Source organism: Glutamicibacter protophormiae (assembly GCF_016894325.1).
In the GTDB taxonomy this organism is placed as follows: domain Bacteria; phylum Actinomycetota; class Actinomycetes; order Actinomycetales; family Micrococcaceae; genus Glutamicibacter; species Glutamicibacter protophormiae.
The window spans coordinates 3,422,526-3,477,869 of the sequence record NZ_CP069806.1; the positions used below are offsets into that span (position 1 = coordinate 3,422,526).

The window sequence follows — 55,344 nt, forward strand, 5'->3', positions numbered from 1 at the left end:
AGGTCCCGAACAGTGGCAATCCGTGAGGATTCTTCGGCTTTCCATACAGTCTGTCCGGAAGGCTCCATGCTTACCGTTGAACAGCTGCTTCGTATGCCTTCCGTGCTTGTTGGCAGGCCACAGGTTTTTGCGACACCGGATGAACTGCTGCGCACCATTGGATGGGCCCACATTCTGGAAAACTTCGAAGCAGCTGAATTCCTTCGTGGCAATGAGCTAGTCCTGACCACTGCGATTGGTTGGGACGAAGATCCGGACTTCGAACGCTACGCGGCGAGCATGGCGCAGCTGAACGTAGCGGCACTGGTTCTGGAACTCAGCGAACGTTTGCCCGCTGTTCCCCAAGGATTGGTGGACGCCTGCAATAATTTCGCGCTTCCCTTGATCGTGATGCACAGGCCAGTCGCCTTCGTCGAAATTACCGAGGCGATCCACCAATGGCTTTTCGCCCAGCAAACCCAAAGGGTCAAAGCCGGTCGTGAAATTACCGAGCACTTCACGAAAAGCATGCATCAAGGCACTCCCACGGACGCCATTCTCATGGATTGCGCACGCATGCTATCCAGTACCGTGCTCCTTGAGGATTCCGGTTACAACATCCAGAACTATGCTTCCGTGGACATCCTGCCCAGGAATTACTTTGAGCAGTGGCAGCATCGTTCACGGGCATCCCACAATTCTGGCAACTCGGACAGGCATGCCGTTCCCATCCGAATGCACGGAAAGCTTTTCGGTTCGCTCATCTGCCCGAAGGAGGCTGCGCACCCAGCCGGTGTCGAACACGTACTGACCATGGCCGCCACCGCCATTGGAGCAGACCTCCTGCGGCGTCCTGAATCCCGGCTGTGGAGCTTGGGCACCGGCAGAGGGCTCCTCGAAGACCTGCAAAGCGGAATGGAAAGCAATCTGGAGTTCGTGCACGGACAGTTGGAAGCTGCCGGGCTTCCGATTGAGGATTCAGTCCTTCACGGATTCGCCATTCGGCTGGCCGGAGGCAGCGACTTCCAGCTTGCAGCAAACGAACTCGAGTCAAAACTTCGGCCGCTGGCCAACTGCCTGATCGGAGTAATCCGAGCACCTCATCCCAAGCTCTTTGGCATATTTTCCTACCGGCATGATCTTCGAGGTTCATTCGATCTCGCGCAACTACGCAAGATACGTTCAGCGGCCTGCTTCGACGGTGCACTTTACCTGGGTCCAGCCGCACGAGGACTCGCCCAAGGGCAGAACTCCATGAATCAAGCTGTCGCGGCTTGCGATCTAGGGCTGAATAGCCGTGATGAACTCGTTCATGCGGCGGACTACCCATTGGCTCTGCTCGCCCACGAGCTTCGTCATGAGCCCACCCTGCAGCGCCTTCCTCAGGAACAACTTTCCGGAATCCTCGCTTTGGATACCAGGCGCCGGATCGAATTTCTCCGTGTGCTCGAGGCATATCTGGCTTCTCCGACCAACAGGTCCCAGGCTGCGTCCTTGAGCCACCTGTCGCGTTCGGTGTTTTACCAGCGGTTGACTGCACTGGAACAACTTCTGGAGGCAGACATCAACGACGCACGTACGCTGACGATCCTGACCTTGAGCCTGCTGGTTTACCGTCAAAGCCATCAAGAAGCTTCGTAGCAGCCAACAGAACAATACCGGTTGACGGCTGCTTCCTGACCCTGTGACGAAGTCGCCGTTACGGTTCATCCAGAACGAGCGTGGCATGTTCTTGTTCAAGCATCGTAAAATGATCGGTCCAAGAAACGCCCAAATGATCACATGCCTCAGGAATCTTGATTCTCTTCCGCGCGCGATGATCGGGCTGTTCGTGTGTAGCGACAATGAGTTCATGAGCATGCGCGAACGCCACGAGATAACAGTCAGCCACAGATAGGAATTCGCTCGAGGCTGCCGGAGTGAATCGTCCGCTTGTTCTCGCCCACGAAGCAAGTTCACGAAGGCTCCTCACCATTGCAGCGTCCCCGCCAACGAATATCGGTGCGTTGTGTTTTGCCCATTCGGCCAGTTCGTCTTCACCCGCCGCGATCTCGTTATAGACCTTGTCGATGCTGCACACTGTTCCAGCGTCGTATTCCCGCTCTGGCCAACGCCAAAATCCCGGCGCAATTGCGAAACCATAGTGGTGGTTCTTCGCGGCGATAAAAACGTTGGCGTCAAGCAAGTACATGGCTATCCGACTCCGAGCTCTTTGGCCAAGTTCACGAACGTAGAAAACTTTTTCGTTCCCAGAAGCCGATAGGCGTCGCCTTGCAGTGTGCGTCCCGTTTTAGTGTCTCGAATAAGCGCTCTCGCGAATTCCCGGCTGACCCGCAATGGATGCGTCTTGTAGAAATTTCCACCACTTGGCTTGGGCTGTCTTTCCAGCAGCTCAGCCAAACGGAGTTTTTCTTCCCGATAGCGCGAGTCGAATTCGTCCCATTCGACTTTCCCCGCCTCGTAGACCCTCTTCGACACAATCAAGGTGCTCACCTTGAATTCCCTGGCCATGCGCTGGAGTTCTTCCAACGCAACTGAATTCCTGCAGGTACGCTCGAACAGCGAGGTTGGAACCAGGACTTCTGCGGCGACTCGACTGCACCAACGTTCATTGGCATAGCTGGACTCAGAATTCCCGCTCAATTCATCTAAGCCGGACTGGCCTAGCCAAAGGTGGCAGATCTCGTGCACCAGGGTAAATATTTGCGCGACCTTCGTATCGGCACCGTTGACGAAGACGACGGGTGCGATATCGTCGGATAAAACAAATCCGCGGAACTCTGAAACATCGAGTTTGCGACTCGTCGACGTCCCGACGATCCCGCTGATTATCACGAGCATTCCCGCCCGCTCAGCGGCCTCGACCAGCATCGAACGCGCGTCCGTTCAGGTTGTCCATTGCCTGCGCATGTCCTCGTTCAACCCGAGTTGGGCAGAAACCAGCGCCGCGGCTGTCTGCAGGTTGGTATTGGTGGTCAACGAACCAACGAAGGCCAAAGGCTCATGTCCATTATTAATCGCTTATCTCCGGTACCAGTCCTGCCGGCGCTCGCAAATGTATATGGAATCAAGCAAATTGACGCTTGGCGAAGACAGGTGGGCATCTGCGACAGTCCGGTAGTCGGGAATCGGCACGGTCTCAACGGGTACTTCCGCCAGTAGCAGGTCGCCAATGGCCGTATGCGTTTTCTGCGCCAAGTGTTCAAGCTGCGTCATTGTTGGATCATCTTCGCCGTTCAGCCACTGGGGCAGGGCATGAAACTGGCCCACGAGCTCATCAACCTTCAGCCCGGAGCGCGCCAAGGCCTATTCGATGAGTGCCGGTTCAACCGGGACTTTGAACGAGGTAGTCATGATGCTCCAAGGGTCCGCTTCCTTCAGTCTACGTTCGGAAACGATATTAATCGCCGAATCCAACACCTACGCGAATCCTCATCGCTGCCGGATTCCGGCCAACGGGAAGTCAGTTGCTCGGGGTTTCCAGCAACTCCGCGCCATGTCCGGATCTGGACATATCCACCTCCAGCACACCGAAGTCGTCCGCATCCGCGGTATCGCTGTCGGCAGTGCGGTACGCGCGGTAGCGCAGCACCGCAGGCGACTCGAAGGCCAGTTTCTCCGCAACGATTTCAGGCTTGGACTTGTCGCCCGGGGCGTCGAAAACCTTGCGCGCAAACTGGTACGGAACCCAGCGGGCGCCCAAATCGTCCTCGCCAGCAAGCGAGGCCTCATAGGCTTCCTCCCAGCGCTGGGTGATGCGCTGCTGCGAAACCTCGAACGGCACACGCACCTCCACGATCTCGACACGGTAGCCTGCCTCGTCCAACTCGGCAATCAGCTGCTGGGCTCCATCTGCCGAGTGCAGGACCTTGTCCACCACGATATTCAGCCCCTCGGCAATACATTGGCTGCGCAACTGGGTGGAGAGCTGGGAGGATTCTTCATGCACCAAGGTCGCCAGTTCCAGTGGGAAGAACTCTTCCCCGGCGGCTTCGCGCTGATGGACTTCTTCGGGTTTGATCGTGCTCTCGTAACTGCCGTCGGCTTGCGCTTGGCGCAATAGCAGCTCCTTGAACTCATCGGCATCGAGCACCAGATAATCCTCCAGGTGCTCGCCGAGCAGCTCCTTGAGCAAGGTGCTCTTCCCGGCCCCCGGTGCGCCAGCAATAATGACAGCGTGCCGCTCTTGCTTGGCCTGAGGCCACTTCCGGCGATATTCGGATTTCAACCGTTCGTGCAGCATGCGGCGCTCAGGCTTGGGCTTCATGGTGTCGCCTCCGTCCTGGTAGAACCAGTCGGGGTTGCTCACCGTGATGTTCGACGAATCCTGAGCCAGTGCCTCGCCCGGACGCGACATGCGGTCCACGGTGCGCCGGTGGTGTTCAATGTCCTCTTTTGCCGTCACGTGCATTTCCTTCCTTTTCCCAACACCGTAGCGGCGCCGCCAGCCATGGCGCGAAAACCTTGTCGGGAATTCCAGCCAGCATCCAGCAAAAACACCCCAAGATGCCACCGGCATCCGGCGGCATCCTGGGGTGTTCGGGTCTGATCGGGTCTGATCGGTTTTAGGCTTCGCCTCGGCGGATCAGCTTGCCTGTGGGGGTCTCGAAGTCCACGTCGTTGCCGGCAACGATCGAACGGCGCACCACGCCGGCCAGGGTCTTGCCGTGGTACGGGGAGATCGGGTTCTTGTGGTGCAGCTTCTTTACGTCCACCACGAAAGCGGCCTCCGGGGCGAAGAGCGCGAAGTCCGCGTCGTTGCCCAGGGCGATGGATCCCTTGTTCTTCAGGCCTGCCAGCTCGGCTGGCTTCACGGCCATCCACTGCACGACCTGTTCCAGCGCGATGCCGCGCTTCTGCGCCTCGGTCCAGATCAACGGCAGCCCCAGCTGCAGCGAGGCGACGCCGCCCCAGGCCACGCCGAAGTCGCCGTTCTCCACGTCCTTCAGGTCGATGGTCGAGGGCGAGTGGTCAGAAACGATGCAGTCGATAATGCCCTCTTCCAGTCCCTTCCACAGCAGCTCGCGGTTGGAGGCCTCGCGGATCGGCGGGCAGCACTTGTAGGCGGTGGCGCCGTTCGGAATCTCCTCTGCCAGCAGCGTCAGGTAGTGCGGGCAGGTTTCCACGGTGATCTTCACGCCGTCCGCCTTGGCGGTCTTGATCATCGCCAGCGCGTCCGAACTGGACAGGTGCAGCACGTGGGCGCGCACCCCGGTCCAGCGGGCGCGCTCGATCACCTGGGCGATCGCCACGTTCTCCGCGCCGCGCGGACGCGACTTCAGGAAACGCTCGTATTGGTCGCCCTCGGCGGCCGGGGCGTGGTCGATGGCGCTGGAGTCCTCGGCGTGCACGATCATCAGCGAGTCGAAGGACTTCAGGACCTCCATGTCCTCTTCCATCTCGTCCACGGTCAACGCCGGGAACTCGTCCACGCCGGAGTGCAGCAGGAAGCACTTGAAGCCGAAAACTCCGGCATCGTGCAACTCGCGCAGATTGCCCTTGTTGCCCGGGATCGCCCCGCCCCAGAAGCCGATGTTCACATAGGCCTTGGGCTTCGCGGCGGCCTTCTTGATCTTCAGCGCTTCCAGATCCACCGTCGGCGGAATCGTGTTCAGCGGCATGTCGATAATGGTGGTGACACCGCCTGCGGCGGCGGCCTTGGTGGCGGACTCGAAGCCCTCCCACTCGGTGCGGCCCGGCTCGTTCACGTGGACGTGGGTGTCCACCAACCCCGGCAGCAGCACCTCATCGGCACCGACGTCGATCACGCGTTCGCCCTGCAGGTTGTTGTCCAGGGGTTCGATCGCGACGATCTTGCCGTCGCGCACGCCGATTTCCCGCGCGGAGATGCCCGCGGTGGTCAAGATGCGCTCCCCGCGCAGCACCAGATCATACTGGGTCGCGGCGGATGACCGGGCGTCGTGTTCAACAGCTTCGTTGATGCTCATGAGGCGTTCCTACTCGTTTGAAATCTTTGCTCTGGTGCCCAAGCTCTCTTCAAGCTTAGTTGGTTGTGGCGCGGGACACACCCTTTTCGGTGAACCGGTGTCCCGCGCCAAACGTAGTGGTGACTAGGCAGTGACGACTGGCCTCTAGGCATCCACGGTGGCATTGTCGTCCAGCGGCACCAACGCGGTTGGCGCATCGCCGGGCTCCAATGCCAGGTCTTCAAATTCATTGACGGCATCCAGCTGCGCGCCCATCGCGATGTTGGTGACCTTCTCCAGGATCACTTCCACCACCACCGGAACCCGGTGCTCGTCGGCCAGCGCGTTGGCCTGCGCGAAGGCATCGGCCAGCTTGGCAGGGTCGGTCACGCGCACGGCCTTGCAGCCCAGGCCCTCGGCGACCTTGACGTGGTCAACGCCGTAGCCGTTGGTCTCCGGGGAGTTGATGTTGTCGAAGCCCAGCGAGACGTGGTAATCCATCTCGAACGGGCGCTGCGACTGGCGGATCAAGCCCAGGTAGGAGTTGTTCACCACCACGTGCACGTACGGCAGCTTGAACTGCGCGCCCACGGCCAGCTCCTCGATCATGAACTGGAAGTCGTAGTCCCCGGACAGGGCCACCACGCGCTCGCCCGGCTTGCCGCGCACCACACCCAGGGCGGCCGGTCCGGTCCAGCCCAGCGGGCCGGCCTGCCCGGCGTTGATCCACTTGCGCGGGCCGTACACGTGCAGCATCTGCGCGCCGGCGATCTGGCTCAGGCCGATGGTGGACACGTAGGTGGTGTCCTGGCCGAAGGCCGCGTTCATCTCCTGGTATACGCGCTGCGGCTTGATCGGGATGTTCTCGAAGTTGGTCTTGCGATGGCCTGTGGACTTGCGGGCGGTGGCCGCCGCGGCCCACTGAGAGTAGTTCGGCAGGGTGCCGGCGGCCTTGCGCTCGCGCACGACCTGAAGGATCTTCTCGATCGCCGCGCCGGCGTCGGAGGCGATGCCCAGGTCCGGGGAGAACACCCGCCCGATCTGGGTGGACTCGATGTCCACGTGGATGAACTTGCGTCCCGCGCGGTAGGTGTCCAGCGCCCCGGTGTGGCGGTTGGCCCAGCGGTTGCCCAGGCCCAGCACCACGTCGGATTCCAGGAAGGTGGCGTTGCCGTACTTGGTGTGGGTCTGGATGCCGACCATGCCCGACTGCAGGCGGTGGTCATCCGGGATGGCGCCCCAGCCCATCAGGGTCGGGGACACCGGGATGTTCAGCTCCTCGGCCAGCTCGACCAGCTTCCCGGAGGCGTTGGCGTTGATCACGCCGCCGCCGGCGATGATGATCGGCTTCTTGCCGCTGGTCAGCAGGTCGACGATCTTCTCCGCCTGGCCTCGGGTGGCCTTGGGCTTTTCCACCGGCAGCGGCTCGTAGGCGTCGATGTCGAAGTCGATCTCCGCCAGCTGCACGTTGATCGGCAGGTCCAGCAGCACCGGGCCGGGACGCGAGGAGCGCATGACCTGGAAGGCCTTGGCGAAGGTGCCCGGAACCAGCCCCGGCTCCAGGATGGTGGAGGCGTACTTGGTGACCGGCTTGGCGATGGACTCGATGTCCACGGCCTGGAAGTCCTCCTTGTGCAGCACGTGGGTGGGTGCCTGGCCGGTGATGCACAGCATCGGGATGGAGTCGGCGATCGCCGCGTACAGGCCGGTGATCATGTCGGTGCCGGCCGGGCCGGAGGTGCCCAGGCACAGGCCGATCTTTCCGGTGGCCCGCGAGTAGCCGTCAGCCGCGTGGCTGGCGCCCTCCACGTGGCGGTGCAGGGTGTGGCGGATGCCGCCGTGCTGCTTCATCGCCGAGTACAGCGGGTTGATGGCGGCGCCGGGCAGGCCGAAGGCCTCGGTGGCGCCTTCCTTTTCCAGAATCAGCACAATGGCGTCTACAGCGCGCATTTTGGCCATGGGGTTCACTTCCTAAGAATTTTCGGGTGCCCTGCGCCGGCGGACCTGGGCGGGAAACGCCGGCGGCGGGTCATGGGGAGAGAAGGAGGTAGTGTCCTGCGGCGAGCCCCCGGGCGCATGAGTCACCATGACTTCGCGCCCTTGAGCATCGGATTCCGGCACTGAACTGGAACAGAGCTCAGTGCGCGCCGCTGATGTTTTCTTGTGCGGCGCCGTGTCATCACCGGCAGCAAGTCAGCAGCATCTTCGGGATCGGCGCGCGGCCGGGGATCCGAGGGGTTGAAGGTGCCCGGAGGGTCCGCCGCAGGAAGTTTTCAGTCGGCTAGGCGCCGACGGTTGCTTCGACCTTGCCCGACAGGCGCTGTACGCCGCGGAAGAGGCCCGAGTGGTCCAGCGCGCCGTCGCCGCTGGCCACGGTGGAAGTCACCAGCTGGGCGACCAGTGCGCCGAGCGGCAGCACCACGCCGGCCTCGCGGGCGGCCGAGGTGACGATGCCCATGTCCTTGTTGTGCAGGGCCAGGCGGAAGCCCGGGGCGAAGTCGCGGTCCAGGATCTTCTGGGCCTTCTGGTTGAGCACCGCGGAGCCGGCCAGGCCGCCGCCGAGGACCTTGATCGCGGAATCGGTGTCCACGCCGTAGGCCTCCAGGAACACCACCGCTTCGCTCAGCGCCTGGATATTGGCGGCGACGATCAGCTGGTTGGCGGCCTTCACCGTCTGCCCGGAACCCGAAGGGCCGACCAACACGATGGTTTTGCCCACCGCGCCCAGCACGGCCGCGGCGGCGTCGAAGTCAGCCGGTTCGCCGCCGACCATGATGGACAGCACCCCGTCGATCGCGCCGGCCTCGCCGCCGGAGACCGGGGCATCCAGCGGGCGCAGTCCCGCGGCGCGGGCGTCGGCGGCCAGGCGGACCGAGACGTCCGGGCGGATCGAGGAGTTGTCGATCCACAGGGCGCCGGCCTTCGCGTTGGCGAAGACTCCGTCCTTGCCGGAGACGACCGCTTCCACGTCCGGGGAGTCCGGCACCATGGTGATCACGACGTCCGCATCCTGCACCGCTTCGGCAACGGATCCGGCGCCCTTTCCGCCGGCTGCGGCCAGCGCGTCGATGGCTTTCTGGCTGCGGTTGTAGCCGGTCACGGTGAAGCCGGCGTTGACCAGGTTCTTCGCCATTGGCAGGCCCATGATTCCCAGGCCGATGAATGCTACGTGCTGCGACATGTCTCTACTCCAAAAGTCGTGGTGGTGCGATGGGTGCTTAGGCGCTGGCGGAGGCGGTCTTCAGCCAGTCGAAGGCGGTGGCCGCGTCCTGCTTGTATTCAAGGGAGACCTTGCCGGTGTAGCCCAGCTCGCGGGAGCGGCTGATCCAATCCAGCAGCGGCAGGGTGCCGGTGCCCGGCGCGCCGCGGCCCGGCGCATCGGCGATCTGGATGTGCCCGAAGTCCTTGGCGTGCGCCTCGATGATGGCGGCGACGTCGTCGCCGTTGACCGCCAGGTGGTAGAAGTCCGCCAGCAGCGCGATGTTCTTCCCGCCGGCCGCCGTGACCGCGTCCACGACCGCGAGTGCGTCCGCGGCGGTCTTCAGCGGGTAGGCCTCGGTGCCGGAGACCGGCTCGATCAGCACGGTGCCGCCGATCTTGGCGACTCCCGCGGTGGCGGCGAGCAGGTTCTTCACCGCCAGCTCGTCCTGCTCCGCCGCGGTGAAGCCGTCCAGGCGGTTGCCGTACAGGGCGTTGAAGGAGGTGCAGCCGGTGGCTTCGCCGATGGCGGCGACCACTTCCACGTTGTCCTTGAATTCTCCGCAACGTCCCTTCCAAGAGACCAGACCGCGGTCGCCGGCCGGCATGTCGCCGGCGAAGAAGTTCAGTCCGTCCAGTTGCACGCCGGCGTTCTTGATGGAAGCAACGAATTCGTCGACCTGCTTGTCGGTCGGAACGGCTTCCGCGAAGGGCCACCAGAACTCGACGCTGTCGAAGCCGGCGGCCTTGGCCGCCGCGGCGCGCTCCAGGAGGGGGAGTTCGGTGAGCAGGATCGAGCAGTTCAGAGTGTACGACACTGGTTTTCCCTTCGAGACCTTGCCCCAAGATTCCGCTTTATGGAATTTGGGTTTTGCTTTATGAAAACTGTAGGGCGAGATCCGCGTCACTGTCAAGCGCCTTCCCATTCATGGCGCCGCACCACGTTCCGGGCGACGAAATCAGGCCCCAACCAAGCTTCAACAGGACCCCCTCGGGCTCGAATCTTCCGCAGAACTTCCGCCAGTCGGATAAAACACGTCGGGATTTTTCCGTCAAGACCGCCTAAATCCACAGGGGCATCGCAATCCGGATCCACCAACCCAAGGAAGGCGGCGAGCTCGCTCACTGCCTCGACAGCTCTCCCATCAGCGCAAACCCTAGCGACTCCTCCACTCCCCTTGGTTCCCGCAATGCGGAATCGATATTTTCTATTGCGATAATGTGACCCAGCGCATACAGTTAATTCACCAAGCACGATTGGCACATATCTCGGAGTCAGAATTAACGCTCAGGAGCAGCCATGCAGAATTATTTCAGCACGGAGCACAGCATGAACCCGGACTACGGAACCCCGCTTCCGGTCCTGTCGTTCTCCGGCACGCCTGCCGAGTTCTATCTGAACTTCGGCATGCCGATCTACCCGTAGCGCGTTTCCCGCAGCCGTCGAACCTCCACGCGTTCAGACCCGCCGCGCACGCCTACCAATAGATCCCGCCGCCTGCCACCGTCCAGGCTTTCCGCCTCCCGGCCGCGGCCCCTGTTAAAGGATGTCCATCATGGCGCAGAACACGCCTCAAGCTTCGCATGCCGTTCCGGCAGAAATCGGGCACGAGCGGTCGGGAATCGACCGCGCCAACCCCTATGAGCTCAGCCCCTCGCTCTACAACCAGGACCTCGCCCCGACCACCCGCTCCGGCCGCACCTGGAGCGCCTACAGCATCTTCACCCTGTGGGCCAACGACGTGCATTCGCTGGGCAACTACGCCTTCGCCATCGGGCTCTTCGCCCTGGGCATGAGCGGCTGGCAGATCCTCGGAGCGCTGGGAATCGGCGCGATCCTGCTCTTCGCGCTACTGACCCTCTCCGGGTTCATGGGCGAGAAGACCGGCGTGCCGTTCCCGGTGATGAGCCGCATCGCCTTCGGCATCACCGGCGCACAGATCCCGGCGCTGCTGCGCGGGGCCGTGGCCATCGCCTGGTTCGGCATCCAGACCTATCTGGCCTCCCAGGTGCTCTCCGTCATGGTCATCGCCGTGGCGCCAGGCGCCGCGGGCCTGACCGAGACCAACTTCCTGGGCCTGAACTCGCTGGGCTGGATCTGCTTCGTGGCCCTGTGGGCCATCCAGCTGGTCATCGTCAGCTACGGCATGGAGATGATCCGCAAGTACGAGGCCTTCGCCGGGCCGATCATCCTGGTGACCTTCCTGGCGCTGGCCATCTGGATGCTCGTCGAATCAGGCTTCAACGTCTCGATGCACACCGGAACCCCGAAGTCCGGATTGGACATGTGGCTGGGCATGCTCGGCGCCGCCGCCCTCTGGGTCTCCATCTACGGCACCTTCGTGCTGAACTTCTGCGATTTCACCCGCGGCGCACGCTCGAAGAAGGCCATCGTCAAGGGCAACTTCTTCGGCATCCCGATCAACATGCTGTTCTTCGGCGCCATCGTGGTCGTGCTGACCGGCACGCAGTTCTCCATCAACGGGGAAATCATCAGTTCGCCGTCCGACGTGGTCGAGGCGATCCCGAACACCTTCCTGCTGCTGCTGGCCTCCGGCGCACTGCTGGTGCTGACCATCGCGGTGAACCTGATGGCGAACTTCGTCGCGCCAACCTACGCACTGACCAACCTGTTCCCCAAGCACCTGAACTTCCGCAAGGCGGCGCTGATCTCCGGGGTGATCGGCCTGGTCATCCTGCCGTGGAACCTGTACAACTCCCCCGAGATCATCAACTACTTCCTGGGCGGCCTGGGCGCTCTGCTCGGCCCGCTGTTCGGCATCATCATGGCCGACTACTGGCTGGTGCGCCGCGCACGCATCAACGTCATGGACCTGTACCGCGCGGAGCCCGGGGGAACCTACTACTACACCCGTGGTTTCAACTACCGTGCGGTCGCCGCGCTGGCCATCAGCTCCATCATCGCGCTGCTGTTGGCTTTTGTCCCCGCCCTGCACGTGGTCGGCGCCTTCGCCTGGTTCCTGGGTTCCGGCGCCGGCGCGCTGGCCTACCTGCTGCTGGCCAAGCGGCACCAGAACCTCGTCGACCTGGACGGCGAAGCCATCGCCGTCACCCCGAAGCACTAAGGAGCCGAACATGCGCATTCTCGTACTGAACGTGAACACCACCGCGTCCATGACCCGCGCGATCGGCGACTCCGCGCGCCAGGTCGCCTCCCCCGGCACAGAAATCGTGGAGCTGACCCCGGACTTCGGCGCCGACAGCTGCGAGGGCAACTTCGAAAGCTACCTGGCCGCGCTGGCCGTCATGGACAAGGTCGCGAACTACACCGAACCCTTCGACGCGGTCATCCAGGCCGGCTATGGCGAGCACGGCCGCGAGGGCCTGCAGGAGCTGCTGGACGTTCCGGTCGTGGACATCACCGAAGCCGCCGCCTCCACCGCCCAGTTCCTGGGCCACAAGTACTCGGTGATCACCACCCTGGACCGGGCCGTGCCGCTGATCGAGGACCGGCTGAAGCTGGCGGGGCTGACCGACCGGCTGGCCTCGGTGCGCGCCAGCGGGTTGGGGGTGCTCGAGCTGGAATCCGACCCGCAGCGCGCGGTGGAAGCCATCGTCGAGCAGTCCCGCGCCGCCGTGGAACAGGACAAGGCCGAGGTCATCTGTCTGGGCTGCGGCGGCATGGCGGAGCTGGAGGAACAGGTGGCCGCGGCCACGGGAGTACCTATCGTCGACGGGGTCCGCGCTGCGGTCACCATCGCCGAATCGCTGGTCCGCATGGGGCTGAGCACCTCCAAGGTGCGCACCTACGCCCCGCCGCGTCCCAAGCAGATCACCGGCTGGCCCATCACCCGCCAGCCCTCCGACGCCGGGACGCGCGCCTAGCAAACAGGGAGTCCCGGCCTAGTTGCCGCACAGAAACCCGTCCTAGACTCGTAAGTACCTCATGAAGGTGCGAGTGATGACATGGAATTCCCCGCTGCTGACGCAGCGGGGAATTCCGCTCTTAAGCCGCTACCCCGTCAGCCGAAGAAAAGTTCCCGCCGCCGTGCCAGAACCGGCCCAGCGACCAGCCCGGAAGCCAGCAGCACCAGCACCCCGATGGAGAACGGCCCGTAGCTCTCCTCCCCCACCAGCAACGGCAGGTTGGCTAGGATGATGGCCAGGAAGCCGAGCAGCCCGACCAGGCCCAGCCCGGGAGCCACCCGGCGCTGCCAGCGGGGACCACTAGGTTGCTGGCGTGCGAAGAAGGCCAGCACGGCTACCGAGGTCAGCGTCAACAGCAGCACGATACCCACCGAAGAGATCCCGCCGAGCCAGGTGTAGAACTGGCTGATCGGATCAAGCCGCAGCACCACGGCCGCCACCACCAGCAGTCCGACGACAAGCGAGGCCAGCAACGAAGCCGCGGCCGGAGAGCCGAAACTCGGGTGCGGCCGGCCCAGCGCCGCGGGCAGCACTCCCCGGTTCCCGAGCTGGAAGAAGTACCGCGAGGCAATGTTGTGGAAGGACAGGATGCAGGCGAACAGGCTGGTCACGAACAACAGCTGGACGATGTGCCCGCCGGCGGCTCGGAGGTAGGCCTCGGTGGTGCTCTGCAGGATGGTGCCGGGGTTCTGGGCGACCTTCTTCACGATGTCGCTTTCGCCGTTCGCGCTGATCAGCACCCAGCTGGAAATCGTGTAGAAGGCGCCGATCGAAATCAGCGAAATATATGTCGCCCGCGGAATGGTGCGCTGCGGATCCCTCGCTTCATCGCGGAACACGGCGGTGGCCTCGAACCCCACGAAGCTGAGGATCGCGAACAGGATTCCCATGCCCGGCGCTCCGGAGACGATCTGCGCAGGCGTCACGAACCCGGTGGCAAAACCCTCGGGTCCGCCGCCGGAGAGGATCACGACCGCGTCAAGCACCAGCACGATTGCCACCTCCGCGATCAGCAGCACCGCCAGCAGCTTTCCGGACAGCTCGATGTTCAGGTAGCCGAACAGGCTGCCGACAATGAAGCCCGCCGCGGCCCACACCCACCAGGGCAACACAGGTCCTCCATAGGACTGGACAAGTTCAGCCAGCCCCGGGCCGAAGAGCCCGAAAACACCGGCTTCCAAGGCAAGGTAGGCAAGCAGGGCCACGAATGCCGCGCCCAGCCCCAGTCCCTTGCCCATACCGGTTCCCACGTAGGCATAGAACGCACCGGCGTTCGGCACGAAATGGGTCATCTGGGTGAACCCCACCGAAAACAGCAGAAGAACCACGGTCGCGATGACGAATGAAAAGGGGAAACCGGCCCCGTTGCCCGACGCGATGCCCAGCGGGACCGGGCCTCCGATCACGCCGAGGGGCGATGCCGCCGCCACGACGATAAAGACGATGGAAGCCACCGAGAGGTTACCGCGCAACCTGCCGCGGTTTTCGCGGCCGGTCGCGCCGGCGGGAGCAAGTGTTTGAGTCATGGCCGAGGTACTTTCAGTGATGCAGAATCGAAGGTTTTGGCTCAACAGTAGGAGCCGTTGCCGCCCGGACGAAGGCACCCGAAACCTGGGGTCAACTACTGTCACATCCACTAGGCCCGCCGGTCATATTCACCTTGGTTCTGCGTCGCAGGCGACCGCCTGCCCGTCTTCCAACGTCTCGCAACGACATAGTCCCAACATGCAGCCATCAGCTCCCGGCGGGCGGAATCATCCAAACCGACCCAAGGAGCAGTGGGCCGCAGCCGCAGATCGGCGATCACCTGGCAACTGCGAGCCGATGCGACGGCAGAACAAAACCCCCGTGGAATTCACGGGGGTTACATGTCCTGCAGATAGGGGAGCGCTAGCTCCAGGCTTCCTCCATCGGGGTCTGCCCGTCGAAGAAGTTCGCTGTCTGGCGGATGAGCAGGCCCTTGTCGATCACCAGTGCAATCGCCTCGGCGACGTTTTCGCGGGAAGTGTCGGACGAGGCAAGATCGCTGCCATCGATCTTGCCCGACTCGTCGGCAACATCGACCTTGCCCGTCGCCGGCCCCAATGTGAGCGCGCCCGGGCCGAGAATCGTATAGTCCAGGTCCGAGTCGCGCAGCGCTTCGTCCGCATCGTGCTTGGCACGGGCGTAGGGGTAGAAGGAGTGCGCTGGATCGAGGTTGTCGGCGTCGACCAAGGCGCGAGCGTAGGACACCATCACAAATCGCTTCACACCGCTTTGCCGGGCCGCGCGGATCGCTCGGGTTGCCGCCTCGAAGTCCACCGCGTTGGTACGGCGGGGATCACCGCCCCCGGCCCCCGCGGAGAAGACGATCGCCTTCGCGCCGTCAAATACGGCGGCCAGCTCGTCCATCCCCGCACGTTCGATATCGAGCAGCACGGGGTTGGCCGATGCGGCCTCGACATCCGAGGCATGCTCCGGATTCCGGATCAGCGCGTCGACTGCGAACCCCTTGGCCTTCAATTTGGGGGCAGCCAGCAATGCGATCTTGCCATGTCCGCCAAGGATGACTACTCGTGGTGATTCGGTCATGAACCGTCCCTTCCTAGTTGGTCTTCACGTCGCATAACCTCACGGTTCGCCCCACTATTCCATAGCCGCGAGCAGTGGAGGCCCGATCCGGACAGAACTCCCGGCTCCCGCTCGGACTTCAACCGGGCAGCCCCCATGAACGGTTGCTCCCTCCCTGCCCGGCTGGTTCAATGGCCGTAACCACCAAGGAGATTGCCATGGCACACAGATTCAAGGTCGGCGACCACGTCTCGTGGAATTCCGAGGCCGGTCGCGTTTCGGGCCGCATCACCGAAATCCACGAGCAGGACTTCGACTACAAGGGGCATACCCGCCGGGCGTCCCCGGACGATCCGCAATACGAAATCAAGAGCGACAAGACCGATCACATCGCGGCGCACAAGGGCCAGGCGCTCCGGCTGCTCAAAGACGACTAGACCATGCCGGAGCCGACCATACTGACCATTGGCCATTCGAACCACAGCATCGAGCAATTCATCGAACTGCTGCGCGAGAATGAAGTGCAGACCGTCGTCGACGTGCGCAAGCTGCGCGGATCCACCAAGTATCCGCAGTTCAACGCCGATGCCCTGGGCACCTCGCTGGCGGAATGCGGAATCGCGCTGCAAGCCTCCCCGGCTCTCGCCGGCCGGCGCCCGGTGAGCACGACGGTTCCGTTCGACACCAATGCATGGTGGGACAACAGGAGTTTCCACAACTACGCCGACCATGCGCTGAGCCAAGTTTTTGTCGACGCCGCGCAGGATCTGGTGGCGCGGGCCGAGCAGGAGCGCTTGGCGCTGATGTGCTCCGAGGCCGTATGGTGGCGATGCCACCGGAGGATCATCGCCGACCACCTGCTGGCGCGTGGAGCCAAGGTCTTGCATCTTGTCGCTTCAGCATCGGAAGCAGAACTCACCTCGGGCGCGGTGATCGGCCCGGGGCATCGGGTGACCTACCCTAAGCGGTGACCAGCTCGCCCCATTCATCGGCCAGCATCGCGTACACCACGCCGTCCATCCATTCGCCGTTGCGGTGCAGCCCGTTGCGGCGGTTGTAGGACTCACGGCGCATTCCGACGCGCTCCATGAGTTTCCACGACCGATCGTTGGCCGCGAAGCTCTCTGCGACCACGCGGCGCAGGCCAAGCGCGCCGAAGCTCAGTTCGAGCACCGCGCGAACCGCCTCGGTGGCATAGCCTTTCCCGGCGTAGGCCGGGTCGAAGCTCCAGCCGATCTCTGCTTCAACGCATCTGGTCTGGTCCAGAATTTCGCTCTGGCCCCAGCCGTCGTGCACCTTGAGCATGACGGTGCCGATCAGCACCTTGTTGCCGTCGTCCCCAGCGATCTCCACCGCGACGTCGCGGTGGATCCGGCCCTCGGAGAGGAAATGCTCCCGATACTCCCCGAAGGTCGCAGGAGCCGCGGTGATCCATTCGGTGACTTCGGGAAGCTGGCGATACCGCCAGGTGGCTTCAAGATCCTCGGATTCGAGCCTGCGCAGGGACAGGCGTTCGGTCGCCACGGGCCAGGCCACTTTGTTCAGGGAATCTTCCATACCAAAAAGCCTAATCCATGGGCCGATCCGGCCGGTTTCGCCGGCGACCAGGCCCGGTGCGCGCAACCGCAAGTCACAAATAGCCAACTTTTCCGGTTGCAATTAGCAACTAATCATCTTAGGTTCATCTACCAAAGCCCGGAAATCCGCGGATTTTGGCTCAGATTAGCCAATGCGAACCTACTTTATGTGTCCCACACAACAGGACAGCGGCTTAACGTATTTACTACAGCTAAGGCTAAGCTAATACTTAGATCACTTGTTCCAGCAACCGCGACGGTTGCCTCGACACGAAGGAAACCATGGCCTCCATGAAGCTTCGCGCAGCAGCCTTGCTGAGCATCGCAGCCCTGTCCCTGACCGCCTGCGGTTCAACCACTTCAGCCGCTTCCGGCGACACCGACAGCGCAGCCAAGACCGTCACCATCACGGACAACGAGGGCGAGAAGAGCGTCGCCACTCCGCCGGCTTCCGTCGTCGCCACCGACAACCGCACCTTCGAAACCCTGTCCGACTGGGGCGTGGAGCTGAAGGCCGGCGCCGTTGCGCTGATGCCTGACACCATCGCCTACACCAAGGACGAGAAGATCGTCGACCTGGGCAGCCACCGCGAGCCGAACCTGGAAGCGGTCGTCGCAGTCCAGCCCGACCTGATCATCAACGGCCAGCGCTTCACCCAGCACGCCGACAAGCTCAAGGAACTGGCGCCGAAGGCCACCGTGGTGAACCTGGATCCGCGCGACGGCGAGCCGCTGGACACCGAGCTGGAGCGTCAGACCACCGTGCTGGGCGAAATCTTCGGCAAGCAGGATGAAGCCGCCAAGCTGGTCGCCGACCTGCAGGCCGCCGAGAAGCGCGTCACCGACGCCTACAACCCTGAAGACACCGTGATGGGCCTGATCACCTCCGGCGGCGAGTTCGGCTACTCCGCTCCGGGCACCGGCCGCACCGTCGGCCCGCTGTTCGACGTGCTGGGCCTGACCCCGGCGCTGAAGCTTGACGACTCCTCCACCGACCACGAAGGCGACGACGTCTCCGTGGAGGCCATCGCCAAGTCCAACCCGGACTGGATCATCCTGATGGACCGCGATGCGGCCGTCGAGGCGGACGCCGAAGGCTACAAGCCGGCCAAGGAACTGCTGGAGAACTCCGAGGCGCTGAAGAACGTCACCGCCGCCAAGGAAGGCCACGTCGTCATCATGCCGGCGGACACCTACACCAACGAAGGCATCCAGACCTACACCGAATTCCTCAACGAATTCGCTGACGCCCTGGAAGCGGCGAAGTAATCACACCGCGCATCACAGCGTAGAAGTGGCGGGACCGAACACGGTCCCGCCGCTTTGCACCATCACCACACATTCATCGGCGGCCTCATGACTACCACGTTGTCCACACCCCGCACCAAGGGCAGGCTCTTCAGCTGGCAGCTGCTCCTGGGCATCATCGGTGTGCTCATCCTCCTGGCGTTCTCCCTGTTCACTGGCGTCTACGACATCTTCGGCGCCCAGGACGGCGCGCAGATGTTCGCCATCACCCGTATTCCGCGCACCATCGCACTGGTGCTGGCCGGGGCGGCGATGGCGATGAGCGGGCTGGTCATGCAGCTGCTGACGCAGAACCGGTTCGTCGAGCCGACGACCACCGGCACCACCGAATGGGCGGGCCTGGGCCTGCTGGTGATGCTGGTGCTCTTCCCGCAGGCGACCCTCCTGTCCAAGATGGCAGTGGCGATCCTCTTCGCCTTCGCCGGCACCATGCTCTTTTTCCTCTTCCTGCGCCGCGTCTCGCTGAAGGCCTCGCTGACCGTCCCGATCGTGGGCATCATGCTGGGCTCGGTGGTCGGGGCGTTTTCCACGTTCCTGGCGCTGACCACCGACAAGCTGCAGTCGCTGGGCATCTGGCTGGCCGGCTCGTTCACCTCGGTGATCCGCGGGCAGTACGAGGTGCTGTGGATCGTGGCCGCCGTGGCGGTGGCGATCTTCATCGTCGCGGACCGCTTCACCGTCGCCGGGCTGGGCGAGGAGATCGCCACCAACGTGGGGCTGAACTACCGCAACGTGATGCTGCTGGGCACCGCGCTGATCGCCGTGGCCACCGGCGTGGTGACCGTGGTAATCGGCAACCTGCCGTTCCTGGGTCTGATCGTGCCGAACCTCGTGTCCATGGTGCGCGGCGACGACCTGCGCAGCAACCTGCCGTGGGTGTGCCTGCTGGGCATCGCGATCACCACCGTGTGCGACCTCATCGGCCGCACCATCATCATGCCGTTCGAGATCCCGGTATCGCTGATCCTGGGTGTGGTCGGCTCCGTCGTCTTCATCATCATGCTCCTAAGGCAGCGCAAACGTGGCTAATCTGATTTCACTGCCGGAACTCGCCGGCCACCATTCCTCCCGGGCCTCCGGGGCCATGCCCACCTCCAAGGTGCGCAAGCGCTACTGGATCACCTTGGGGATCATGATGGCGCTCGCGCTGCTCTTCGGCTTCGGGCTGCTGGCGTGGGACAACCCCATGCCGGTGGGCACCGAGGGATTCTGGATCATCGCGAAGATGCGGGCCGGCAGCATCCTGACCATGGCCGTGGTCGCCGCCTGCCAGGCGATCGCCACCGTCTCCTTCCAGACCGTGACCAACAACCGCCTGCTCACCCCGTCCATCATGGGCTTCGAGGCGCTGTACCGGGTGGTGCAGACCGGCGCGGTGTTCTTCCTGGGCATCGCCGGCATCACCTTCTTCAGCGGCATCGGCCAGTTCGCACTGCAGGTGGGCATCATGGTGGCGCTGTCCGTGGCGCTGTACGGCTGGCTGCTCTCCGGCAAGCTGGGCAACATCCAGATCATGCTGCTGGTGGGCATCATCATCGGCACCGGGCTGGGCTCGGTGGCCACGTTCATGCAGCGCATGCTCACCCCCAGCGAGTTCGACGTGCTCACCGCGCGGCTGTTCGGCTCGATGACCAACGCCGACATGAGCTACATGCCGCTGGCCATCCCGCTGATGCTCGTCGCCGGCGGCTACCTGGTGGCCAGCTCCAAGAAGCTGAACATCCTGGCGCTGGGCAAGGAAACCACCATCAACCTGGGGATCAACCACCGCCGCGAGGTGATGACCACGCTGTTCTTCGTCTCCATCCTGATGGCCGTGAGCACCGCGCTGGTCGGCCCGCTGACCTTCCTGGGCTTCCTGGTCGCGACCCTGGCCTACCAGCTGGCCGACACCTACGACCACCGCTTCATCTACCCGATGGCGTTCCTTGCCGGCTTCGTGGTGCTGGCCGGGTCCTACTTCATCATGAAGAACGTCTTCTACGCCCAGGGCGTGGTCGGCATCATCATCGAAGCCGTCGGCGGCATTACATTCCTCATCTTCATCCTGCGAAAGGGCCGGCTGTGATCACCCTCAACGAAGTCCAGAAGAAGTACTCCTCAGAAGTCTCGATCGGCCCGGTGACCCTGCAGATCCCCTCCGGCGGCATCACCGCGCTGGTGGGCCCGAACGGCGCCGGCAAGTCCACCATGCTGACCATGGTCGGGCGCCTGCTGGGCATCGATTCGGGCAGCATCGAGGTGGCCGGCTACGACGTCACCAAGACGAACTCCAAGGACCTGGCCAAGATCGTCTCGATCCTGCGCCAGGAAAACCACTTCGTCACCCGCCTGACCGTGCGCCAGCTGGTGGGCTTCGGCCGCTACCCGCATTCCAAGGGCCGGCTGACCACCGCCGACGAGGAGATCATCTCGCGCGCGATCGACTTCCTGGACCTCTCCGAACTGGAGGGCCGATACCTGGACGAGCTCTCCGGCGGGCAGCGCCAGCGCGCCTACGTGGCGATGGTGCTCGCGCAGGACACCGACACCGTGCTGCTGGACGAGCCGCTGAACAACCTGGACATGAAGCACTCGGTCATCATGATGCGCCACCTCAAGCGCGCCGCCGCGGAACTGAACCGCACCATCGTGATCGTGCTGCACGACATCAACTTCGCCGGGCACTACGCGGACTACATCTGCGCCATGAAGCAGGGCAAGGTCGTCGAGTTCGGCACCCCGGAGCGCATCATGTGCGACGAGATCCTCACCGATGTGTTCGAAACTCCGGTGCGCGTGATCGCCGGCCCGGAAGGCCCGCTGGCGGTGTACTACTAGCCGGCTGCCGGCTCGGTCCTTCAGTAATTATCGCTGGCGTTCAATGAGACTGGTCATCGCGGGTACGGTAAACGCGATGCACCCACGCTGCGGTGCATAAATAATCCCCTTAGAAATCAGCGAAGCCCTTGACGGCGCCAACGCCTGTGCAGATTTTCCAGACGTTGAGCGATGTGCGCGCTTCGTGGAGCCGTCATCTCTTTCGACAGCCATGGCCTTCATATACTCACGTTCCGCCGGGGTGGCGCGCTCCCAGCGCGATGGGAAGAATCCTGAGTCCAAACGTGCCCTGCCGAGTTCTTTGGCGGTCTGGGCGTTCTGCAATGAGAAGGGCGAACCCGTTGCGACCATCCATATCGCACTGCCAAAGTCCTGCAGAAAATACGGGCAGTTACCCGCTACATTAACAATGTGCATCCAAGACATCCTCAGAATAAAACTGGCCCATTTGCCGGGCAGGTTTCGCAAGGGATTCTCGTGCTGCCTCTTCGTCCAGTTCCTGCATCTCATCAATAAAAAATCATAAGCGCGCCATGTTCATGCCTCACCGCAAGCGAAATGTTTTCTATTACATCTTGCGGATCAAGCTCCAGCAATCTGAGTCAATGCCGCGATGTCGTTATCGCGACCCGTTAGTACCTTTGGAACCATGCCAACGCAAGGACAATAAGGATTCAGGTCTGGATCCGCTCCGGCTGCCCTCGCTATAAAAAAGTATATGTGTGTATAAGATTTTTTATACTTCGTTATATTCGGGTAGGCACGAGGTCCCCTGATACAGACGACATTGACAAATTGGCAGCAGAAAGCGTCGCTAACCCTGTTTCAGCGACGTTGGAGATGTGCTTCCAGCTGTCACCCATGTCCGACGAAGTCAGCAGGAGCACCGGGTTGGCCGTGCCGGCCTGGATTACGCGGCGCAGCCGGGAGATGCACAGCTGAATTTCCCCCGCATTCGCTACGTGCTCCGAGCCCCAGATCCCGCCAACCCAATTCCCATGACGGCTCCTATCACCAGAGCCTTTCCCCGCATGCCCGGGACCGACACGACCTTCGAGCGGCTCGCCATGCCGACCGCGGTGCAGCACCAGGCGATAGAACTGATCAGTAGACAGTTGGAAAAAATTCAAGCCGTAGCCGTAAACAGAAACAGGGGAACGCTGGGATCCTCGCAATTTTTGCGGATCCCAGCGTTTTCCTTAACATAACTCCAGCTCAGAACCGCATAGGTTCGTCTCCATGCCGATGAGCCGGACCGAAGTCAAACATGAATTCACACGAGATCCTCTGCAACCGGTTCCAGAATACGGAAAACTTGGCTATCGGCTTATGGCGGCTGCCATTTCATTCGGAACGCCGTCGAGCGTGACACTCGCAGTCTTTTCGCCCGTTGCAAGGTTCACCGCATGGACTTGCTTGTTATGCGGATCAGCCACGTAGGCCGTGTCTCCGTTCACGGTCAGCGCCGGGTGCGCGTCCTGCCAATTCTTCGGCCCTTCCCATGGATCGATCACAGGGTATTGCCCGGTGACTTTACCGGTGGCCGGATCCAGGACATGAATCGACCCGTCGGTCGCGAGGATATAGGCACGATCCTGCGGGCCGCGAACTACTCCTCTCCACGTGTATTTGAGATCCCCCGGCAGGTCCAGGACCTTGTAACTTTGCTTTTCGGTATCGATCAATGCCACTTTTCCCAGCAGGTACCCCTCATCGTCCGGGTCGTTCTTGTAATCGCCGATAATCAACGGGCTGGATTCGGAGACGAAGGCATTGCCCATGCGTCCATACTTATCTGGTGCGGTGAACTTGTCGAAGCGTCCATCATGATAGAGCAACGCCCCGTCCTCGCAGCCGAAGACCACTGCTTCGCCGGCGGCAGTGCCTTCTCCGTGCACGCCCGGACAATCCTCGTTCCGAGCGATCTCGTTCCCCTGTTCGTCGAGCGCCTTGGCTCCGCTACGTGATTGCGCGGTGCCCACTGTTGTCACCAACGTGCCGTCCGAGAGTTTGACTGACACCCCATGATGCGCCTCCTGGCCTGCCACGACATCGGTTTGGGGCAAATCGTTCCCGCTACTTGCAAGACTGGAGGATTCGAAAAACGTTGTGTCTCCGGTGCCATCGTCAAACAGGATGGTCTTTCCATCGTGGCGCACCACGTGCCCCGGTGCTTTCGCGGCGAAGGTCGCTTGGCGCATTTCCGGAGCCTTGGTGTCGAGCACCTGGAATCCTTTTGATGTCGTCACAAGCACGCTGCGTCCGTCTCCGGCTGCGTTCAGGCGCGTAAACGCCTCGCTGTCGAAGCTTTGCCTGACTTCCAGGCTCTGGCCGTCGAGTACCGCGATGCCGTTTTCATAGGAAACCGCCAGCGCAGCGGAACCAGCTGTTTCTTCTGGCCCCGCGGAGGAATTGGAGGCCGCATCGCTGGTTGACGCGCACGCTGTGGCGGCCAGCGCAAGCACCGCAAGTGAGGAAAGCATGCCGAAAGATCGGCGGTGTGTCTTGTACATATGGTTCATTACCTTTCTTGTACGTGGATCAGGAGCATTGGTAGGTTCCTGAACACTTTTTCGTTCAGTGGGGTCGTCAGCCGAGCCCTCGGGTGATACGTTCGGTATTCGTTGTCATCATTTCCAGATAGTTGGAGGCGCCCTGTCCGGACTCGGTCAGGGATTCGGTGAACAACTCGATGACCGCGACCTGGACTTCGGATTCCCTGGCGAGAGCTTGAACCAGCCGATCCGGTTGTGAGGAGTCAGCGAAGATCGCCGGGACCTGTGCCTTGCGGATCGCATCCGCCAGGTCTTTCAGATCAGCGGCACTTGGCGAAGCGAGCGTGGTACCACCAGGAATCACGGCACCGATCACGCGGAAATCGAAGCGTTCGGCAAGGTACCCGAAAACGTGGTGGTTGGTCACCAGCGCACGGCGTTCGGAGGGGATCAGCGCAAAGGAATCGGACATTCGCCGATCTAGCTGCACCACTTGCTCGCGGAACGAAGCAGATGCACGTTCCAATTGCTGCGGGTCCACACCATCGACGGCGCGTAATTCTGTTGTCAGGGCGTCAATGACGTCGAGCATCCGAGCAGGATCCGTCCAGAAATGGGGATCGGGTGTGTTATTGCCCGCTTCGGAGTTATAGGCGATTGGCTCCAGGTGATCCCCCGCCACAAATCGCCGCGTTCCCGAAGCAGCAGCTGATTCAAGGTGCTGCTCCAGCCCTTCTTCAAGTCCCATTCCATTCGATATCAGCAGATCGGCGTGCGATAACTCCGAAGCTTCGCGCGCAGAAATTTCGAATGAATGGGGATCGGCATTCGGTTTCATCAAGGTGCTTACCTCAGCGGCGCCCCCAACCAAGTTTTTGGTTACGTCGCCGAGAATATTGGTGGTGACCACAATGCGCGCAGTGCCATCCGCCGTGCCCTCGGGAACACAACCTGACAACAGGAAGCTGGCCAGCACCATGGCGAAGGCGCCGAATGTACGAATATTGCTTTTGTTCATCGTCCGGTCACCGCCATGAAAACCGGTTTGGCAGCAGTGTCAATCTTCCTGGCAATGCGTGCCCCATCGGCAAAGGCAATCTCATGCACGGTTCCGGCCGCCGGATCATTGACATAGGCTCGCTGTTGGTCCGTCACCAATTCGACACCGGCGAGCGATTCCTGATCTTCGAGGGATTTGGCCAGCAATGGCTTGGAGACGTCGGGTCGGTCATTGCTGTTGAGCTTCTGAACGTGGATACGTCCCGACGTATCCACTGCGACTACGTGCCCTTCCTTGTCGTCTACCGCGCTCACCTTCAGCAGCGGAACATCGGCCAGAATACGCCGCCATGTTCCTTCGCGCACGTCAAGCACCCATGCGCCATGATTACCGGCCACTGCAGCGACACTGGTGCGTCCCTTGCGCCCGTCGAAACGCTCTGCCCGATCTTCCGCTTTGGTCCCCGTGGGGTAGGAGATGCGCTGGTAGTGCGGTGCGCCGCCGCTGGCCTCGTCCACGGTGGCGACCAGGGCACCCCCGGCGCAGCCGATGACCAATCCCGCAGGCGTGTTGGCAGATCCGCTGGCGTCTTCGCACTCCGTTTCAGTTCCAGGGACAGGCTGTCCCGAGGATCCGATGAACTGGACTGCCAATGATGTGCCGTTGTCGCCGGCGACCGTAACCACTGCTCCGTCCCCCAGCGGCGCAACAAGACCCTTGTGTACGCCCGCGTCGACCTCGAAAACGGACTTCAGGCGCCCTTCGGCAAGTTCCGCGTTATCCAACAGCACGGCTTTTCCAGTGTCTCGGAAGAAAACACCCGTGCCGCCGGAGGTGGACAACGCCGATCCGGTGACCGTTGCTTGTGCTCCCCCTTGCAGTGTTCCCACGCTTCGAGGCGCGGCCCGGTAATAGTGGAAATGGTCTCCATGAGCCCAGCTCCACATCCCACTGTCAATGATCGACAGCCCGTCGCGCGTCGAGGCGAAGACGTATCGTCCGTCGCTGGCGAGTGCGGTTGGTACACCGAGAGTTTCCAAACGAGATTCCGTGCCATCCAGCAAATCGGTAGTACTCGCGTGGCCCATGGCATCAACGGCAACGACGTTCAGCGGTGCTTCGGTGCTCTCTTGGGCCCCCTGTACCGTGCCATGCATGGAATCATCGGGGTAGCTCGCACCCGTCACTGGTTCAGCTGGTGGGGGTTGTTCTGTGGACACAACGCAGCCAGTCAGCGAAGCCAGGGCTACTGCCGTCACGGCGAAGGATGCAAAGACGCGATTCATGTCGTTCTTTCGAATTCGGGAATGGATAGTTCAGAAGCTGCACGAGGTTCAAGATTCGTGGCGCGCAGCCGGTTGGCCGCAATTCGGCAGAAGGCCGACAACCCGGCGATGAGGATCGCGCTACCTGCAATCGTGGCCCCCGCAGCGGTGCCGAAGTACCACGACATCAGCAGGCCGCATACAACGGAAACGGCACCGAAAATGGCAGCCAAGCACATGGTGGTGTGGATGCGAGTAGACCAGCGGTTTGCTGCCACCACGGGAGCCAGCAGCAGTCCGACCACCAAGAGTGTTCCCACAGCTTGGAAAGACGCCGTAACCGCCAACGTCACCAAGCCCACCAAGACCACCTGCGTCAGCCGAGGTCGCAGTCCCAACGTGGCAGCAATGCGCTCGTCGAAGGCCGTAGCGGTGAAATTGCGGTGGAACTTCACTGCGATGAACAGCGCGATACCCAGCCCTGCACACAAAATCAGCAGGTCCGTGTCCTTAAGTGCGAGAATGTCGCCGAAAAGCATGGTTGTCGCGTCCGTGGCGAAGCTACGCGAATGGGAAACCACGATGACACCAATCGAGAGCATTGCCACGAACAACAGACCGATACTCGTGTCGAAAGACATCCGCCCCCGTCGTTGCAGTACCCCGATGGCGGCACTCATCGCCGCAGCGCTGACAGCGGCTCCGAGAATCAGTGGCAGCCCGAATACCGTAGCCAGGGCAACCCCGGGAAGCATTCCATGGCCCAAGGCTTCTCCGAGGAAAGCCATTCCCCGGATCACCACCCAGGTCCCAGTGATAGCACAAATCGTGGCTGCTAAGGTTCCACCTATTACCGCTCGAAGCATGAAGTCTGTCTGCAGAGGCTCAATCAACACAGCAAGAAACTTATCGTTAATGAGAATCATTAGCAATTTGATAGGGTGGGAACATGGATGACCTGCCTACAATCACCGCAGAAAAACTGTGTTTTTCCTACACCGATACAGACGTCTTGCATGACGTCACCCTCCAGTTAACTCCGGGGAGCATCTTGGGGATTGTCGGCCCGAACGGATCGGGCAAGTCGACACTGATTTCTCTGCTCGCCGGCCTGCGGCGGCCACAGCGTGGAGACATCCAATGGCGAGGAGCAGTGGCATTGGTCGTACAAAGCAGCCAAGCCCCCGACTCACTGCCCCTGACCGTGGGTGACGTGGTCCGCATGGGCACTTGGCGCTGCCGCATACCGCGCCGTCTAGCGGATAAGCGCGCTGCCACGGCAATGCACCGCGTAGGAATGCAAGGACTCGAAGACCGACCATTCAATGCGATTTCCGGGGGCCAGCGCCAACGCACCCTGCTGGCCCAGGCACTAGCCCAGAACGCCCCTACGCTGATCTTGGACGAACCGACGACCGGGCTGGACAAGGAAAGCCGTCGGCGGATCTACCAAGCAGTGGTCGAAGAGGCTGCAATGGGCCGGGCTGTCGCTCTGGTAAGCCACGATAGTCACGGGTTGGCGATCTGTGATCGGGTCATGCTTCTGGAAGCTGGTCGCATCGTCCCCGATACGATGACCGCACCTGCCGAGACCGATATCTAGATGGTTTCCGCAGCGTCAGGACGGGCGGCCCAACCGAGATCACGCCGCACCTGCAGCGCGCCTCGACATATTCAGATTCGGGAACAATCCGTCATCGCCAGCGTCCTTTCTACCGAACGCTCCGGGCTTGCCAGCGGCTTGCCCCGGCCGGCCCAAACACTCTCCGTCATCCGGGGTGCGTCCGCGCAATCCGCACTAAACGTCTGCGGGACCCCATGCACCCGGGCTGGATAGGATAGCGCGGAGGCATTGGGCCTACTCGACCGGCAATCGCCGTCGGCCGACGAATGAAGGGCTGCCGATGGACGGGAACCATTCCCTGCTGAATACCGGGACAGGCATGTGGATCATGCTGGCCCTGCTCGCCGCGGCGACCGCCGTGGTGGCCAGCCGCTTCCTGATGCTTCCGGCCCGGGCCATTCTGTTGGCCGTGGTGCGCGCGCTGGCGCAGATGATTCTGGTGGCCCTGCTGATTTCCCAGGTCTCCCGTTCCGCGGCGCTAACCGCGGAGTTTTTGGTGCCGATGTTCGCGATCGCGACGCTGACCTCCACCCGGCGCATCGGGACGCTTTCCTGGTGGGTCCCGGCGGCCGCAATGGCCGGAGGCGTGCTGCCGGTGCTCGCGCTGATGATCGCCTTCGGGGTACTGCCCTTCTCGCCGCTGGCGATGATCGCAATTGCTGGCCAGCTGTTTGGCGGGGCGATGAGCGCGGTGAACCTCGCTGGGCGACGGCTGCACCAGGAAATGGAACGGCGCACCGGGGAGGTCGAAGCCGCGCTCGCCTTGGGTTTCAGAATGCGGGACGCGCGTAGCCTGGTCGCCCGGCCGGTGGCCGCGGAGGCGCTGCTGCCGGGACTGGACCAGACCCGCGCCGTGGGCACGTTGACGCTACCCGGCGCGTTCGTCGGGCTGGTGCTGGGCGGGGCGAGCCCGCTGGAAGCCGGGCTGGTGCAGCTGATTGTGCTGGTGAACCTGATGGCGGTTCAGGCGGTGGCGGTGAGCCTGCTGGCAGAGCTTATCGACCGGCGGGTCGGCGTGCGCGCAGCACCGGCGAGCAGAGCAGCACGATCAGCCCGGCGATCGGCACCACCAGCAGGCCCGCGCGCAGCGAGAAATTCTGCGCGATGAATCCCACCAGCGGCGGGGAAAGCAGGAAACCCAGCCGCATCAGCCAGGAAACGATGCTCAGCCCGGTGCCCGGGGCCAGGCCCGGGATCCGGTCGGCCTGCTCCATGGCCGCCGGCACCAGCGTGGCCACCCCGAACCCAGCGGCGGCGAAGCCCAGCAGGCTGCCGGGAATGCTCGGGAAGGCCAGCGCCAGGCCCATGCCGCCTGCCACCAGCACCGCGCCGAGCTGCGCGATGAGCCGCTGGCCGAAGCGGTGCACCATCGAATCCCCCAGGATGCGGCCGATGAACTGGGCCCCGACCAGCGCGATATAGCCCGAGGCGGCCAGCGCGGACGGCGCGCCCAGCGATCCCAGATACAGCGTGGCCCACGAGTTGCCCGCGTCCTCCACCATGATGCCGGCCGAGGCGATCAGCACCAACGCCGCGATGACCACGGTGATCCGTGCGCGCGACGCCGCCGGCACGGGCTCGGCGGCAACAGAGTGCTCTTCCACCGGCTCGACGGGCCCGCGGGCCGGCAGGCAGAATTTCCACGCGGTCAGCGCCACGGCGGCGAAGATCAGCCAGGAGATCGCGAAGTGCGCGCCCAGCGGCAGGCCCAGCGCCATGGCGCCGGCCGCCATGAGGCCGCCGAGCACCGCGCCGACGGACCACAGCGCGTGGAATGAATTCAGGATCGGGCGGCCGTAGCGCCGCTGTACCTGCAGGCCGTGCGCGTTCTGCGCGACGTCGGTGATCGCGTCCATCGCCCCGCCGACGACGAAGGCCGCCGCCACCAGCGCCAGGCTTCCGGCCGAACCGGCGCCCAGCACCGCCAGGCCCGTGGCCAGCGTGCCGAGCACCGCGACCGCTGCCGATCCGAAACGCCGGATCAGCGACCCGGCGGCCAGCCCGGCGACGATCGCGCCCACCGGCCAGGCGGTGACCAGCAGGCCGTAGGCTCCGGCTTCCAGGCCCAGCTGCGCCTTGAACTCGGGCAGTCGCGGAGCCATGTTGGCGAACAGCGCCCCGTTGGTCAGGAACAGCGCGGCGACGGCCCCGCGGGCGCGGCGGTTCTCGCGGGTGTGAAGCATGGGCTCCTTCCAGGTCGCGGGATTCCATCATGTCACGGCGCTTCCCCGGCGGCGGCGCCACGGCTTAACCGGGAAACCCAATCAAGTGATTGACATCACTTGGCGGCGTGCGGTGTACTGGGGGTCAATCGATCGATTGGGAGCGGCATGCAACTGGGACAGATCCACAAGGCGGCGGTGTCCTGCTTTGCGCGGCAGGGGTTCGCGGCTACCGGGATCCGGGAGCTGGGCGCCGCGGTCGGGCTGAATTCGGCGACCCTCTACCACTACGTCGGCGGCAAGCAGGAGCTGCTGCTGGGCGTGATCCGCAACTGCCTGGACGCGATGATCGACGGCGCGCAGGACGCCATCGAGGACGCCGACCCCGCGCAACGGCTGGCCTCGCTGGTCGCCTTCCACGTCGGCTTCACCGCCACCAACCCGCAGACCGCGCGCGTGGCCGAATACGAGATGCGCTCGCTGTCCGGCGAGCACCGCGCGGCCATGCAGTCCCTGCGCGACGAGTATGAGCAGCTGTTCACCGACGCGCTGGCCGACGGCGAGCGCGCGGGCCTGTTCCACGCCCCGGATGCGGGCATGGCGCGGCTGGCCATCATGGAGATGGGCACCGGCGTCGCGCACTGGTACCGCCCCGGCGGGCGGCTGGCCCTGGCCCAGGTGCAGGCGAACTTCATCGAGATGGCCCTGCGCATCCTGGCCGCCGACCCGGCCGTGCCCGATCAGCTGCCCGTCCCCGCCCGGCTGGACAGCGAACCGCACGAAACCGAAGAACCCCGCGACCCCGAAGGAGCACGATGAAGACCCTGCCCACGCACGTCGACCCGGATTCCGCGGAATTCGCCCGCCGCCGTGGCGAGTACGAGCCGCTGGTCGAACAGCTCTACGAGCGCCTGGCCCGGGCCGCGCGCGGCGGCTCGGAGAAGTCGCGCCAACGCCACGTGGAGCGCGGCAAGCTGCTGCCCCGCGACCGCGTGGACCGGCTGCTGGATGACGGCTCGCCCTTCCTGGAGGTCGCGCCGCTGGCCGCGGAGGGGATGTACGACGGCGCCAGCCCCGGCGCGGGCATGATCGCCGGCATCGGGCTGGTGCACGGCCGGCACGTGATGGTGGTGGCCAACGACCCCACCGTCAAGGGCGGCACCTACTTCCCGATGACCGTGAAGAAGCACCTGCGCGCGCAGGAGATCGCGCTGGAGAACCGGCTGCCCTGCGTGTACCTGGTGGACTCGGGCGGCGCATTCCTGCCGATGCAGGACGAGGTGTTCCCGGACCGCGAGCACTTCGGGCGGATCTTCTACAACCAGGCCAACCTCTCCGCGGCCAGGATCCCGCAGCTGGCCGCGGTGCTCGGCTCCTGCACCGCCGGCGGCGCCTACGTGCCGGCGATGAGCGACGAGACGGTGATCGTGCGCAACCAGGGCACCATCTTCCTGGGCGGCCCGCCGCTGGTGAAGGCCGCGATCGGCGAGGTGGTCACCGCGGAAGAGCTCGGCGGAGGGGAACTGCACGCGAAGACCTCCGGGGTGGTGGACCACCTGGCGGAGAACGACGAGCACGCGCTGGTGATCCTGCGCGACATCATCTCCACGCTGGAGGACCCGGCGCCGCAGCCCGCCGCCGAATTCAGCGAGCCGCTCTACGACGCGGCCGAGCTGGCAGGCATCGTCCCGGTGGACGTCAACGCCCCCTACGAGGTGCGCGAGGTGATCGCCCGGCTGGTGGACGGCAGCGAATTCCACGAGTTCAAGGCCGAGTACGGCGCCACCCTGGTCACCGGGTTCGCGCGGCTGTACGGGCACCGCGTGGGCATCGTGGCGAACAACGGGGTGCTGTTCTCCGAGTCGGCGCTGAAGGGCGCGCACTTCATCCAGCTCTGCGACCAGCGCGGCATCCCGCTGGTCTTCCTGCAGAACCTTGCAGGCTTCATGGTCGGCCGGGACTACGAGGCCGACGGCATCGCCAAGCACGGGGCGAAGATGGTCACCGCGGTGGCCACCGCCCGGGTGCCCAAGTTCACCGTGGTCATCGGCGGCTCCTTCGGCGCGGGCAACTACTCGATGTGCGGGCGCGCCTACAGCCCCCGCTTTTTGTGGATGTGGCCGGGCGCGCGCATCTCCGTGATGGGCGGGGCCCAGGCCTCCAGCGTGCTGGCCACGGTCAAGCGCGACGGGTTGGCGCCCGGGACCCAGTGGTCCGCGCAGGACGAAGAGGCCTTCAAGGCGCCGATCCGCGAGCAGTACGAAACCCAGGGCAGCCCCTGGTATTCCACCGCCCGGCTGTGGGACGACGGGGTCATCGCCCCCGCCGACACCCGCCGCGTGCTCGGCCTGGCGCTGGACGCCTGCGCCGGGCCGCTGCCGGACACCACCTTCGGCCTGTTCAGGATGTGACCATGTTCGACACAGTACTCGTTGCCAACCGCGGGGAGATCGCCGTGCGCGTGATCCGCACCCTGCGCGCCATGGGCCTCCGTTCGGCCGCCGTCTACTCCGACGCCGACGCCGGCTCCCCGCACGTGGCCGCCGCCGACGTGGCAGTGCGCCTGGGCCCCGCCCCGGCCGCGTACAGCTACCTCGACATCGAGGCGATCCTGTCCGCCTGCCGGGCCGTCGGCGCGCAGGCGGTGCACCCGGGCTACGGCTTCCTCTCGGAGAACGTGGACTTCGCCCGTGCCCTTCAAACCGCCGGCATCACCTTCATCGGCCCGCCGGTTCACGCCATCAACCTGATGGGCGACAAGATCCGCGCGAAGAACCACGTCACCGCCCACCAAGTGCCGACCACCCCGGGCATCGCCGAACCCGGGCTCGACGACGCCGCGCTGGCCGCCGCCGCGGCGGGCGTCGGCTACCCGCTGCTGATCAAGCCCTCGGCCGGCGGCGGCGGCAAGGGCATGGTCGAGGTCCGCTCCCCCGAGGACCTGCCCGAGGCGCTGGCCAGCGCCCGGCGCACCGCCGCCGCGGCGTTCGGCGACGACACCCTGTTCCTGGAGCGCCTGGTGCCCAGCCCCCGGCACATCGAGGTGCAGATCCTGGCCGACGCCCACGGCACCGTCCTGCACCTGGGCGAACGCGAATGCTCGCTGCAGCGCCGGCACCAGAAGGTCATCGAGGAGGCCCCCTCCCCGCTGGTGGACGCCGCGCTGCGTTCCCGGCTGGGCGCCGCGGCCGTCGCGGCGGCCGCCTCGGTGGGCTACGTCGGGGCCGGCACCGTCGAGTTCCTGCTCAGCGACGCGAACCCGGACGAGTTCTACTTCATGGAGATGAACACCCGGCTGCAGGTCGAGCACCCGGTCACCGAGCAGGTGGTGCGGGTGCGCGGCGAGCGGCTCGACCTGGTGGCCTGGCAGGTGCGCATCGCCGCCGGCCAGCCGCTGGACTTTGGCCAGGAGGAGGTGGGCTGGCAGGGGCACGCGATCGAGGCGCGGCTCTACGCGGAGGACCCGGCCGCCGGCTTCCTGCCCTCCATCGGCACCGTGGGCAAGCTGCGGCTGCCCGGCCACGTGCGCGTGGACGCCGCGCTGCGCGAAGGCCAGCAGATCAGCCCGCACTACGACCCGATGCTGGCCAAGGTGATCGCCGACGGCCCCGACCGCCCCGCCGCGCTGCGCGCCCTGGACCGGGCGCTGGCAGACACCGTGGTGCTGGGCGTGAAAACCAACATCGAGTACCTGCGCCTGCTGCTGGCCGATCCGGACGTGGCCGCCGGCAACCTGGACACCACGCTGATCGAGCGCCGCAGCTTCGAGTTCCGCCGGATCTCCGCCGCCGAGCTGGCCCTGGCCGCGCACCTGCTCAGCCCTGCGCCCGGCACCGGCCCCTGGGCAGCCGACGGCTGGCGGCCGGGCGCCCCGGCCCCGCGCCGCCTGCAGCTGGAAGCCGACGGTGAGCTGGTCGAGGTTGACTTGGCCGCCGGCGCCGCGCTGGTGGATGGCGAGCCCCACCGGCTGCTCGACACCCCCAACGGGGTGCAGGTCGACGGGCAGCTGGCGCGCATCAGCTGGGCGCGCGAGGGCGACACCCTCTGGCTGGGCTCGGCGGGCTGGAGCACCGCGGTGCGCCGCCGGGGCCGGCGCGAGCAGGTCCCCGAGGCCGCCGGCGCCGCAGGCATCTCCCCGCACGTCAGCTCCCCCATGCCCGGGACCGTGATCGCGGTGAAGGCGGCCGACGGCGACGCGGTCACCGCCGGGCAGGTGCTGCTGATCGTGGAGGCGATGAAGATGGAGCACCAGCTGGCCTCCCCCGCCGACGGGATCGTGCGCATGCCCGCGCTGAAACCCGGCGACCTGGTCACCACCAAGCAGACCCTTGCCACCATCGAGCCGAGCACCGATGATGGGCATACGCGAAAGGACCAACATGGCTAACCGCATCGTGCAGCGCGGGCTGTACCTGGACGAACTGACCGCCGGCGAGCTCTACGAGCACCGCCCCGGACGCACGATCACCGAGTCGGACAACGTGCTGTTCACGACGCTGACCATGAACAACCAGGGCCTGCACCTGGACGCCGCCTGGGCCGCCACGCAGCCCTTCGGCAAGCCGCTGGTCAACTCCCTGTTCACCCTGGGCACCATGATCGGCCAATCGGTGCCGCAGCTGACCGAGGGCACCATCATCGGACAGCTGGGGCTGGACGCGGTCAGCTTCCCGCACCCGGTGTTCCACGGGGACACCCTGTACACCGAGACCGAGATCGTCGAGGTCCGCCCCTCGAAATCCCGCCCCGGCCAGGGCATCGCCACCCTGCGGCACACCGGGCGCAACCAGGACGGGGTGGTTGTCGCGACCGCCACCCGCACCTGCCTGATGTGGACCAAGGCCGCCCACGAGGCGGCGCTGAGCAAGGAGAAGTCATGAAACTCGGACCCGCCATCCTGTTCTGCCCGGCCGACCGGCCCGACCGCTACGCCAAGGCCGCCGACCGCGCCGACACCGTCATCCTGGACCTGGAGGACGCCGTCGCCCCGGAGCGCAAGGAAGCCGCCCGGCAGGCCGTGCTGGACAGCTCGCTGGACCCCGAACGCACCATCGTGCGCGTGAACCCGTTCGACACCAACTACATCGTCGCCGACCTGCGCGCGGTCAAGCAGGCCGGCTACACCCGGATCATGCTGCCCAAATGCGAATCCGCCGAGCAGGTGCTGAAGCTGGATCCCTTCGAGGTGATTGCGCTGTGCGAAACCGCCCGCGGCATCAACGCGGCCGCGCAGATCGCGGCGGCGGCCAACGTCTCCGCCCTGATGTGGGGCGCCGAGGACCTGACCGCCTCGCTGGGCGGCACCTCCTCGCGCCACCCGGACGGCGGCTACCGGGACGTCTCCCGCTTCGCCCGCGCGCAGGTGCTGCTGCAGGCGGCCGCGCACGGCAAGGGATCCATCGACTCCGTCTACCTGGACATCGCGGATCTGGACGGGCTGCGGGTTGAGGCGGCCGACGCCGCCGCCAGCGGCTTCACCGCCAAAGCCAGCATCCATCCCAGCCAGATGCAGGTCATCCGCGACGCCTTCGCCCCTTCGGATGAACAACTGGACCGGGCGAGGCGGCTGCTGGCTGCCGCCACCGGGAACTCCGGCGCCTTCACCTTCGAAGGTCAGATGGTCGACGAGCCGTTGCTGCGGCAGGCCCGGGCCATCGTGGAGGGCGGAAAGTGACGGCCTGTTAAGCACACCGGGAAAGCGCGCCCCGTACTGGCCTCCGACATGGACCGCGGAGCGTTTGGCCGCCCATGGCTCCTGCGCCTAGCGTTGATGATGCGCCGCCTGGACAGGCCACGCGGCTCGAACGCTCAAAGGTAGTTCATGTCTTCCACTCGCAAGCCCGGCTATGACACCTTGGTCTTTTTCTGGTGCGCCATCATCTGCTGGGTCTTGGGCATTGCATCCAGCGGCGCCAACGCTTACTTCATGCAGAACGGTGCAATCACCATCAACTCATGGAGGCTGACGGTGGCCTCCATGTCGGCCATCGGCCTTTTCCTACTGGCCGGAATCTTCTCCATCGTGGTCCTGCACAAGATCATCGCGATGCTGATCTATCTGGTCCACCGCAAGCCTTAGGGATCCCCCGGGATGCAAAAATCGGCATCGGAAGCGACTTCCGATGCCGACATTTTCAGCCTGGCGTTAGGCGACAGCGACTGCCTGCGCTTCGGTATGCAGTTTCTTGTTTCCGTAGTGCACGGCGAAGAACCATGCAACACCGGTCATGACGTGGATGATGCTCAGCGTGAAGGCGGTGGCGACATCGGCGGAGTTCATGATCGGGAAGGCGATCGACGCCACGGCGATGACCAGGCCGATCCACTGGGCCACCTTGGTGACGCCCTTCTTGGCCCGGCCGAGCAGGAACACCACGAAGCCCAAGACAACTATCGAAGCCCAGGTGTAGCCCAGAACCTGGGCGAAGTGCACGACGTCGTGCGAAGTTTCACCGATCTGCATCGTGGCTCCGGCCGAGCCGCCGATGAAGAAGATGATGACGTTGAGGTAGCCTGCGCCGAGCGCGGCGATGGCTACCTGGATGAAGTTGAATGGGCTGTTTGGGGTTCCCTGCGGGGCCATTGGCGTTCCCTAAAATATCGTTGACAGTTCTCAACGATTCTATAGTCGAACACAACCGGCCAAAACCCTTGGGCCGGGTGACTTCCGCAACACCCGGCCCGCACCGGTTATCCGCGAGTTGGCACGCCCCCGGAACGTGCCAAGCCCAATCAGCCGGCCATGGCTCGCTCGTTGGCCTTCTTGTTGGAATTGTTCACCGCGATGTACCAGCTGGCGCCGACGATCACGTGCATGATGGCGACCGCGATCGCGCTTCCCGCATCCTCGGCGAAGAACAGCTGCGTCACGGCCGAGAGGAGCAGCAGGGCAAGCCCGATCACCTGGGCGATGCGGCAGAATCCCGGACGGCCGCGTGCGATGAGGAAGGTCAGGAAGCCGAGCACCACGATCGGAGGCACGGTGAACCGAATGATGTGGATGAAATCGAAGTTCTGGAACATCCCGTCGGAGAATTTCATGGACGCCCCGGCGGCCTCCGCGATGAAGAAAGTGAGTGCGCTCAGGGCCATGGCGCCAAAGGCTGCGATCAACACCTGGACGAAGTTAAACGGCATTTTGAATTTGACGTCAGCTTGCATGGCTGACCATCTCCTTTGATATGAAAAACCGAACACCCGTCCTTTCACTGTACGCCCGAAAACAACGTTTGGACCCGGCGATTTTCCGGCTCGCGGTTTCGCTCGCCCGGGCGCGCTCAGGCCTCGGCGATGGTCACTTCCAGCTTGCCTGCTTTCCAGAGCTGGGTCGCTTCAGCGGCCCAAGCCAGGGCGCGTTTCGACTCGGCAGGCGTGAGGAAGTGAGTGTTGATGTGAAGCCGTTGCTCGGGGTCCACGCTCTTGGGCAGCAGCACCATGGGCCTGCTGCCTTCGACCTTGACTGCGTGGAACAACCCGCAGTGGCGCCCGATGTGGTGCACCGTGCAGTAGAGGTCGCCGCGGTCGATGTCCGTCCGGCCTCCCTTTTCCCACGCGTCCAGATGGTCGAGTTCGCAGCGTTCGGCGGGCATGGTGCACCCTGGAAAGGCGCAGCCGCGCCGTGCGGTGCGCAGGGCCTTGGCCTGGCTCTTGGAAAACAGCCGCTGCGAGCGGCCGAGGTTGAGGATCCTGTCGCGCCCGTTCAGGACCACCGGGTAGATGCCTGCGTTGCAGACCGCCGCCCTGGCCTCGCCGGCGGAAATCGGCTTGCCCGTGATGGTGACCGCGAAATCCTGCCCTTCTTCGACCATCTTGTCGTAGTCGATGATGATGCCGACCTCGGTGGCAGAGCCTCGGCGCTTGCCGGTTCCGGAGGATCTGAGCGTCGCAAGCAGGCCCATCAGGTGGCGCAGTTCGGGCCGCATCTCCTCGAAGGGAACCAGCAGCTCGGCGGCCTCAGCGCCTGCCGAAGGTTCGTCATCGCCAGGCTCCCGATCGGGGTCCGGATCGGAGTCCGGCTCCGAGTCCGGGCAATCGCTGGCATCTTCATGCTCCGTGTCGCCGGTATCCGGGTATTCGTGGTGCGGATCCTCAGTGGCGGCGTCGTCGGCTTCCTCGGGGTCCTGCGCCCAATCGGGCATGGTATCCGAGTCATCCCAGTCCGGCGGGGCGGGGTCGCCGTTTTCGGCGGCGAGATCCTCGGCGGCCTGGCGGTGGAGGTCCTCGCGGTTGCCGGCCTCGGTTTTGGGGTTGTCCACCTTGCGCAGGTGCGCGTCGAGGACCTCGGCCTGCGAGGGCAGCAGGCGCAGCAGGTAGTTTTCCAGCCCCTTGCGGCGGCCGAGCTTGAACAGGCCGATCTCCGAGAGCAGCGCGCCCAGCGGCCGCTTGCCGGATTTGAGCTGGTGAATCAGGTCGGCGACGTGCTTGCGGGCGGTTGCGGGCTGTTCGCGGATCAGCGCGACGGCCTCGGCCTGGATGCCGGCGCGGGCCCGCTCCCCGGCGGGGCCGGGGCCGAAGTCCTTCTGGGCGCCGTGGATCAGGCGGGAGGCGGAAAGCACCAGGCGCGGGTCGGAGCGCGGGGCGGTGAATTCGGCGGCCAGCTGAGGCAGCAGCGGCTGCGCGCGGTGGCCGGCGGTGGTGACCTGGGCGATGAGGCAGTCGGCCTGGGCCAGCCGGTCGCGGGCGGTGCCCAGCGGGATGCCCAGCCAGTTGTGCAGCAGTCCGACGGTGTTCTTGTAGGGCGTGCGGCCCATGGTGGTGCGCCCGGCGGCGCGGGCGAGGTCCTCGGCGGAGGGCTGCGCGCCGACATCGGCGATGGCTTGGAAGGAGTCGGCGTCCAGCTGGTGGGCGCCGGTGCGACGCAGCAGGTCGGCGGCGAAGAGCTGGGCGCGGGCGAACTCCTGGCCCAGCTGTTCGACAAGCAGCGCGAAGTAGGCGGCGTGGCCGGCGGGGAGGTCCGCGTCGGCCGCCTCCGCCCAGGCCGCGGCGATGAGGCTGCGGGCCTCGGCCAGTTTCCCGACCGCTTCGGTGCTTGTGGTGTGCTCCATGTCCCCAGCCTGCGGCGGGCGCCGAGGGGGCGGACCGCCGCAGCTGCGGATTGTGGATTACTTCGAGGCGCCGATCGCCCAGACGCGGGGCAGCTGCGTGCCGTTGACCGCGAGGTCGCCGATCAGCCGCGCCTTGAACACCCACGGGTTGTGGTTGCCGGCGGTGCGGGCGTTGCGCCAATGGCGGTCCAGGTTCTTGGACACGCTGGTGGCGGAGGCGGCGAGCGCGTCGAAGGCGTGGGTGAGCGCGGTGAGCACCAGCGGGGTCAGCACCACCTGCCCCTGGGCGGAGGCGAGCTCGGCCGCGTCGTTGGCGGCCTCGTCGGCTTCCGCGCTGCCGCCGGAGTGCAGCGCGAGCGCCGACTCGTAGGCGCCCTGCAGCGCCGTGGAGACGCGCTCCACGGTGGCCGCGGCGGCGAAGGCGGCGGCGGAAACCTCGCCGATGACCTGCAGCAGCTGCGGATCCTGCCCGGCGATATTGGCCGCGGCGTGGCTGAAGGTGCGTTTGCGGGCCGCCAGCTGCGCGGCGAATTCGCGCTCGGCGGCCCGGGCGGAACCGGCGAGCACCGCCAGCAGCACCTGCTGGTAGAACGCGGTCTGGTACTTGAAGCGGGTGTCGAACTCGATCAGCTCTTCCACGGCCGCGCCGGTGAACGTGGAGGTGCCGGTGCCGGTGGTGCGCTGGCCGAAGCCGTCCCAGTCCTCGGACAGGGCCACACCCGGCTGGTGGCGGCGGACGGCGGCGATGACGCGGGTTTTGGTGTCGGTGCGTTCGGCGTAGGTGTCCAGCCAGTCGGCGAAGATCGAGCCGGTGGAGTAGTACTTGGCGCCGGTGATGCTGAAGCCGCCGGCCCCGTCCGGGCTGACCTTGGTGATCACCTCGCCCACCCTCACGGCGCCGACCTCGGTCCAGGAGTTGCCGACCAGCTCGCCGGCGGCGAAGCGGGCCAGCCAGGTGTCGCGGCCGGGGCCCGGGGCGGCGACCAGGCGGTCCTCCACGAAGGCGAAGTGCGCGCGCAGCGCCTGGGCGATGTTGGAGTCGGCCGCGGCCAGCTCGGTGAGCAGCTCGAACAGCTCGGGCAGGGTGGCGCCGGCCCCGCCGTGGGAGACGGGCACGCGGATCGCGCCGAAGCCGGCGGCGGCCAGGTCGGCGACCTGCTGGTAGGGCAGGGCGCCGGTGCGGTCGCGCTCGGCGGCGCCGGCCGCGATCTTCTCGAAGTGCGGGGCGAAGCGGGCGGTGAGTTCTGCCAGGCGGGTGCGGGTGGCAAGTGCGGTCATGGTGCGGTCCTTTCAGGCGGTGGAATGTTTAGGTGTACAGCGACAGCGGCTGCGATTCGCCGCGCAGGAAGTACGCGCCGACCTCGATCTTCTTGTAGTCCACCGGGTCGTGCAGCGAGTGCGTGCGCACGTTGCGCCAGAACAGGTCCAGCCCGACGCCGCTCTGGGTGGAGGAGGAACCAGTGACCTCGAAGATGCGGTTGGCGACCTCCACGCCGGCCTCGGTGGCCACGACCTTCAGCTCCGCGATCGCCACGGCCAGTTCCGCGCGCTGCGGCTGGGTGACCGCGCCGGCCAGCGAGAGCAGCGCATCGAACCTGCGGCCCAGCTTCTCGGCCAGGGCGGCGACGGCGGCGGTGCGGGCCTTCAGCTCGCCCACGGTGCGCTGGAACACCGGATCCTGCGAGTAGGTCTCCGCCGCTGAGAGGAACCAGGCGTTCTTGCGCCCCAGCAGGATCTGCTTGCCGCGTTCCAGCGCGCCCTCGGCGATGCCCACGTAGAAGTTGGCGAAGGCCAGCTGGATGCCCGGGGTGAGCAGGGTGGAGACCGGCTCGTCGGTGACCGGGCCCAGCACGTCGGCCGGCTCGATGCGCACGTTGCGGTACACCAGCGAGTTCGACGCGCTCAGCCGCTGGCCCAGGTAGTCCCAGTCGTCGACGATCTCCAGCCCCTGCGCATCGCGCGGCACCACGAAGGCCAGCAGCTCGCCGGTGCCTTCGACCTGGGCGTTCACGACGATCACCTCGCCCACCCCGGATCCGGTGGAGAAGCGCTTGGCGCCGTTCAGCCGGTAGCCGGCGCCCTCGCGGGTCAGCACGAGGGTCGGGTCCACCGGGTTGACCGAGTCGCCCCACAGCCAGCGTTCCTCCACGGTGCGCCGCCACCAGGCGGCCTGCGCCTCGGCCGGGGCGTAGAACGCGATGGAAGACTGGTTGATGTAGTGGTAGGCCAGCAGCTGGGAGATCGACCCGTCGGCGGCGGCCAGGATGCGGATGACCTCGAAGGCGGTCTCGAAGTGCCCTCCGGCGCCGCCGAATTCGGCGGGGGCCAGCAGGTCCAGCAGCCCTGCCTCGCGCAAGAGCCGCACCTCCGCGAAGGGCTGCGCGTTGGCGCGGTCGCGGGCCAGCGCGTCGGCGGCCAGGGTGCCGGCGACCTGGCGGGCGATGCCGCGCCAGTGCTCCAGTTCGGTCTCGCTGGCGGTGCCGGCGTAGGGGACGCGGGGCAGTGCGGTGACGGTCATGATCGGGCTCCTTGGACATCGTGTTCCGAGGGATTCCGGGGTTCCCGGGCTCCATCGAACCTGGCGGTAGCACTGCCTGCGGAAGTGCAGGTTTGCTGCGGCGTCGCGGAGCCAGGTCTCTCAGCCGCTCTGGATGGTGTGCACCGATTCAAGCACGCCCCCGGAGCGCTCGGGAACCGCGCCGTCACGCGGCGGAACGCACCGCAAGACGGCGTCATATTCGGCCGGCGCGCGGCGGGCCGGAGCGCCGAACATGTCGCCGCATGACGCCTGCGGGACGCGGTGTGCCGCGCGCCGGGCACGGCGAAACCTCCGGGCGGCGGGGCCATCCGGAGGTTTCGAAGGGTTCAGCGGGTCAGCGCCCGCGCTTCATGAAGGCGTTGACGTCGTCGCTGTTGAACAGGTCCGGAACGGTCCAGCCATCCAGGTTGTATTCGCCCATGCACTGTTCGACCATGCCGTTCATCAGGCCGACGGCGCCGGACTGCTTGGCGTGCATCAGCATCTCGATGCGCACGTTCTCGTGGTTGCCCGAGTAGCTGCGCTCTTAGAGCTCGTGGCGGCCGCCGAATTCGGAGCCGGCTAGCGGGAGAGGAAGCCCAGCAGCAGGTCGTTGACCTCCTTGGCATGGGTCCACAGCAGCCCGTGCGGCGCGCCCTCGACCTCGTGGTACTCGGCGGCCGGCAGCGCCGCGGCGAAGCGCCGTCCGGTGACGTCGATCGGCAGGATTTGGTCCGCAGTGCCGTGCACGATCAGCGCCGGCACGTCGATCTTGGGGATGTCTTCGCGGAAGTCGGTCACCCAGGTCAGCTGGGCGGCCACCGAGGCGTAGGGCGAGGCCGCGTAGGCCAGCGCCTTGTTCGCGGCCAGCGCCTCCTCGCTCAGCCGGCTGCCCAGGAACGTCTCGGTGTTGAAGAAGTTCTCGAAGAAGCCGGTGAAGAACGCATAGCGGTCCTTCTTCACTGCCTCCAGCATCGGGTCGAAGACCTCCTGCGGCACCCCCTCGGGGTTGTCCGCGGTCTGCAGGATGAACGGCTCCAGCGACCCCAGGAACGCGGCCTTGGCGATGCGCCCGGAACCGTAGGTGGACAGATAGCGCGCCACCTCGCCGGTGCCCATGGAAAAGCCCACCAGCACGGCATCCTGCACGTCGAGGGTTTCCAGCAGCGTGTGCAGGTCGGCGGCGAAGGTGTCGTAGTCATAACCCGTGGTGGTTTTGGAGCTCTTGCCGAAGCCCCGGCGGTCGTAGGTGATGACCCGGTAGCCGGCACCGAGCAGCGCCGCGGTCTGCAGTTCCCAGGAGGATCCGTCCAGCGGGTAGCCGTGGATCAGCACCACCGGCTGCCCGGAGCCGTGGTCCTCGTAGTACAGCTCGATGTCGGTGGTGTTCTCTTCTGCCACTTTCACGGTTGCCATGCTGGCCCTTTCGCCGACGGGGTCGCGGCGTCCGCCGCGCTGCCTCCCACGCTAGGCATCGACCCGCGCCGGTGGCAAGGGTTTGGCGCAAAGCGCCAGCGGGGCCTCAGTTCAGATAGGTGCGCGCGACGCTGAAGGCCGTGCGCTCCAGCAGCGTCAGCGCGGCGGCGTCAGCTGCCGTCGGCGGGAAGAATCCGAGGAGGCTGATGCCGGTCGGGACCTGGAGGTCTTCGACGACGGGCCGGGCCTGGCCGACAGCGATTCCGTGGTTGAACAAGAATTCGCCGAAGCACTGGAGCAGGCATGAAGCAGCCTGGCCCGGCGCTCCCAGCAGCACGGCAGCACCTAGGTCTTGCCGTGCAAGTACTTGACCGCACCGGAGGTTGCCATCTGGGGCGCAGCAGGTCCGCCATGCTTCGTGAGCGCTGGGCCTACCCGGTTGCAGTTGGTGCCTGCCAGCCGCCGCCCACGCAGCCCCGGGGCATGTGCGTGCCGGTGGCCTGCTGGTCCTCGCCCCGGTGCTCCCACCCGTTCGCGGACCGGAAACCGCAAGCCCGGGCAGGGCAGCGTCGGGTCCGATGCAACGGGCCGCACCGGTGTGCGGCCCGTTTCAGGCAAGGTCTAGAGCAGCACCACACCCAGCACCAGCACGGTGGCAAAGGCCGCCGTACCCTGGATCGCGGTCGCCACGCTCAGGGTCTTGTAGGCGGTGATCACCGGAATGCGGCTGAGCTGGGACACCACCCAGAAGTAGGAGTCGTTGGCGTGCGAAACCACCATCGCGCCAGCGCCCACGGCCAGGACGCTGAGCACCATGCCCATATCGGAGTCCAGGCCCAGCGAGCCGAGCATCGGGGCAACGAGTGCAGAGGTGGTCACCATGGACACCGTGGAGGAACCCTGCGCCGATTTCAGCGCGGCGGCGATCAGGAACGGCACCGCCAGGCCCAGGCCCAGCCCGCTGAGCGAATCGGAGAGGAACGTGGTCAGCGCGGAAGCGGCCAGCACAGCGCCCAGGGCGGCGCCGGCACCGGTGATCAGCAGGATCGGTGCGGCGGTGCGCACTGCTTCGTGCATCTGCTCGTTGAAGTCCGCAAGCTTCTTGTCCCCGCGCAGCAGCAAGGTCGCGACCAGCAGGCCGAAAATCAGCGCGATCACCGGGGTTCCGATGAAGGAGAACACCTCCAGCGCGGTTCCTTCACCGAAGGGATGCGAGGGGAGCTTGGCCACCGAGGCGCCGCAGATCAGCAGCAACGGGACCAGGATCGGCAGGAAAGCCAAGAACGGGTGGGGGAGCTTGCCGAAGCTGGCGCGCAGCTGCTCGTAGTCCAGGTCCGCGAGGTCGTGCTCGTCCTCGGACGGCAAGGGGTCCACTTGGACTTGTTGAAACGGCTTGCATAGAACAACCCGGCAAGCGCCGAGACCGCGGCGACCGGCAGGCCCACCGCGATGATCAAACCGAGGTTGTCGGCAATGCCGATGCTCTCGGCGGCGGCCAGCGGGCCCGGGGTGGGCGGAACCATGGTGTGGGTGGCGTAGAGACCCGTCATCAGGGCGATGGAGGTGGCCAGCGCGGAGACTCCGGTGCGCAGCGTGATGGCCTTGCGCAGCGAATTAAGTACCACGTACCCCGAGTCGCAGAAGACAGGGATGGACACGATGTAGCCGATGATCGACAGCGTCAGGTTGGGGAACCGCGTGCCCAGGACCTTAATCAGCGCATCCGCCATGGAGATCGCGGCACCGGATTTCTCCAGGATCACACCGATCATTGTTCCGAACAGGATCACCAGACCGATGTTGCCCATGGTGCTGCCGAAGGCCGTGGTGACCGTCGAGGCCACGTCGGCCAGCGGAATCCGGTAGGCGAAGGCGGCCAGGATGGCGGCGCCAATGAGGGCGAGGAATGGACTGATCTTAAATCGTGCCGTGACCAAGACAATGGCCACAACGAGGATCAGCAGAACTAGCAGTTCATACACGGCGGGTTGGCTCCTTTGCCAATTACGGTAGTTCTCTGCGCCCATTCCGCAATGACGCAACCGCCGGATCAGTCCAGTCGGCAAAGCTGCTCAAAGCCTTGACTGTTGGACTAGATGCCTCTGTGCCGCCACGGAATTCGGGCGCAAAGATCGATCATCCTGCCAATATTAGAAAAACCCGCACCGATTACCTATGGGCACACGACAATAATTGCCCTCTTTCGATGAGGGTCAATGTGTGCAAATATCCCGATACTCCCAGTTCTGGCACCAGCACCCCAGTTCCCCGGCCCTAGAAAATATGCAGCTGCCCCAAGGCCTCTCTGGCGTAAATCGCATGCTGGAGTTTCAGGGACTCGCTGGACTGCCGGATGTCCACACCGCTGATCTGGCCGATCCGCTCAAGCCGTTGCACCAAGGTGTTTCGGTGAATATGCAGATCCGAGGCGGCTTGGCTCATCGATGCAGCCGTCGACGCCACCAAGAGAGTTTTGGCCTGTTCCTCGTTGAGCTGTTGCGCCGGAGCAGCAGCATGTTCCAGGCTGCGCGCTGGGGTCCGGGCGATAGCCACCGCAATTTCCCGGCTCCACATTCCGCGCTGAGCATGGCGGGGCACGAGTGACGGGTACCCCAGCAGCACGCGCAGAGCTTCGGTTTCGGCCATGAGCTCCGCCGCAGTTTCCACCGGCATGGACACAAGGAAACGTTCCTCGTCCATGCGTTCTTCAGCGAAAGCAGGCTCGTAGGCTGCGCGTAGCCTCCAGTATGCGCCGGACAGGCTGATCCATGACGTGCGATGGTGATCCTTGGCAGGTTCTTCGAGCAACGGATCCTCGACGCTTCGCGGGAGCCATGCTTCGGTGCACTTCGGCCCGCGCAAACCCTGGGCCGCCAGCGAGCGGTAGATGACTTCGGGGGCAACTCGGCCTGCGATCAGCGCAGAAATGATGTCGCGGGCTTCGGTCTCGCGGCGCGCGCTGCGCGAGTGATCGTCATCCTGGGCGAAGAGCAATTGTACAGTCAACGCAATCAGGCCGGCCAGCGGTTCCACCTCATGCGGAGCACCGGTCACGCCGACAACTCCGCATAGCTGGCCATTCAGCGTGAGCGGCACATTGGCCCCTGGCAAGGTTCCCGCGGAACCGTCGGCCTGGCTGACCCGGATGATGGCGTTGCGGCTGATCGCCTCGGCGCTGCCGTCGTGGTGGGTGCCGATTCGCGCGGCATCGGTCGAAGCAATGATAACGCCGTGAGCATTCATAATGTTCATGTTGCGGTTGATGGTTGGCGCAATCGTGTCGACAACTTTCTGCGCCAACGCGCTGGCCAGCCGCGGTTGCTCCTTTTCGCTTATGAGCTCATCCTATCGGCCCGGGAATGCGCGCAGCAGTCCCGGGCCAGGATCTTGCCGCTAGTCGAGCTTGACGGTGACCGATTTCAGCGAGGTGTAGGCCTCGATGCCCTCTCGGCCATTTTCTGCGCCCCACCCCGACTGCTTGAATCCGCCGAACGGCATGTTCGGATCCATGCCTGCGCCGGTATTCACCCTGACGTTGCCAGCCTGGATCTTCTTGGCGAACGTCAGTGCGCGTGAAATGTCCTGGGTGAAGATCACCGAGTTGAGGCCATACTCGGTGTTGTTGGCCCGGCGCAGCACCTCTGCCAGCGAATCTTCGTCACCGAAGGTGCTGACGGACAGCACCGGCCCGAAGATCTCGTCTTTGGCGATGGACATGTCCGGGCTGACATTCTTCAAGACTGTTGGCTGCACGAAGAAGCCTTCGTCGCCTTTGGCCAGTCCGCCAACAACCAGTTCAGCGCCATCAGCGATGCCTTTCTTGATGTACCCCAAGACACGCTCGCGCTGCATCTCTGAGATCAGCGGCCCCAGCTGGGTTCCTTCGTCCAGGCCTGCTCCCAGTTTAAGATTCTTCGCGAAACCGGCGATGCCTTCAATGACCTGGTCGGCGACCTTTTCATGGACAAACAGCCTCGACCCCGCAGCGCAGACCTGGCCCGAGTTGCCAAAGATGCTCATGGCGGCGGCAGGTATGGCCTTGGCCAGATCCGCGTCCGGGTAGATCACCACCGGGGATTTGCCGCCCAGTTCAAGGCTCAGCCGCTTGAGATTTCCTGCTGCCGAAGCCAACAGCTTCTTGCCTACTGCAGTGGACCCGGTGAAGGAGAGCTTGTCGACATCCGGATGGTCGGCGAGCGCTTGCCCTGCCACCGGACCCAAGCCCTGAACAACGTTCAGCACACCAGCCGGGATGCCTGCTTCCAGCGCAATCTGCGCCATGCGCACAGCGGTCAGCGGGGTCAGCTCCGCGGGCTTGAGCACCACCGTACAACCGGAGGCCAGCGCTGGGGCCACCTTGGACAAGGCAATGGTGAACGGGACATTCCACGGAACGATCAGTGCGGCCACACCCAGGGCCTGGCGCTGGGTATAAGCGTGCCAGGTCCCCGGCAGGGAAACCTCGCGGGTTTCGCCGTTGAGCTTGGTGGCCCAGCCAGCGAAGTAGCGCAAGGTCTCGATGCCCGCAGGCAGTTCGCCGAAGCGAGCGACGTTGAAGGGCTTGCCGCAGTTCAGGGATTCCAGCGTAGCCAGCTCATCGAGATTCGCTTCCAGTGCGTCAGCAAAGCGGTGCAGCGCGCGCTGGCGTGCCGCCGGCGTCATCTCGGCCCAGGGCCCGGATTCGAAGGCCGCGCGGGCAGCGGCGACGGCACGGTCGACGTCCGCGGCGGTGGCAGCTGCAGTCTCGGTCAGCAGCTGGCCGGTCGAGGGGTCGGTCACCGGCAGGTTTTCTCCGGAGCCGGCAACCTCCTGTCCATTGATGACCAGCGGCAGCGGCGTTGCCGCCAGGGTTACGCGCAGCTGCTGCGCCAGTGGAGCGACGGGAAGTTCTGTTGCTGTCATGGGATGTTTCTCCTGGTCTGCCCTGCGAGTTTCGTCATCGGCATCAATTTGATTGTGAGTCTTGCCACACAATCATACTAAAGATATATTGTGATTCAAGGAATACATTTTGATTCTCAATGTGCTTCTTCTTCCGGGAGCCGAACCCGGTCGACAACTCGCAGCCTTCGCCTAGGCACCAAGCTTTCAAGGAGATCCTATGGTCACGAAACGACGTTCTGCACGGAAGGCCCTCTCAGCTCTCGCAGTCTCTGCCCTCGCGATCGGCTCACTGGCCGCGTGCGGATCCAGCGAGGAACCCAGCGCCGACGGCCCGGTGAAGCTGCGGGTGGCAGTCGCTCCGATCCAGTTCGAAACCGCATACATCGCTGAAGAGCAGGGCTTCTTCGAAAACCAGGGGCTGGACGTTGAGCTGGTCAACGGCGCCGACCCGGCAGCCCTGCTGGCTCAGGTGGTTTCCGGCGACGTGAACGTCGCCATCGGCTCGTGGATCAATGTCGCCACTTCCTTCTCCCAGGGCGTCCCGGTACAGGTCATCGGCGGCAACGGCATGGTCGATCCAGAATCCGATAACTCCGGCGTCATGGTGGCCAAGGACTCCGGGATCAAGGAACTCTCCGGTTTGAAGGGCAAGACCATTGGCGTGGTCGGCGTGAAGTCCGGCGGCGACATCCCGGTGCTCCAAGCGCTGGAAGCAGCCGGTGTCCCGGAAAGCGAAATCACCGAAGTTGCTGTTCCCTACGCAGGCATGGAAGCCGCACTGGAACAGGGCACCGTCGACGCGGTGGTCCCCGCCGATTCCTTCTACCACCAGATGCTGGAGAAGGGCTACAAGTCCATTTCCAACCCGGTCCAGGAATTCCAATCCAACATGCCGGTCACCGTATGGACCGTGCAGAAGCAGTGGCTAGAGCAGAACAGCGACACCGCTAAGAAGTTCGACGCGGCCATGGAAGAAGCCGTGGAGTTCTACTCCGACCCGGCCAACTTGGAAGAAGTACGCAAGGTCCATGCAGAAGCCAACCAGATCGATGTTGCCGATGCGCCAACGACCTTCGTCCCGGCCGACGTCACCTTCAATGTCGCCGAAGCCCAGTCCGGCATCGACGCCATGGTGCACTTCGGCCTGATCGAGAACAAGGTCGCCGTTGAAGAGGTGCTCTGGGATGAAGCCCCCAGCCGCGCCTCGGCAGACGCCAAGTAGCCTACGTCCAATTCACCCTGTTGGCGGCGCCACCCCCTGCGCTGGCGCCACCAGCACCCCCTAGCTCGCAACTGCTTACTCAAGGATTCCCATGAAAGAGTCAACGGTTTCACCGGGTCTGCTCTGGACCCTGCGCATCGCGGCCATCGCCGCGCTGCTGGGCATTTGGCAACTGGTGATTGCCTCCGGAACCATGCCCTCCATGCTCCCCGGCGTGGAAAAGATCTTCTCAGCCATCGCCGAAGCCCTTGGCACAGCCGCCTTCTGGGGCGGACTGGGCAAGACCCTGCTCGCAGCCCTTACCGGCTGGCTCATTGCCTCGGTGGTTGGCATCGTCCTGGGCCTGGTCATTGGATCGGTTCGCTTCCTCGACAACTCCACCTCGATCTTGATCGATTTCGGCCGTTCATTCCCGGTGCTGGCGCTGATGCCGGTGGTGATCATGCTGCTCGGCTCCAACACCATGATGGAAATTGTCGTCGTAGCGCTGTCCTGCCTGTGGCCAGTGCTGATCCAGACCATCTACGGCGCACGCCGCCAGGAAGCCGCGGTCGCCGACACGGTTGCGGTCTTCCGCATCCCGCCGATGCTGCGCTTCACCAAGGTCTTGCTGCCTTCCGCCCTGCCGCTGATCGCCACCGGCGTGCGCATTTCCTCGGCTATCGCCATTCTGGTGGCAGTCGGCGTTGAGGTGATCTCGCAGGCCCCGGGCATTGGACGCCAGATTACGCTGATGCAGCAGGCGCAGCGATGGGACCTGGCCTTCGCCTACCTGTTCTTCGCCGGCCTGACCGGATGGGCCATCGCCTTGCTCCTGCAGCAGGCCGAGAACCGTTTGCTGAAGTGGAAGAGGCAGAACGATGACTAACGCAACTTTGAACGCCCCCGCTGTGCGATCCCGCGCCGTGAAGGCCAAGACCCCGAGCACCTCGGCGCACGCCGGACGCAAGATCCTGGTATCTTCTTGGCTCATAGTCGCAGTAATTGCGGCATGGTGGTTCGGCTCGGCGAACTCCACGAACTTCTTCATCCCTTCGCTGCAGTCCATCCTGGAAGCACTGGTTCGCGACCTGGGCAATGGCGTGATCATTTCCGGCGCCTGGTATTCGCTGTCCAACCTCTTTGTCGGATTGGCCCTCGCTGCCTTCTTCGGCATCGGCGGCGGCCTGCTGCTGGGCGAAGTCCCCTTGCTGCTGAAGATCGTCGATCCGATCATCCATTTCTTCCGCGCTGTTCCGCAGGCGGCACTGGTTCCGATGATCATCGGCGTCTTCGGCATGGGGCAGGGCCCGAAAATGGGCACTATCGCCTTCGCCTGCATGTGGCCGATCCTGCTTAACACCATCGACGGCATCCTGGGCATCGAGCCAACGGTGCGCAAGTTCTCGAAGGTCTATCGAATCCCCCGCGGCCTGCACTTCCGCCGTGTGATCCTGCCCGGAGCCACCCCGCAGATCGTGGCCGGCATCCGCGTCGCGTTGCCGATTGGCATCACCGTGATGGTGGTTTCGGAAATGTTCGCGTCCATCGAGGGTCTGGGCTTCTACATCCTGAATTCCTCGGCCACCTTCAAGGTTCCCGAGACCTGGGCCGGGGCACTGCTGGTCGGTGTCATCGGCTACATCATTTCCATCCTCTTCGTGTTCGTCGAAAAGCGGATCCTGCGCTGGTACCACGCGTCCGGCGCTCAGTAGCCTCCGCTTCCCGACCGACTTCCCATCTTCTGACCAAGGAGAATCCCATGACCACCCAAGCACCAGTTGAAACCACCATGGAAACCAAGCCATTGCTCATGAAGGTCCGCGGCATGTCCATGAGCTACGGTGTTGGACCAACCGAAAACAAGATCCTGGAGAACCTGGATCTGGACGTGGAGTACGGCCAGTTCATCTCCATTGTCGGCCCCTCGGGAGTCGGCAAGACCACCTTGCTGCGCTGCCTCTCCGGATTGCTGAAACCCAAGGCCGGAACCATCGAGGTCTCCGGCACGAAGATCAACGGCCCGCACCCTGACCTGGCCGTGGTCTTCCAGGACTACTCGCGTTCGCTGATGCCATGGATGACCACCCGCGAGAACGTGGCCTTCCCGCTGCAGGGCAAGGGAGTCGGCAAGGCCGAGCGCAACAAGCAGGCCGATGAGCATCTGGCGGCCGTGGGCCTGGAAGGCCAAGGCGGCAAGTACCCGTGGGAGATGTCAGGAGGCATGCAGCAACGCGTGGCCATTGCCCGCGCGCTGGCCTACAACGCGAAGGTGCTGCTGATGGATGAGCCGTTCGCCTCGGTTGATGCGCAGACCCGCTTCGACCTCGAAGACCTGGTGCTGGACTTGCAGCACAAGCTGGGCGTCACGATCCTGCTGGTCACCCACGACATCGACGAAGCGCTGTACCTGGCCGACAAGGTCGTGGTGATTGCCGAGAAGCCGGCCACCGTGGTCGATGAGATCGTCACCGGGTTCGGTGATACCCGCGACCAGCTCGCCACCAAGGCTGACCCGCGCTTCACCGAAGCCCGCGCCCGCATTCTCGTACGCCTGCGGAAGGACTGATCCCCATGGCACTGCGTGCACGGGCGGCACTGGCACGGCATGGCGATGGCAGCTTCAGCATCGAGGACATCGAAGTCGATGCGCCATTGGGTGCCGAGGTGCTGATCGAGGTCAAAGCGGTGGGACTGTGCCAGTCCGATGCCCACCTGGCGGGCATGGATCTGGGCATTCCCGGCCCCTTGCTGCTGGGCCATGAGGTGGCCGGGATGGTCGTCGGCACCGGCGGCCAAGCCAGCGGCTTCGCCGCGGGCGACCACGTGCTGGCCACCTTGATCCAGTACTGCGCGCAGTGCGAACAATGCCTTGCGGGCCAGGAATACCGTTGCGCCAACCGGCCCAGCACGCTGCGCGCGGCCGGAGAACCGGCCCGCGCAAGCTGCGAAGGCCAGCCGGTGATGCAAATGTTCGGCACCGGGGGCTTTGCCCGCTACACCCTGGTGCACGCCAACCAGGTAGTTCGGATTTCCAAGGAGCTGCCCTTCGCGCAGGCCGCGGTCATGGCCTGCTCCACGCTGACCGGTGCCGGGGCGGTGTTCAACTCCGCCAAGGTGGCCGAAGGGCAAACCGTAGCGGTGATCGGCGCCGGAGGCATTGGCCTGAACGCGATCAATGCCGCACAGCTCGCTGGAGCCTCGAAGATCATCGCCGTGGACCTGAGCGACGGGAAGCTGGAACTGGCCCGCGGCTTCGGCGCAACGCACACGATCAACGGCGGCAGCACCGACGCGGTGGCCGCGGTCCAGGAAATCACCGGCGCAGGCGTGGACCATGCCTTCGAGATGATCGGCCTGCAGGACACCAGCTTGCAGGCGGTGCGCATGACCCGCGTGGGCGGGGACGCTTACCTGGTCGGGTTGCATCGGCCCGGCGCGCAGCTGCCGCTGGATGCCATGGCCGACATCATCGCCCCGCAGCGCAGCCTGCACGGGATCTACATGGGCTCTTCCAGCCCGCAACGCGATATCCCCGCATATACCGAGCACTACCTTGCCGGGCGGTTGAAGCTCGACGCGCTGGTTGCCCAGGAACTGCATATCTCGCAGATCAACGAGGGCTTCGCCGCGATGAGGGCCGGGCAGGGCGTTGCCCGTTCGGTCATCACCGACTTCAGCTGAATCCCTGCCGTTTCATACCCCTTCAAGCACGACGAGGTCATCTTGGGAATTACGTCTTCCGCACGCAAAGCACTCTCCCTCTCAGCTGCACTGCTTGCCACCACACTGGCTTTGGCCTCGTGCGGGACCGAACAGGGCGCTGATGCACTAGAGGGCTTGACCCCGCTGAAGGTCTCCGTGGCCGGGATCCAGTTCGAGCCGGCCTACCTCGCCGAATCCCAGGGCTTCTTCGAGGAGCATGGCTTGGACGTTGACATCGTCAATGGCGCAGACCCGGCCGCGCAGATTGCTTCTGCGATCTCCGGCGAAGTGGACATCGCCACCGGTTCCTGGGTCAATGTCGCCACCTCCGTGGCCCAGGGCTTGCCGATCGTAGCCCTGGCTTCGAACGGAGTGGTCAACCCCGACGTCGACAATTCAGGAGTGCTCGTCGCCAAGGACTCGGAGATTGCCGAGCTCGCCGATCTGAAGGGCAAGACCATCGGTGTCATCGGAGTGAAGACCGGCAGCGACCTGCCACTCTTCCAGGCCCTGGACGACGCAGGGGTGGGCGCCGACGAGTTCCGTGAAGTGAGCGTTCCCTACGCCGGGATGCAGGCAGCAGTGGAGACCGGGACGGTTGACGCGGTCGTCCCCAGCGACGTCTTCTACCACCAGATGATTGCGGCGGGCTTTGCCTCCTTGGGCAACCCGGTCCGCGAGTACCAGGGAAACCAGCCGGGTACCTTGTGGCTGAGCACCGCCCAATGGGCCAGCGAGAATCCGGATACCGCGAAGGCTTTCGTAGCAGCCATGGACGATGCAGTGGAGTTCTACTCCGATGATGCGAACCTCGAAGAAGTGCAGAAGATCCACGCCGAGGTCAACCAGGTTCCGATTGACAAGGCTCCGGCCCGGTTTGCCGTGGCCGATACCGCGTTCGATGAAAAGGCTTCCCAGTCAGGCCTGGATGCCATGACGCACTTCAAGCTCATCGACAAGCCCATAACCGTCGACGAAGTGCTCTGGGAGCATGCGTCACGCGGCTAAACGGCACCTGCAAATCCTTGGCCAGCCCCTGGCACGATGCTAGGCTCACTGGAGCACGTTCTGCCCACGGAAGGTTCACCATGAGTTCGGCAATCAGTTACCTCACCGGAGGATTTCTGGTGTCTCTGCTTGTCACCCTGAACATGACCTGGAACCAGCACCTGCCCGGCATCGCCGGGTCCGTGGCGGTTGCGCTCAGCTTCATCGGGTTGCTGGGCTGCGTCCTGTACGCCACGCGCGCACAGCGCCGCGCGCAGACCGGAGAGTAGCAGAACCCTTAGAACATGGAGCGAGGCCAGCAGTTCGAAAGAACTGCTGGCCTCGCTACGTTTCGCTGATAGTCTCAGGGACCTAGAAGGTGATCACGCTTCGAGCCACCGCGCCACCTCGCAGCTGCTCGTAGCCCTTGCCAATTTCGTCCAAGCTGATATGGGCAGACACCAACTCATCCAGCTTGAATCGGCCCTGCAGGTAGAGCTCAGCGTACATCGGGATGTCGACCTGGATATTGCTCGATCCCATGGCCACGCCGCGAATGCCCTTCTGGCGGCCCATCAGGTCGCCAAAAGGGGTGAGATTGATCTGTGCGCCGGGCTTGTGGACGCCAATCAGGTAGGCGGTACCGCCGATTTCCAGCATCGCAACCGCCTGTTCGCTGGTGGCCTGCAGCCCGATGACCTCGAAGGCATGGGTGACGCCGCCGGTGAGCTGCTTGACAGCTTCCACGGCGTCGCCCTCCGCCCCGTTGATGACGTCGGTGGCCCCGAAGATCTCGGCCAGTTCCAGCTTGGCTGGCTGCAGGTCGATGGCGATGATGCGGGTGGCGCCGGCTAGCTTGGCGCCTTGGATGACGTTCAGCCCGACTCCGCCGGCGCCGATGACTGCAACGGTGTCGCCCGGACGGATGCGGGCGGTGTTAATCGCTGCGCCGGCACCGGTAACCACGCCGCAACCGAGCAGCGCCGCACGGTCGAAGGGAATGGCGTCCGGGACCTTGATCACGGTGTTTTCATGGACCAGCACCTGTTCGGCGAAGCCTCCGACCCCGATGAACTGGGTCAGCCGCTGCCCGTCCAGGGACAGCCGGGGGTCCCGCTCGGCTCCGCGGTCGGTATGCGAGGGAACCCGGCACTGGTACGGCTTGCCGGTGCGGCAGCCCTTGCACGTGCCGCAGCTGTGCACCGGAGAGGTAACCACCCGATCCCCGATTTGCACAGAGGTGACGGCCGAACCGACGCCCACCACAAGCCCCGAGACCTCGTGGCCGAGCACTGCTGGCATCGGGAAGCCGACATGGGAGCTGGCCACGTGCAGATCCGAATGGCACAGCCCGCTGGCCTTCACGTCAATGAGAACTTCGTGGGCTTCGGGGTTGTCAATGCCGATGTCCAGGACATCGAAGGAACCGCCGACTTCGGTTAAAACTGCAGCTTTCATGTCTTCCTCCAGAAATAGTCGCGTAAACACGTGACGCAGAACACTAATAAAAATATACTATTAGAAAGAATGCATTTTTAGAAGCAAAATCTAGGGAAGGTCTGCCATGCGTGCAGCAGTCATCAATGCCATCGGTGAAGGTTTCGACATCGAGGACATCGAGGTCGATGAACCTCGTGGACAGGAAGTCCTGGTCAAGGTCGAGGCGGCAGGGCTATGCCACTCGGACCATATTGTCGCGACCGTTGATCGCGGCCGCCCACTGCCGATGGTCGTGGGCCACGAAATGGCCGGAACCATCGTGGGCCTGGGTCCCGAAGCCACCGATTTCGAGATCG

At 64.4% G+C, this 55,344-nt stretch carries 56 protein-coding genes and 1 riboswitch (1 of these 57 cut by a window edge); of the genes, 26 read left to right on the forward strand and 30 right to left on the reverse strand.

Annotation, left to right across the window (positions count from 1 at the left end; genetic code table 11):
• The first annotated feature begins 66 nt into the window (after window positions 1-66).
• Window positions 67-1,620 (forward strand): PucR family transcriptional regulator, encoded by a 1,554-nt coding sequence (locus JQN66_RS15985; protein WP_204675899.1) that lies wholly within the window; start codon window positions 67-69, stop codon window positions 1,618-1,620.
• Window positions 1,621-1,678: 58 nt separating this feature from the next.
• Here JQN66_RS15985 and JQN66_RS15990 read toward each other — a convergent pair whose 3' ends face one another.
• The 8 genes from JQN66_RS15990 to JQN66_RS16025 all read right to left on the reverse strand — a co-directional run bounded on the left by JQN66_RS15990 (window position 1,679) and on the right by JQN66_RS16025 (window position 9,922).
• Window positions 1,679-2,170, reverse strand: a complete 492-nt coding sequence (locus JQN66_RS15990; RefSeq protein WP_204675900.1) for a DUF4411 family protein — start codon at window positions 2,168-2,170, stop codon at window positions 1,679-1,681.
• Window positions 2,171-2,172: 2 nt separating this feature from the next.
• Window positions 2,173-2,850 (reverse strand): ImmA/IrrE family metallo-endopeptidase, encoded by a 678-nt coding sequence (locus JQN66_RS15995; protein ID WP_204675901.1) that lies wholly within the window; start codon window positions 2,848-2,850, stop codon window positions 2,173-2,175.
• A gap of 150 nt (window positions 2,851-3,000) precedes the next feature.
• Window positions 3,001-3,249, reverse strand: coding sequence for a hypothetical protein (locus JQN66_RS16000; RefSeq protein ID WP_204675902.1), 249 nt, complete (start codon window positions 3,247-3,249; stop codon window positions 3,001-3,003).
• A gap of 193 nt (window positions 3,250-3,442) precedes the next feature.
• Window positions 3,443-4,384, reverse strand: coding sequence for a zeta toxin family protein (locus tag JQN66_RS16005; RefSeq protein WP_204675903.1), 942 nt, complete (start codon window positions 4,382-4,384; stop codon window positions 3,443-3,445).
• Between the two features lie 160 nt (window positions 4,385-4,544).
• A complete protein-coding gene (gene allB / locus JQN66_RS16010; RefSeq protein WP_204675904.1) occupies window positions 4,545-5,927 on the reverse strand; it encodes an allantoinase AllB in 1,383 nt (460 codons plus the stop codon).
• A gap of 144 nt (window positions 5,928-6,071) precedes the next feature.
• Window positions 6,072-7,865, reverse strand: coding sequence for a glyoxylate carboligase (gene gcl / locus JQN66_RS16015; RefSeq protein WP_204675905.1), 1,794 nt, complete (start codon window positions 7,863-7,865; stop codon window positions 6,072-6,074).
• A 322-nt stretch (window positions 7,866-8,187) separates the two neighbouring features.
• Complete coding sequence (locus JQN66_RS16020; protein ID WP_204675906.1) at window positions 8,188-9,087, reverse strand: 2-hydroxy-3-oxopropionate reductase; 900 nt, start codon at window positions 9,085-9,087, stop codon at window positions 8,188-8,190.
• A 37-nt stretch (window positions 9,088-9,124) separates the two neighbouring features.
• A complete protein-coding gene (locus tag JQN66_RS16025; RefSeq protein ID WP_204675907.1) occupies window positions 9,125-9,922 on the reverse strand; it encodes a hydroxypyruvate isomerase family protein in 798 nt (265 codons plus the stop codon).
• A 482-nt stretch (window positions 9,923-10,404) separates the two neighbouring features.
• Here JQN66_RS16025 and JQN66_RS18630 point away from each other — a divergent pair, with 482 nt between their 5' ends.
• The 3 genes from JQN66_RS18630 (at window position 10,405) to JQN66_RS16035 (ending at window position 12,950) form a co-directional block, all read left to right on the forward strand.
• Window positions 10,405-10,530 carry a hypothetical protein gene (locus JQN66_RS18630; RefSeq protein WP_275439042.1) on the forward strand — a complete coding sequence of 42 codons (126 nt, stop codon included), beginning with the start codon at window positions 10,405-10,407 and terminating at the stop codon, window positions 10,528-10,530.
• 130 nt (window positions 10,531-10,660) lie between these two features.
• Window positions 10,661-12,190, forward strand: coding sequence for an NCS1 family nucleobase:cation symporter-1 (locus JQN66_RS16030; RefSeq protein WP_239464062.1), 1,530 nt, complete (start codon window positions 10,661-10,663; stop codon window positions 12,188-12,190).
• Window positions 12,191-12,200: 10 nt separating this feature from the next.
• On the forward strand, window positions 12,201-12,950 hold the full coding sequence (locus JQN66_RS16035) for an aspartate/glutamate racemase family protein (protein WP_204675909.1): 750 nt from the start codon (window positions 12,201-12,203) through the stop codon (window positions 12,948-12,950).
• 137 nt (window positions 12,951-13,087) lie between these two features.
• Here JQN66_RS16035 and JQN66_RS16040 read toward each other — a convergent pair whose 3' ends face one another.
• Window positions 13,088-14,518: an APC family permease gene (locus tag JQN66_RS16040; RefSeq protein ID WP_204675910.1), complete on the reverse strand. Its 1,431-nt coding sequence runs from the start codon at window positions 14,516-14,518 to the stop codon at window positions 13,088-13,090.
• 364 nt (window positions 14,519-14,882) lie between these two features.
• Window positions 14,883-15,563, reverse strand: coding sequence for an SDR family oxidoreductase (locus JQN66_RS16045; RefSeq protein WP_204675911.1), 681 nt, complete (start codon window positions 15,561-15,563; stop codon window positions 14,883-14,885).
• A gap of 197 nt (window positions 15,564-15,760) precedes the next feature.
• Between JQN66_RS16045 and JQN66_RS16050 the strand changes: the two genes are divergently transcribed.
• Both JQN66_RS16050 and JQN66_RS16055 read left to right on the forward strand, forming a co-directional pair.
• Window positions 15,761-15,979 (forward strand): hypervirulence associated TUDOR domain-containing protein, encoded by a 219-nt coding sequence (locus JQN66_RS16050; RefSeq protein WP_188948124.1) that lies wholly within the window; start codon window positions 15,761-15,763, stop codon window positions 15,977-15,979.
• Window positions 15,980-15,982: 3 nt separating this feature from the next.
• Window positions 15,983-16,513, forward strand: coding sequence for a DUF488 domain-containing protein (locus tag JQN66_RS16055; protein WP_204675912.1), 531 nt, complete (start codon window positions 15,983-15,985; stop codon window positions 16,511-16,513).
• Here the strand turns inward: JQN66_RS16055 and JQN66_RS16060 are convergent.
• Entirely contained in the window at window positions 16,503-17,099 is a 597-nt protein-coding gene (locus JQN66_RS16060) for a GNAT family N-acetyltransferase (RefSeq protein WP_204675913.1), read from the reverse strand. The two genes, JQN66_RS16055 and JQN66_RS16060, sit on opposite strands and share 11 nt — an antisense overlap.
• 302 nt (window positions 17,100-17,401) lie before the next feature.
• Here JQN66_RS16060 and JQN66_RS16065 point away from each other — a divergent pair, with 302 nt between their 5' ends.
• The 4 genes from JQN66_RS16065 to JQN66_RS16080 all read left to right on the forward strand — a co-directional run bounded on the left by JQN66_RS16065 (window position 17,402) and on the right by JQN66_RS16080 (window position 21,247).
• A complete protein-coding gene (locus JQN66_RS16065; RefSeq protein WP_188948121.1) occupies window positions 17,402-18,388 on the forward strand; it encodes a siderophore ABC transporter substrate-binding protein in 987 nt (328 codons plus the stop codon).
• 87 nt (window positions 18,389-18,475) lie between these two features.
• Window positions 18,476-19,456 (forward strand): ABC transporter permease, encoded by a 981-nt coding sequence (locus tag JQN66_RS16070; RefSeq protein WP_204675914.1) that lies wholly within the window; start codon window positions 18,476-18,478, stop codon window positions 19,454-19,456.
• Between the two features lie 55 nt (window positions 19,457-19,511).
• Window positions 19,512-20,495 (forward strand): iron chelate uptake ABC transporter family permease subunit, encoded by a 984-nt coding sequence (locus JQN66_RS16075; RefSeq protein ID WP_204677656.1) that lies wholly within the window; start codon window positions 19,512-19,514, stop codon window positions 20,493-20,495.
• Complete coding sequence (locus JQN66_RS16080) at window positions 20,492-21,247, forward strand: iron ABC transporter ATP-binding protein (protein WP_204675915.1); 756 nt, start codon at window positions 20,492-20,494, stop codon at window positions 21,245-21,247. The genes JQN66_RS16075 and JQN66_RS16080 overlap by 4 nt, the downstream gene beginning before the upstream one ends.
• Window positions 21,248-21,274: 27 nt before the next feature.
• On the opposite strand, the gene JQN66_RS16085 is transcribed toward JQN66_RS16080, so the two are convergent.
• The 5 genes from JQN66_RS16085 to aztB form a co-directional block, all read right to left on the reverse strand.
• The gene (locus tag JQN66_RS16085; RefSeq protein WP_204675916.1) at window positions 21,275-21,664 is read right to left on the reverse strand and encodes a hypothetical protein; all 390 of its coding nucleotides are present in this window, start codon (window positions 21,662-21,664) and stop codon (window positions 21,275-21,277) included.
• A gap of 902 nt (window positions 21,665-22,566) precedes the next feature.
• Window positions 22,567-23,769, reverse strand: a complete 1,203-nt coding sequence (gene aztD, locus JQN66_RS16090; protein WP_204675917.1) for a zinc metallochaperone AztD — start codon at window positions 23,767-23,769, stop codon at window positions 22,567-22,569.
• 67 nt (window positions 23,770-23,836) lie between these two features.
• Complete coding sequence (aztC, locus tag JQN66_RS16095) at window positions 23,837-24,760, reverse strand: zinc ABC transporter substrate-binding protein AztC (protein WP_239464063.1); 924 nt, start codon at window positions 24,758-24,760, stop codon at window positions 23,837-23,839.
• Window positions 24,757-26,028: an ABC transporter gene (locus tag JQN66_RS16100; protein WP_204675918.1), complete on the reverse strand. Its 1,272-nt coding sequence runs from the start codon at window positions 26,026-26,028 to the stop codon at window positions 24,757-24,759. The genes aztC and JQN66_RS16100 overlap by 4 nt, the downstream gene beginning before the upstream one ends.
• Window positions 26,025-26,933 carry a zinc ABC transporter permease AztB gene (gene aztB / locus JQN66_RS16105; RefSeq protein WP_204675919.1) on the reverse strand — a complete coding sequence of 303 codons (909 nt, stop codon included), beginning with the start codon at window positions 26,931-26,933 and terminating at the stop codon, window positions 26,025-26,027. Before aztB ends, JQN66_RS16100 begins: the two co-directional genes overlap by 4 nt.
• Before the next feature lie 23 nt (window positions 26,934-26,956).
• Here aztB and JQN66_RS16110 point away from each other — a divergent pair, with 23 nt between their 5' ends.
• Window positions 26,957-27,610, forward strand: a complete 654-nt coding sequence (locus JQN66_RS16110) for a metal ABC transporter ATP-binding protein (RefSeq protein WP_204675920.1) — start codon at window positions 26,957-26,959, stop codon at window positions 27,608-27,610.
• 301 nt (window positions 27,611-27,911) lie between these two features.
• Entirely contained in the window at window positions 27,912-28,739 is an 828-nt protein-coding gene (locus JQN66_RS16115) for an ABC transporter permease (protein WP_204675921.1), read from the forward strand.
• Here JQN66_RS16115 and JQN66_RS16120 read toward each other — a convergent pair.
• A complete protein-coding gene (locus JQN66_RS16120) occupies window positions 28,627-29,814 on the reverse strand; it encodes an MFS transporter (protein ID WP_204675922.1) in 1,188 nt (395 codons plus the stop codon). The two genes, JQN66_RS16115 and JQN66_RS16120, sit on opposite strands and share 113 nt — an antisense overlap.
• 147 nt (window positions 29,815-29,961) lie before the next feature.
• Here JQN66_RS16120 and JQN66_RS16125 point away from each other — a divergent pair, with 147 nt between their 5' ends.
• The 6 genes from JQN66_RS16125 (at window position 29,962) to JQN66_RS16150 (ending at window position 35,872) form a co-directional block, all read left to right on the forward strand.
• Window positions 29,962-30,612: a TetR/AcrR family transcriptional regulator gene (locus JQN66_RS16125; protein ID WP_204675923.1), complete on the forward strand. Its 651-nt coding sequence runs from the start codon at window positions 29,962-29,964 to the stop codon at window positions 30,610-30,612.
• Window positions 30,609-32,204, forward strand: coding sequence for a carboxyl transferase domain-containing protein (locus JQN66_RS16130; RefSeq protein WP_204675924.1), 1,596 nt, complete (start codon window positions 30,609-30,611; stop codon window positions 32,202-32,204). Before JQN66_RS16125 ends, JQN66_RS16130 begins: the two co-directional genes overlap by 4 nt.
• A 2-nt stretch (window positions 32,205-32,206) precedes the next feature.
• Window positions 32,207-34,180 carry an ATP-binding protein gene (locus JQN66_RS16135; protein WP_275439043.1) on the forward strand — a complete coding sequence of 658 codons (1,974 nt, stop codon included), beginning with the start codon at window positions 32,207-32,209 and terminating at the stop codon, window positions 34,178-34,180.
• Window positions 34,173-34,673, forward strand: coding sequence for a MaoC family dehydratase (locus JQN66_RS16140; RefSeq protein WP_204675926.1), 501 nt, complete (start codon window positions 34,173-34,175; stop codon window positions 34,671-34,673). Before JQN66_RS16135 ends, JQN66_RS16140 begins: the two co-directional genes overlap by 8 nt.
• The gene (locus JQN66_RS16145) at window positions 34,670-35,467 is read left to right on the forward strand and encodes an HpcH/HpaI aldolase/citrate lyase family protein (RefSeq protein ID WP_204675927.1); all 798 of its coding nucleotides are present in this window, start codon (window positions 34,670-34,672) and stop codon (window positions 35,465-35,467) included. Before JQN66_RS16140 ends, JQN66_RS16145 begins: the two co-directional genes overlap by 4 nt.
• Window positions 35,468-35,614: 147 nt before the next feature.
• The gene (locus JQN66_RS16150) at window positions 35,615-35,872 is read left to right on the forward strand and encodes a hypothetical protein (protein ID WP_204675928.1); all 258 of its coding nucleotides are present in this window, start codon (window positions 35,615-35,617) and stop codon (window positions 35,870-35,872) included.
• A gap of 66 nt (window positions 35,873-35,938) precedes the next feature.
• Here JQN66_RS16150 and JQN66_RS16155 read toward each other — a convergent pair whose 3' ends face one another.
• The 12 genes from JQN66_RS16155 to JQN66_RS16205 form a co-directional block, all read right to left on the reverse strand.
• Complete coding sequence (locus tag JQN66_RS16155; protein WP_204675929.1) at window positions 35,939-36,376, reverse strand: DUF6069 family protein; 438 nt, start codon at window positions 36,374-36,376, stop codon at window positions 35,939-35,941.
• A gap of 149 nt (window positions 36,377-36,525) precedes the next feature.
• Complete coding sequence (locus JQN66_RS16160) at window positions 36,526-36,954, reverse strand: DUF6069 family protein (protein WP_188948104.1); 429 nt, start codon at window positions 36,952-36,954, stop codon at window positions 36,526-36,528.
• Window positions 36,955-37,070: 116 nt separating this feature from the next.
• On the reverse strand, window positions 37,071-38,837 hold the full coding sequence (locus tag JQN66_RS16165) for an HNH endonuclease signature motif containing protein (RefSeq protein ID WP_204675930.1): 1,767 nt from the start codon (window positions 38,835-38,837) through the stop codon (window positions 37,071-37,073).
• 57 nt (window positions 38,838-38,894) lie between these two features.
• Window positions 38,895-40,115: an acyl-CoA dehydrogenase family protein gene (locus JQN66_RS16170; protein WP_204675931.1), complete on the reverse strand. Its 1,221-nt coding sequence runs from the start codon at window positions 40,113-40,115 to the stop codon at window positions 38,895-38,897.
• Window positions 40,116-40,143: 28 nt separating this feature from the next.
• Window positions 40,144-41,355 carry an acyl-CoA dehydrogenase family protein gene (locus JQN66_RS16175; RefSeq protein ID WP_204675932.1) on the reverse strand — a complete coding sequence of 404 codons (1,212 nt, stop codon included), beginning with the start codon at window positions 41,353-41,355 and terminating at the stop codon, window positions 40,144-40,146.
• A gap of 48 nt (window positions 41,356-41,403) precedes the next feature.
• Window positions 41,404-41,495, reverse strand: a riboswitch (SAM riboswitch).
• Window positions 41,496-41,710: 215 nt separating this feature from the next.
• Window positions 41,711-41,872: a hypothetical protein gene (locus JQN66_RS16180; protein ID WP_204675933.1), complete on the reverse strand. Its 162-nt coding sequence runs from the start codon at window positions 41,870-41,872 to the stop codon at window positions 41,711-41,713.
• A gap of 65 nt (window positions 41,873-41,937) precedes the next feature.
• Entirely contained in the window at window positions 41,938-42,771 is an 834-nt protein-coding gene (locus JQN66_RS16185; RefSeq protein WP_204675934.1) for an alpha/beta fold hydrolase, read from the reverse strand.
• Window positions 42,772-42,877: 106 nt separating this feature from the next.
• Window positions 42,878-43,108: a hypothetical protein gene (locus tag JQN66_RS16190; protein WP_204675935.1), complete on the reverse strand. Its 231-nt coding sequence runs from the start codon at window positions 43,106-43,108 to the stop codon at window positions 42,878-42,880.
• Between the two features lie 284 nt (window positions 43,109-43,392).
• Entirely contained in the window at window positions 43,393-44,052 is a 660-nt protein-coding gene (locus JQN66_RS18635) for a GntT/GntP/DsdX family permease (protein WP_275439085.1), read from the reverse strand.
• Window positions 44,016-44,753: a GntP family permease gene (locus JQN66_RS18640; protein WP_275439044.1), complete on the reverse strand. Its 738-nt coding sequence runs from the start codon at window positions 44,751-44,753 to the stop codon at window positions 44,016-44,018. Before JQN66_RS18640 ends, JQN66_RS18635 begins: the two co-directional genes overlap by 37 nt.
• 292 nt (window positions 44,754-45,045) lie before the next feature.
• Window positions 45,046-46,071, reverse strand: a complete 1,026-nt coding sequence (locus JQN66_RS16200) for a CdaR family transcriptional regulator (RefSeq protein ID WP_204675936.1) — start codon at window positions 46,069-46,071, stop codon at window positions 45,046-45,048.
• A 93-nt stretch (window positions 46,072-46,164) separates the two neighbouring features.
• A complete protein-coding gene (locus JQN66_RS16205) occupies window positions 46,165-47,673 on the reverse strand; it encodes an aldehyde dehydrogenase family protein (RefSeq protein ID WP_204675937.1) in 1,509 nt (502 codons plus the stop codon).
• A gap of 199 nt (window positions 47,674-47,872) precedes the next feature.
• Here JQN66_RS16205 and JQN66_RS16210 point away from each other — a divergent pair, with 199 nt between their 5' ends.
• The 7 genes from JQN66_RS16210 to JQN66_RS16240 all read left to right on the forward strand — a co-directional run bounded on the left by JQN66_RS16210 (window position 47,873) and on the right by JQN66_RS16240 (window position 53,838).
• Window positions 47,873-48,877: an ABC transporter substrate-binding protein gene (locus JQN66_RS16210; protein WP_204675938.1), complete on the forward strand. Its 1,005-nt coding sequence runs from the start codon at window positions 47,873-47,875 to the stop codon at window positions 48,875-48,877.
• Between the two features lie 91 nt (window positions 48,878-48,968).
• The gene (locus JQN66_RS16215) at window positions 48,969-49,745 is read left to right on the forward strand and encodes an ABC transporter permease (RefSeq protein WP_204675939.1); all 777 of its coding nucleotides are present in this window, start codon (window positions 48,969-48,971) and stop codon (window positions 49,743-49,745) included.
• Complete coding sequence (locus JQN66_RS16220; RefSeq protein WP_204675940.1) at window positions 49,738-50,571, forward strand: ABC transporter permease; 834 nt, start codon at window positions 49,738-49,740, stop codon at window positions 50,569-50,571. Before JQN66_RS16215 ends, JQN66_RS16220 begins: the two co-directional genes overlap by 8 nt.
• Window positions 50,572-50,618: 47 nt before the next feature.
• A complete protein-coding gene (locus JQN66_RS16225) occupies window positions 50,619-51,425 on the forward strand; it encodes an ABC transporter ATP-binding protein (RefSeq protein WP_204675941.1) in 807 nt (268 codons plus the stop codon).
• A 5-nt stretch (window positions 51,426-51,430) separates the two neighbouring features.
• A complete protein-coding gene (locus JQN66_RS16230; RefSeq protein ID WP_204675942.1) occupies window positions 51,431-52,540 on the forward strand; it encodes a zinc-binding dehydrogenase in 1,110 nt (369 codons plus the stop codon).
• Between the two features lie 156 nt (window positions 52,541-52,696).
• Entirely contained in the window at window positions 52,697-53,569 is an 873-nt protein-coding gene (locus JQN66_RS16235) for an ABC transporter substrate-binding protein (protein ID WP_204675943.1), read from the forward strand.
• A 119-nt stretch (window positions 53,570-53,688) separates the two neighbouring features.
• Window positions 53,689-53,838, forward strand: coding sequence for a hypothetical protein (locus JQN66_RS16240; protein WP_204675944.1), 150 nt, complete (start codon window positions 53,689-53,691; stop codon window positions 53,836-53,838).
• Between the two features lie 82 nt (window positions 53,839-53,920).
• Here JQN66_RS16240 and JQN66_RS16245 read toward each other — a convergent pair whose 3' ends face one another.
• Window positions 53,921-55,006, reverse strand: a complete 1,086-nt coding sequence (locus JQN66_RS16245; protein ID WP_204675945.1) for a Zn-dependent alcohol dehydrogenase — start codon at window positions 55,004-55,006, stop codon at window positions 53,921-53,923.
• 106 nt (window positions 55,007-55,112) lie between these two features.
• Between JQN66_RS16245 and JQN66_RS16250 the strand changes: the two genes are divergently transcribed.
• A protein-coding gene (locus JQN66_RS16250; RefSeq protein ID WP_204675946.1) for a zinc-binding dehydrogenase crosses the window boundary here: on the forward strand, window positions 55,113-55,344 show its 5' portion. It continues 851 nt past the right edge of the window; 232 of the gene's 1,083 nt are visible here — the first part of the coding sequence; it begins with the start codon at window positions 55,113-55,115; its stop codon lies off the right edge, out of view.

What these genes read in the sequence shown, in the direction of transcription:
- JQN66_RS15985 (WP_204675899.1), top strand. Translation starts at nt 67, where the DNA reads ATGCTTACCGTTGAACAGCTGCTTCGTATGCCTTCCGTGCTTGTTGGC.
- JQN66_RS15990 (WP_204675900.1), bottom strand. Translation starts at nt 2,170, where the DNA reads ATGTACTTGCTTGACGCCAACGTTTTTATCGCCGCGAAGAACCACCAC.
- JQN66_RS15995 (WP_204675901.1), bottom strand. Translation starts at nt 2,850, where the DNA reads ATGCTGGTCGAGGCCGCTGAGCGGGCGGGAATGCTCGTGATAATCAGC.
- allB (WP_204675904.1), bottom strand. Translation starts at nt 5,927, where the DNA reads ATGAGCATCAACGAAGCTGTTGAACACGACGCCCGGTCATCCGCCGCG.
- gcl (WP_204675905.1), bottom strand. Translation starts at nt 7,865, where the DNA reads ATGGCCAAAATGCGCGCTGTAGACGCCATTGTGCTGATTCTGGAAAAG.
- JQN66_RS16020 (WP_204675906.1), bottom strand. Translation starts at nt 9,087, where the DNA reads ATGTCGCAGCACGTAGCATTCATCGGCCTGGGAATCATGGGCCTGCCA.
- JQN66_RS18630 (WP_275439042.1), top strand. Translation starts at nt 10,405, where the DNA reads ATGCAGAATTATTTCAGCACGGAGCACAGCATGAACCCGGACTACGGA.
- JQN66_RS16030 (WP_239464062.1), top strand. Translation starts at nt 10,661, where the DNA reads ATGGCGCAGAACACGCCTCAAGCTTCGCATGCCGTTCCGGCAGAAATC.
- JQN66_RS16035 (WP_204675909.1), top strand. Translation starts at nt 12,201, where the DNA reads ATGCGCATTCTCGTACTGAACGTGAACACCACCGCGTCCATGACCCGC.
- JQN66_RS16040 (WP_204675910.1), bottom strand. Translation starts at nt 14,518, where the DNA reads ATGACTCAAACACTTGCTCCCGCCGGCGCGACCGGCCGCGAAAACCGC.
- JQN66_RS16045 (WP_204675911.1), bottom strand. Translation starts at nt 15,563, where the DNA reads ATGACCGAATCACCACGAGTAGTCATCCTTGGCGGACATGGCAAGATC.
- JQN66_RS16050 (WP_188948124.1), top strand. Translation starts at nt 15,761, where the DNA reads ATGGCACACAGATTCAAGGTCGGCGACCACGTCTCGTGGAATTCCGAG.
- JQN66_RS16055 (WP_204675912.1), top strand. Translation starts at nt 15,983, where the DNA reads ATGCCGGAGCCGACCATACTGACCATTGGCCATTCGAACCACAGCATC.
- JQN66_RS16060 (WP_204675913.1), bottom strand. Translation starts at nt 17,099, where the DNA reads ATGGAAGATTCCCTGAACAAAGTGGCCTGGCCCGTGGCGACCGAACGC.
- JQN66_RS16065 (WP_188948121.1), top strand. Translation starts at nt 17,402, where the DNA reads ATGGCCTCCATGAAGCTTCGCGCAGCAGCCTTGCTGAGCATCGCAGCC.
- JQN66_RS16070 (WP_204675914.1), top strand. Translation starts at nt 18,476, where the DNA reads ATGACTACCACGTTGTCCACACCCCGCACCAAGGGCAGGCTCTTCAGC.
- JQN66_RS16075 (WP_204677656.1), top strand. Translation starts at nt 19,512, where the DNA reads ATGCCCACCTCCAAGGTGCGCAAGCGCTACTGGATCACCTTGGGGATC.
- JQN66_RS16085 (WP_204675916.1), bottom strand. Translation starts at nt 21,664, where the DNA reads ATGCACATTGTTAATGTAGCGGGTAACTGCCCGTATTTTCTGCAGGAC.
- aztD (WP_204675917.1), bottom strand. Translation starts at nt 23,769, where the DNA reads ATGAACCATATGTACAAGACACACCGCCGATCTTTCGGCATGCTTTCC.
- aztC (WP_239464063.1), bottom strand. Translation starts at nt 24,760, where the DNA reads ATGAACAAAAGCAATATTCGTACATTCGGCGCCTTCGCCATGGTGCTG.
- JQN66_RS16100 (WP_204675918.1), bottom strand. Translation starts at nt 26,028, where the DNA reads ATGAATCGCGTCTTTGCATCCTTCGCCGTGACGGCAGTAGCCCTGGCT.
- aztB (WP_204675919.1), bottom strand. Translation starts at nt 26,933, where the DNA reads ATGATTCTCATTAACGATAAGTTTCTTGCTGTGTTGATTGAGCCTCTG.
- JQN66_RS16110 (WP_204675920.1), top strand. Translation starts at nt 26,957, where the DNA reads ATGGATGACCTGCCTACAATCACCGCAGAAAAACTGTGTTTTTCCTAC.
- JQN66_RS16115 (WP_204675921.1), top strand. Translation starts at nt 27,912, where the DNA reads ATGGACGGGAACCATTCCCTGCTGAATACCGGGACAGGCATGTGGATC.
- JQN66_RS16120 (WP_204675922.1), bottom strand. Translation starts at nt 29,814, where the DNA reads ATGCTTCACACCCGCGAGAACCGCCGCGCCCGCGGGGCCGTCGCCGCG.
- JQN66_RS16125 (WP_204675923.1), top strand. Translation starts at nt 29,962, where the DNA reads ATGCAACTGGGACAGATCCACAAGGCGGCGGTGTCCTGCTTTGCGCGG.
- JQN66_RS16130 (WP_204675924.1), top strand. Translation starts at nt 30,609, where the DNA reads ATGAAGACCCTGCCCACGCACGTCGACCCGGATTCCGCGGAATTCGCC.
- JQN66_RS16135 (WP_275439043.1), top strand. Translation starts at nt 32,207, where the DNA reads ATGTTCGACACAGTACTCGTTGCCAACCGCGGGGAGATCGCCGTGCGC.
- JQN66_RS16140 (WP_204675926.1), top strand. Translation starts at nt 34,173, where the DNA reads ATGGCTAACCGCATCGTGCAGCGCGGGCTGTACCTGGACGAACTGACC.
- JQN66_RS16145 (WP_204675927.1), top strand. Translation starts at nt 34,670, where the DNA reads ATGAAACTCGGACCCGCCATCCTGTTCTGCCCGGCCGACCGGCCCGAC.
- JQN66_RS16150 (WP_204675928.1), top strand. Translation starts at nt 35,615, where the DNA reads ATGTCTTCCACTCGCAAGCCCGGCTATGACACCTTGGTCTTTTTCTGG.
- JQN66_RS16155 (WP_204675929.1), bottom strand. Translation starts at nt 36,376, where the DNA reads ATGGCCCCGCAGGGAACCCCAAACAGCCCATTCAACTTCATCCAGGTA.
- JQN66_RS16160 (WP_188948104.1), bottom strand. Translation starts at nt 36,954, where the DNA reads ATGCAAGCTGACGTCAAATTCAAAATGCCGTTTAACTTCGTCCAGGTG.
- JQN66_RS16165 (WP_204675930.1), bottom strand. Translation starts at nt 38,837, where the DNA reads ATGGAGCACACCACAAGCACCGAAGCGGTCGGGAAACTGGCCGAGGCC.
- JQN66_RS16170 (WP_204675931.1), bottom strand. Translation starts at nt 40,115, where the DNA reads ATGACCGCACTTGCCACCCGCACCCGCCTGGCAGAACTCACCGCCCGC.
- JQN66_RS16175 (WP_204675932.1), bottom strand. Translation starts at nt 41,355, where the DNA reads ATGACCGTCACCGCACTGCCCCGCGTCCCCTACGCCGGCACCGCCAGC.
- JQN66_RS16185 (WP_204675934.1), bottom strand. Translation starts at nt 42,771, where the DNA reads ATGGCAACCGTGAAAGTGGCAGAAGAGAACACCACCGACATCGAGCTG.
- JQN66_RS16205 (WP_204675937.1), bottom strand. Translation starts at nt 47,673, where the DNA reads ATGACAGCAACAGAACTTCCCGTCGCTCCACTGGCGCAGCAGCTGCGC.
- JQN66_RS16210 (WP_204675938.1), top strand. Translation starts at nt 47,873, where the DNA reads ATGGTCACGAAACGACGTTCTGCACGGAAGGCCCTCTCAGCTCTCGCA.
- JQN66_RS16215 (WP_204675939.1), top strand. Translation starts at nt 48,969, where the DNA reads ATGAAAGAGTCAACGGTTTCACCGGGTCTGCTCTGGACCCTGCGCATC.
- JQN66_RS16220 (WP_204675940.1), top strand. Translation starts at nt 49,738, where the DNA reads ATGACTAACGCAACTTTGAACGCCCCCGCTGTGCGATCCCGCGCCGTG.
- JQN66_RS16225 (WP_204675941.1), top strand. Translation starts at nt 50,619, where the DNA reads ATGACCACCCAAGCACCAGTTGAAACCACCATGGAAACCAAGCCATTG.
- JQN66_RS16230 (WP_204675942.1), top strand. Translation starts at nt 51,431, where the DNA reads ATGGCACTGCGTGCACGGGCGGCACTGGCACGGCATGGCGATGGCAGC.
- JQN66_RS16245 (WP_204675945.1), bottom strand. Translation starts at nt 55,006, where the DNA reads ATGAAAGCTGCAGTTTTAACCGAAGTCGGCGGTTCCTTCGATGTCCTG.